Source organism: Luteipulveratus flavus (assembly GCF_029439465.1).
GTDB classification, from domain to species: domain Bacteria; phylum Actinomycetota; class Actinomycetes; order Actinomycetales; family Dermatophilaceae; genus Luteipulveratus; species Luteipulveratus flavus.
In genome coordinates this window covers 1-41,708 of record NZ_JAROAV010000053.1, presented here as the reverse complement: position 1 = coordinate 41,708, position 41,708 = coordinate 1, and the positions used below count along the sequence as shown (strand labels likewise).

General features: G+C 71.9%; 49 protein-coding genes, 2 tRNA genes and 1 other RNA gene. 30 read left to right on the top strand and 22 right to left on the bottom strand.

Features of this window, described 5'->3' with window-relative positions; all coding sequences use genetic code 11:
• Positions 1–189 precede the first annotated feature (189 nt).
• Together def and P4R38_RS18995 are read right to left on the bottom strand one after the other, a co-directional pair.
• Positions 190–768: a peptide deformylase gene (gene def, locus P4R38_RS19000; RefSeq protein ID WP_277193530.1), complete on the bottom strand. Its 579-nt coding sequence runs from the start codon at positions 766–768 to the stop codon at positions 190–192.
• Positions 769–815: 47 nt separating this feature from the next.
• Entirely contained in the window at positions 816–2,303 is a 1,488-nt protein-coding gene (locus P4R38_RS18995; protein ID WP_277193529.1) for an amino acid permease, read from the bottom strand.
• A 160-nt stretch (positions 2,304–2,463) separates the two neighbouring features.
• Here P4R38_RS18995 and P4R38_RS18990 point away from each other — a divergent pair, with 160 nt between their 5' ends.
• Both P4R38_RS18990 and P4R38_RS18985 read left to right on the top strand, forming a co-directional pair.
• Positions 2,464–2,646 carry a hypothetical protein gene (locus tag P4R38_RS18990; RefSeq protein ID WP_277193528.1) on the top strand — a complete coding sequence of 61 codons (183 nt, stop codon included), beginning with the start codon at positions 2,464–2,466 and terminating at the stop codon, positions 2,644–2,646.
• The gene (locus P4R38_RS18985; protein ID WP_277193527.1) at positions 2,643–2,915 is read left to right on the top strand and encodes a DUF1501 domain-containing protein; all 273 of its coding nucleotides are present in this window, start codon (positions 2,643–2,645) and stop codon (positions 2,913–2,915) included. The genes P4R38_RS18990 and P4R38_RS18985 overlap by 4 nt, the downstream gene beginning before the upstream one ends.
• A 6-nt stretch (positions 2,916–2,921) precedes the next feature.
• On the opposite strand, the gene P4R38_RS18980 is transcribed toward P4R38_RS18985, so the two are convergent.
• The gene (locus P4R38_RS18980) at positions 2,922–3,905 is read right to left on the bottom strand and encodes a PH domain-containing protein (protein ID WP_277193525.1); all 984 of its coding nucleotides are present in this window, start codon (positions 3,903–3,905) and stop codon (positions 2,922–2,924) included.
• Between the two features lie 15 nt (positions 3,906–3,920).
• Positions 3,921–4,088 carry a hypothetical protein gene (locus P4R38_RS18975; protein WP_275238140.1) on the bottom strand — a complete coding sequence of 56 codons (168 nt, stop codon included), beginning with the start codon at positions 4,086–4,088 and terminating at the stop codon, positions 3,921–3,923.
• A 111-nt stretch (positions 4,089–4,199) separates the two neighbouring features.
• Here P4R38_RS18975 and P4R38_RS18970 point away from each other — a divergent pair, with 111 nt between their 5' ends.
• From P4R38_RS18970 to P4R38_RS18960, 3 genes are all read left to right on the top strand, one after another.
• Positions 4,200–5,204, top strand: a complete 1,005-nt coding sequence (locus P4R38_RS18970) for a small ribosomal subunit Rsm22 family protein (protein ID WP_277193524.1) — start codon at positions 4,200–4,202, stop codon at positions 5,202–5,204.
• A gap of 203 nt (positions 5,205–5,407) precedes the next feature.
• Positions 5,408–5,950 (top strand): ArsR/SmtB family transcription factor, encoded by a 543-nt coding sequence (locus tag P4R38_RS18965; protein WP_277193523.1) that lies wholly within the window; start codon positions 5,408–5,410, stop codon positions 5,948–5,950.
• Complete coding sequence (locus P4R38_RS18960) at positions 5,947–7,194, top strand: MFS transporter (protein WP_277193521.1); 1,248 nt, start codon at positions 5,947–5,949, stop codon at positions 7,192–7,194. Before P4R38_RS18965 ends, P4R38_RS18960 begins: the two co-directional genes overlap by 4 nt.
• 74 nt (positions 7,195–7,268) lie before the next feature.
• Here the strand turns inward: P4R38_RS18960 and upp are convergent, their stop codons facing one another.
• Positions 7,269–7,910, bottom strand: coding sequence for a uracil phosphoribosyltransferase (gene upp, locus P4R38_RS18955; RefSeq protein WP_275238144.1), 642 nt, complete (start codon positions 7,908–7,910; stop codon positions 7,269–7,271).
• Positions 7,911–7,974: 64 nt separating this feature from the next.
• Here upp and P4R38_RS18950 point away from each other — a divergent pair, with 64 nt between their 5' ends.
• Positions 7,975–8,406: a nucleoside deaminase gene (locus tag P4R38_RS18950; protein ID WP_277193532.1), complete on the top strand. Its 432-nt coding sequence runs from the start codon at positions 7,975–7,977 to the stop codon at positions 8,404–8,406.
• 37 nt (positions 8,407–8,443) lie between these two features.
• On the opposite strand, the gene P4R38_RS18945 is transcribed toward P4R38_RS18950, so the two are convergent.
• Both P4R38_RS18945 and P4R38_RS18940 read right to left on the bottom strand, forming a co-directional pair.
• Complete coding sequence (locus P4R38_RS18945) at positions 8,444–8,785, bottom strand: DUF3140 domain-containing protein (RefSeq protein ID WP_277193520.1); 342 nt, start codon at positions 8,783–8,785, stop codon at positions 8,444–8,446.
• A gap of 79 nt (positions 8,786–8,864) precedes the next feature.
• On the bottom strand, positions 8,865–9,536 hold the full coding sequence (locus P4R38_RS18940; RefSeq protein ID WP_277193519.1) for a GOLPH3/VPS74 family protein: 672 nt from the start codon (positions 9,534–9,536) through the stop codon (positions 8,865–8,867).
• Positions 9,537–9,682: 146 nt separating this feature from the next.
• On the opposite strand from P4R38_RS18940, the gene P4R38_RS18935 reads away from it, so the two are divergent.
• Positions 9,683–10,498, top strand: coding sequence for an alpha/beta fold hydrolase (locus P4R38_RS18935; RefSeq protein ID WP_277193518.1), 816 nt, complete (start codon positions 9,683–9,685; stop codon positions 10,496–10,498).
• Between the two features lie 17 nt (positions 10,499–10,515).
• On the opposite strand, the gene P4R38_RS18930 is transcribed toward P4R38_RS18935, so the two are convergent.
• Positions 10,516–11,007: a pyridoxamine 5'-phosphate oxidase family protein gene (locus P4R38_RS18930; protein WP_277193517.1), complete on the bottom strand. Its 492-nt coding sequence runs from the start codon at positions 11,005–11,007 to the stop codon at positions 10,516–10,518.
• 213 nt (positions 11,008–11,220) lie between these two features.
• On the opposite strand from P4R38_RS18930, the gene P4R38_RS18925 reads away from it, so the two are divergent.
• Positions 11,221–11,457 (top strand): hypothetical protein, encoded by a 237-nt coding sequence (locus tag P4R38_RS18925; RefSeq protein WP_277193515.1) that lies wholly within the window; start codon positions 11,221–11,223, stop codon positions 11,455–11,457.
• A gap of 14 nt (positions 11,458–11,471) precedes the next feature.
• Positions 11,472–12,656 carry an NAD(P)/FAD-dependent oxidoreductase gene (locus tag P4R38_RS18920; RefSeq protein ID WP_277193514.1) on the top strand — a complete coding sequence of 395 codons (1,185 nt, stop codon included), beginning with the start codon at positions 11,472–11,474 and terminating at the stop codon, positions 12,654–12,656.
• Position 12,657: 1 nt separating this feature from the next.
• Here the strand turns inward: P4R38_RS18920 and idi are convergent, their stop codons facing one another.
• The 4 genes from idi to P4R38_RS18900 are packed head-to-tail and all read right to left on the bottom strand — an operon-like array spanning position 12,658 to position 15,870.
• Complete coding sequence (idi, locus tag P4R38_RS18915) at positions 12,658–13,254, bottom strand: isopentenyl-diphosphate Delta-isomerase (protein WP_275238151.1); 597 nt, start codon at positions 13,252–13,254, stop codon at positions 12,658–12,660.
• Entirely contained in the window at positions 13,251–14,294 is a 1,044-nt protein-coding gene (locus P4R38_RS18910) for an NAD(P)/FAD-dependent oxidoreductase (protein WP_277193513.1), read from the bottom strand. The genes idi and P4R38_RS18910 overlap by 4 nt, the downstream gene beginning before the upstream one ends.
• The gene (locus P4R38_RS18905) at positions 14,291–14,809 is read right to left on the bottom strand and encodes an isoprenylcysteine carboxyl methyltransferase family protein (protein ID WP_277193511.1); all 519 of its coding nucleotides are present in this window, start codon (positions 14,807–14,809) and stop codon (positions 14,291–14,293) included. The genes P4R38_RS18910 and P4R38_RS18905 overlap by 4 nt, the downstream gene beginning before the upstream one ends.
• Positions 14,809–15,870, bottom strand: a complete 1,062-nt coding sequence (locus P4R38_RS18900) for a type III polyketide synthase (RefSeq protein WP_277193510.1) — start codon at positions 15,868–15,870, stop codon at positions 14,809–14,811. Before P4R38_RS18900 ends, P4R38_RS18905 begins: the two co-directional genes overlap by 1 nt.
• A 37-nt stretch (positions 15,871–15,907) precedes the next feature.
• Between P4R38_RS18900 and P4R38_RS18895 the strand changes: the two genes are divergently transcribed.
• Positions 15,908–16,714, top strand: coding sequence for a UbiA family prenyltransferase (locus tag P4R38_RS18895; RefSeq protein WP_275238155.1), 807 nt, complete (start codon positions 15,908–15,910; stop codon positions 16,712–16,714).
• A gap of 72 nt (positions 16,715–16,786) precedes the next feature.
• Positions 16,787–17,266 carry a pyridoxamine 5'-phosphate oxidase family protein gene (locus tag P4R38_RS18890; RefSeq protein WP_277193509.1) on the top strand — a complete coding sequence of 160 codons (480 nt, stop codon included), beginning with the start codon at positions 16,787–16,789 and terminating at the stop codon, positions 17,264–17,266.
• A gap of 14 nt (positions 17,267–17,280) precedes the next feature.
• Here P4R38_RS18890 and P4R38_RS18885 read toward each other — a convergent pair whose 3' ends face one another.
• Entirely contained in the window at positions 17,281–18,483 is a 1,203-nt protein-coding gene (locus P4R38_RS18885) for a RimK family alpha-L-glutamate ligase (RefSeq protein WP_275238157.1), read from the bottom strand.
• A gap of 16 nt (positions 18,484–18,499) precedes the next feature.
• Between P4R38_RS18885 and P4R38_RS18880 the strand changes: the two genes are divergently transcribed.
• Both P4R38_RS18880 and P4R38_RS18875 read left to right on the top strand, forming a co-directional pair.
• Entirely contained in the window at positions 18,500–18,982 is a 483-nt protein-coding gene (locus P4R38_RS18880) for an ATP-dependent zinc protease family protein (protein WP_277193508.1), read from the top strand.
• Between the two features lie 38 nt (positions 18,983–19,020).
• Complete coding sequence (locus P4R38_RS18875; protein WP_277193507.1) at positions 19,021–19,881, top strand: NAD(P)-dependent oxidoreductase; 861 nt, start codon at positions 19,021–19,023, stop codon at positions 19,879–19,881.
• Positions 19,882–19,935: 54 nt separating this feature from the next.
• Here P4R38_RS18875 and P4R38_RS18870 read toward each other — a convergent pair.
• Positions 19,936–20,025, bottom strand: a tRNA-Ser gene (locus P4R38_RS18870).
• A 149-nt stretch (positions 20,026–20,174) separates the two neighbouring features.
• Here P4R38_RS18870 and P4R38_RS18865 point away from each other — a divergent pair.
• From P4R38_RS18865 to P4R38_RS18855, 3 genes are all read left to right on the top strand, one after another.
• On the top strand, positions 20,175–21,191 hold the full coding sequence (locus tag P4R38_RS18865) for a metallophosphoesterase (RefSeq protein ID WP_277193505.1): 1,017 nt from the start codon (positions 20,175–20,177) through the stop codon (positions 21,189–21,191).
• 233 nt (positions 21,192–21,424) lie between these two features.
• Positions 21,425–21,754: a PRC-barrel domain-containing protein gene (locus P4R38_RS18860; protein ID WP_275238161.1), complete on the top strand. Its 330-nt coding sequence runs from the start codon at positions 21,425–21,427 to the stop codon at positions 21,752–21,754.
• 66 nt (positions 21,755–21,820) lie between these two features.
• Positions 21,821–22,693: an SDR family oxidoreductase gene (locus P4R38_RS18855; RefSeq protein ID WP_275238162.1), complete on the top strand. Its 873-nt coding sequence runs from the start codon at positions 21,821–21,823 to the stop codon at positions 22,691–22,693.
• Between the two features lie 79 nt (positions 22,694–22,772).
• Here the strand turns inward: P4R38_RS18855 and P4R38_RS18850 are convergent, their stop codons facing one another.
• The 4 genes from P4R38_RS18850 to P4R38_RS18835 form a co-directional block, all read right to left on the bottom strand.
• A complete protein-coding gene (locus tag P4R38_RS18850; RefSeq protein WP_277193504.1) occupies positions 22,773–23,549 on the bottom strand; it encodes a sigma-70 family RNA polymerase sigma factor in 777 nt (258 codons plus the stop codon).
• A gap of 172 nt (positions 23,550–23,721) precedes the next feature.
• On the bottom strand, positions 23,722–24,615 hold the full coding sequence (locus tag P4R38_RS18845; protein ID WP_277193503.1) for an ABC transporter substrate-binding protein: 894 nt from the start codon (positions 24,613–24,615) through the stop codon (positions 23,722–23,724).
• A 3-nt stretch (positions 24,616–24,618) separates the two neighbouring features.
• Complete coding sequence (locus P4R38_RS18840) at positions 24,619–25,164, bottom strand: LytR C-terminal domain-containing protein (RefSeq protein WP_277193502.1); 546 nt, start codon at positions 25,162–25,164, stop codon at positions 24,619–24,621.
• Positions 25,161–25,454, bottom strand: a complete 294-nt coding sequence (locus P4R38_RS18835) for a type II toxin-antitoxin system VapB family antitoxin (protein WP_275238166.1) — start codon at positions 25,452–25,454, stop codon at positions 25,161–25,163. Before P4R38_RS18835 ends, P4R38_RS18840 begins: the two co-directional genes overlap by 4 nt.
• A 112-nt stretch (positions 25,455–25,566) precedes the next feature.
• On the opposite strand from P4R38_RS18835, the gene P4R38_RS18830 reads away from it, so the two are divergent.
• Positions 25,567–27,138 carry a helicase HerA-like domain-containing protein gene (locus P4R38_RS18830; protein ID WP_277193500.1) on the top strand — a complete coding sequence of 524 codons (1,572 nt, stop codon included), beginning with the start codon at positions 25,567–25,569 and terminating at the stop codon, positions 27,136–27,138.
• A 49-nt stretch (positions 27,139–27,187) separates the two neighbouring features.
• On the opposite strand, the gene P4R38_RS18825 is transcribed toward P4R38_RS18830, so the two are convergent.
• The gene (locus tag P4R38_RS18825) at positions 27,188–27,940 is read right to left on the bottom strand and encodes a LytR C-terminal domain-containing protein (RefSeq protein WP_275238168.1); all 753 of its coding nucleotides are present in this window, start codon (positions 27,938–27,940) and stop codon (positions 27,188–27,190) included.
• Positions 27,941–28,271: 331 nt separating this feature from the next.
• Here P4R38_RS18825 and P4R38_RS18820 point away from each other — a divergent pair.
• Both P4R38_RS18820 and ffs read left to right on the top strand, forming a co-directional pair.
• Positions 28,272–28,361, top strand: a tRNA-Ser gene (locus P4R38_RS18820).
• A 120-nt stretch (positions 28,362–28,481) separates the two neighbouring features.
• Positions 28,482–28,578: signal recognition particle sRNA small type (gene ffs / locus P4R38_RS18815), an RNA gene on the top strand.
• Between the two features lie 26 nt (positions 28,579–28,604).
• Here the strand turns inward: ffs and P4R38_RS18810 are convergent.
• The gene (locus tag P4R38_RS18810; protein WP_277193498.1) at positions 28,605–28,967 is read right to left on the bottom strand and encodes a hypothetical protein; all 363 of its coding nucleotides are present in this window, start codon (positions 28,965–28,967) and stop codon (positions 28,605–28,607) included.
• A 69-nt stretch (positions 28,968–29,036) separates the two neighbouring features.
• Here P4R38_RS18810 and P4R38_RS18805 point away from each other — a divergent pair, with 69 nt between their 5' ends.
• The 6 genes from P4R38_RS18805 to P4R38_RS18780 all read left to right on the top strand — a co-directional run bounded on the left by P4R38_RS18805 (position 29,037) and on the right by P4R38_RS18780 (position 34,908).
• Entirely contained in the window at positions 29,037–31,391 is a 2,355-nt protein-coding gene (locus P4R38_RS18805; RefSeq protein WP_277193496.1) for a DNA polymerase III subunit gamma and tau, read from the top strand.
• Between the two features lie 47 nt (positions 31,392–31,438).
• Positions 31,439–32,107 carry a lysophospholipid acyltransferase family protein gene (locus P4R38_RS18800; RefSeq protein WP_277193495.1) on the top strand — a complete coding sequence of 223 codons (669 nt, stop codon included), beginning with the start codon at positions 31,439–31,441 and terminating at the stop codon, positions 32,105–32,107.
• A gap of 108 nt (positions 32,108–32,215) precedes the next feature.
• Complete coding sequence (gene recR, locus P4R38_RS18795; protein WP_277193494.1) at positions 32,216–32,815, top strand: recombination mediator RecR; 600 nt, start codon at positions 32,216–32,218, stop codon at positions 32,813–32,815.
• The gene (locus P4R38_RS18790; protein WP_275238173.1) at positions 32,808–33,401 is read left to right on the top strand and encodes a DUF5063 domain-containing protein; all 594 of its coding nucleotides are present in this window, start codon (positions 32,808–32,810) and stop codon (positions 33,399–33,401) included. The genes recR and P4R38_RS18790 overlap by 8 nt, the downstream gene beginning before the upstream one ends.
• A gap of 47 nt (positions 33,402–33,448) precedes the next feature.
• On the top strand, positions 33,449–34,429 hold the full coding sequence (locus P4R38_RS18785) for an SDR family NAD(P)-dependent oxidoreductase (RefSeq protein ID WP_277193493.1): 981 nt from the start codon (positions 33,449–33,451) through the stop codon (positions 34,427–34,429).
• A complete protein-coding gene (locus P4R38_RS18780; RefSeq protein WP_277193492.1) occupies positions 34,429–34,908 on the top strand; it encodes a DUF427 domain-containing protein in 480 nt (159 codons plus the stop codon). Before P4R38_RS18785 ends, P4R38_RS18780 begins: the two co-directional genes overlap by 1 nt.
• A gap of 3 nt (positions 34,909–34,911) precedes the next feature.
• Here P4R38_RS18780 and P4R38_RS18775 read toward each other — a convergent pair whose 3' ends face one another.
• Positions 34,912–35,619: a GAF and ANTAR domain-containing protein gene (locus P4R38_RS18775; RefSeq protein ID WP_277193491.1), complete on the bottom strand. Its 708-nt coding sequence runs from the start codon at positions 35,617–35,619 to the stop codon at positions 34,912–34,914.
• Between the two features lie 118 nt (positions 35,620–35,737).
• Positions 35,738–36,142: a ChaB family protein gene (locus P4R38_RS18770; protein ID WP_277193490.1), complete on the bottom strand. Its 405-nt coding sequence runs from the start codon at positions 36,140–36,142 to the stop codon at positions 35,738–35,740.
• Positions 36,143–36,395: 253 nt separating this feature from the next.
• Here P4R38_RS18770 and P4R38_RS18765 point away from each other — a divergent pair, with 253 nt between their 5' ends.
• From P4R38_RS18765 to P4R38_RS18745, 5 genes are all read left to right on the top strand, one after another.
• On the top strand, positions 36,396–37,142 hold the full coding sequence (locus tag P4R38_RS18765) for a GAF and ANTAR domain-containing protein (RefSeq protein WP_277193489.1): 747 nt from the start codon (positions 36,396–36,398) through the stop codon (positions 37,140–37,142).
• A 126-nt stretch (positions 37,143–37,268) separates the two neighbouring features.
• Positions 37,269–38,537: an aspartate kinase gene (locus tag P4R38_RS18760; protein ID WP_277193488.1), complete on the top strand. Its 1,269-nt coding sequence runs from the start codon at positions 37,269–37,271 to the stop codon at positions 38,535–38,537.
• A complete protein-coding gene (locus tag P4R38_RS18755) occupies positions 38,534–39,571 on the top strand; it encodes an aspartate-semialdehyde dehydrogenase (protein ID WP_277193487.1) in 1,038 nt (345 codons plus the stop codon). The genes P4R38_RS18760 and P4R38_RS18755 overlap by 4 nt, the downstream gene beginning before the upstream one ends.
• Before the next feature lie 6 nt (positions 39,572–39,577).
• Positions 39,578–40,660 carry an aspartate-semialdehyde dehydrogenase gene (locus P4R38_RS18750; RefSeq protein WP_275238181.1) on the top strand — a complete coding sequence of 361 codons (1,083 nt, stop codon included), beginning with the start codon at positions 39,578–39,580 and terminating at the stop codon, positions 40,658–40,660.
• Positions 40,661–40,876: 216 nt separating this feature from the next.
• Positions 40,877–41,701, top strand: coding sequence for a hypothetical protein (locus tag P4R38_RS18745; RefSeq protein WP_277193486.1), 825 nt, complete (start codon positions 40,877–40,879; stop codon positions 41,699–41,701).
• The last annotated feature ends 7 nt before the right edge of the window (positions 41,702–41,708 follow it).

Here is a 41,708-nt window from a genome sequence, read left to right as displayed (position 1 = left end):
TCCGCTGGTTGAGCCGGTCCGAGGCGTTAGCCGAGGGGCGTGTCGAAACCTGGTGCGGTGCGGGGAGACTGGGGGTTCGCGGTGGGGGTGGTTTCGACTCTGGCTCGCCTAGCGGCTCGCCCGGCTCAACCGGCGGGGGTGGGCTCGCCCGGCTCAACCAGCGGGGGTTGGCTCGCCCGGCGGTGGGGGTCAGACGTCCTCGGCTTCTTGGGTGGCGGGGTCCCACTTGGTGACGCGGGCGGCCTCCCAGCCGCGCTCCTTGATGGCCTCGCGGGACTGCGTCCGGTACGTCGGGGTCAGCCGCTCGACGTACAGCTTGCCGTCGAGGTGGTCGGTCTCGTGCTGCAGCGCGCGGGCCATCAGGCCGGTGCCCTCGACGACCACCTCGTTGCCGTCCAGGTCGGTGCCGGTGACGCGCGCCCAGTCCGCACGCGCGGTGGGGAAGTGCTCACCGGGCACCGACAGGCAGCCCTCGCTGCCGTCCTCCGGGTCCGGAGTACCAGCGGGCACCGGGCCCTTCTCCAGCACCGGGTTGATGACGACGCCGCGACGGTCCGGCTCGTCCTCGTCCTCACCCGGCACGTCGTACACGAAGATGCGCTGCCGGACGCCGACCTGGTTGGCGGCCAGGCCGACGCCGTTGGCAGCGTCCATCGTCTCGAACATGTCCTCGACCAGGTCGCGGATCTCGTCCGTGACCTCGCGGACCTTCTTGGTGGGCTGGTGCAGTGCCTTGTGGCCGATGATGGTGATGGGACGAACGGCCATGGGGCGCTGGACCTCCGGTCAGAAGTGTCGGATCGAGGAAGTGATCGTCAGGCTCGGAGGTAGTCCGGATCGGTGTCCGTGTCGACCCTGTTGAGCTTGGCGTGGTGACGACTGTAGGCGAAGTAGATGATGAACCCGAGCGCCATCCAGACCAGGAACCGCAGCCAGGTCTCGATCGACAGGTTCAGCATCAGGTAGAGGCACACCAGCGACGACAGGATCGGCAGCACCGGCGAGAACGGCACCTTGAACGACCGCTCCAGGTCGGGGCGGCGCTTGCGCAGGATCGGGATGGCCAGCGAGACGAGGGCGAACGCCGACAGGGTGCCGATGTTGACCATCTCCTCGAGCTTGCCGATCGGCGTGAGCGAGCAGATCAGCGCGACCAGGCCGCCGATGATCAGCGTCAGGCGGACCGGCGTACCCGTCCGGTCGTTGGTGTGCGCCAGGCTGCGGGGCAGCAGGTTGTCGCGGGACATCGCGAACAGCACCCGGGTTGCGCCGATCATGAGGGTCATCACGACCGTGGCGAGACCGGCGACGGCGCCCGCGGAGATGATCGTGGCGTACCCGCCCTTGCCCGCGTCCGTGAACGCCGTCGCCAGCGCGGCCTTGGGGTCGATGTCGTTGTACTTCACCATGCCGGTGATGACGAGGGCGACCGCGACGTACAGCACCGTGCAGATGATGAGCGAGGCGATGATGCCGATCGGCAGGTCGCGCTGCGGGTTCTTGGCCTCCTCGGCCGTGGTCGCGACGACGTCGAACCCGATGTAGGCGAAGAACACCAGCGAGGCGGCGGTGAAGATGCCCATCACGCCGAAGGCGGCGGGCTCGAGGCCGAGGATGGTGTCCAGCAGCGGACGCTGCACGCCGGTCTTGGCGGCGGCGTCGGTGGCCTCGGGGATGAACGGCGAGTAGTTGTCGCGGTTGATGAAGCCGATGCCGGCGACGATCACGAAGAGCACGATGAACAGCTTCAGCGCGACGAGGGCCATGTTGACCCGCAGCGACTCCTTGATGCCGAACGCGACGAGGGCGGTCAGCGTCGCGACGAGGACGAACGCCATCAGGTCGAAGTGCGAGCCCGGCGCGACCGCGTCCGGGAGGGCCCACCCGGCGTGGCTGATCAGCTCGGTGAAGTACTGGCTCCAGCCCTGGGCGACGACGGAGGCGCCGAGCATGAGCTCCAGGAAGAGGTCCCAGCCGATGATCCAGGCGATCAGCTCACCCAGCGTGGCGTACGAGAACGTGTACGCCGACCCGCTGACCGGGACGGTGGAGGCGAGCTCGGCGTAGCAGAGTGCGGCGAGGCCGCAGCACAGGGCGCCGACCACGAAGGAGATGACGACGGCGGGGCCGGCGAGCTCCTGGGCCGCACGGCCCGTCGTGGTGAAGATGCCGGCGCCGATGATGACGCCGATGCCGAACAGGGTGAGGTCGAGCGCCGTCAGGCGGCGTTTGAGCTGGAACTCGTGGTCCTCGGTGGTGTCGTCGATCGACTGCTCGATCGACTTCGTCCGCAAGACGCTCACGGATGGCTCCCTTCGCAGGTGGTGACGGTCGCAGCCCTGGGTACGGACCGGCTGCGGCCGCCGGACCATGGTGGTCGGCCGTCCACCGAACCACAAGCACCTACCCTGACCGTGTGCCGCCCGACGCCCAGCCGCCGCCGCGCTGCCGGACCAGCTGGACATGGTCGCCCGGTGCATCAAGGCCGACGTGCCGACGACCGTCTACCTCGTCTCGGTCTCCGGCTTCGACACGCACGCGCGGGAGAAGGACGCCCAGACCGGTCGGCTGACCGACGTCGACAAGGCACTCACCGCGTTCCGCTCGGCACTGCCGGTCACCCGCGGGAGAAGGACGTCGTGGTGACGGCGTACTCGGAGTTCGGCCGCCGGGTGAAGGCCAACGCCTCGGACGGGACGGACCACGGCACGGCCGGCGCGCTGTTCGTGATGGGCGACCGGGTCAAGGGCGGCTTCTACGGCGAGCAGCCCTCGCTGACCGACCTCGACGACGGCGACCTGAAGTCGACGACCGACTTCCGCGGCGTCTACGGGGAGCTGCTGCACGGACTGCTACGCACCGACCCGGCGCGCGTCCTGGACCGGGTGCCGGAACCGCTGGGCTTTCTGGTCTGAGGAGCCTCAGCGTGGCGGCCGGGAGCGCACCGGGTGGTGCGGGGAAGCGTCCTCGCGGCTCACGGCCCAGGACTGGTCGGTGTCGTCGCCCGGCTCCGCGCCGAGCTCCTCATCGGGCTCGTCGTCGGGCTCGTCCTCGGGCTCGTCCTCGGGCGATCCTGAGCGGACCCGACGCACGATCCGGCGCTCGACCCGCGGCTCGCCGAGACGCCACCACGTCCGTCTCGACTTCTCCCTCGGCTCCAGGTAGCGGCCGAGCCGGTGGATGGGGACGTCCGTCATCTCCAGGTCGTCCGGGTCCTCGGTGGGGTCCTGCGGGTCGAGGCTGCGGGGCCGGTCCAGGGGGTTCGCCGTCGGGCCCTCGTCCGGGCCACCGGCTCCGTCGAGGCCACCGGCCGGGCCGTTCGGACCGGCCGGGCCGTCGGGGGGCGGGTCGTCCTCGGCTCCACCGGACTTGGAGCGGCTCGCCGCCGAGGGGCCGTCCTTGGCGGGGTTGAACCCGGCGAAGATCTGGTCGCAGATGAGCCGGTACGTCTCGTCCGGCCGGCGTACGTAGGAGATCTTGGACAGCGCCTGGTCCTGACCGGCGCTCTCCAGCACGAACGTGCCGTACCCGAGGATGCGCCCGAGCGGTGAGCGGGTGTACGACATGTCGGTCACGCGGGCCATCGGCATCATGGCGACCTTGCGCGTGACGATGCCGTACAGCAGGAGCAGTCGCTTGTCGGTGGCGACGAACCAGCTGAACTGCCACTTCAGCACGATCCATGCGGCGCGCAGCACCAGCACGAACCACAGCCACCACGCTGCGTTGGCGAGCACGCCCATCCGCACGGGTGCGACGCTGCCGATCGTGATGACGAGGAAGAAGCCGACGATGGCGGTGGCGATCGGCTCGGCCTTGGAGGCCCAGTGCTCCTGCATGGCGACGACGACCTTCTCCCTGGGGAGCCGGTACTGCGCCAGGCGCTCGACGGCGCGCCCGCTCACGCCGTCCACGGCGGGCTAGCCGTTCAGGATGTTGTCGAAGAACTGAGCGATGTTGCTGACGCCGTCGGAGAGGATCTCCCAGATGTTGCGGACGAGGTCGGCCGACTTGTTGGGTGACGTCACGACGGCGTACACCAGGAACGCGAGCACCACCCAGGGTATGAACTGCTTGACTTTCGCCATCGGTTCCTCCGGGGGATGGGGCACGGGCCGGGACAGATCCTGCCACACATGTGACACGTGTGACGGGTGTGACGCGCGAGTCGCACCACGGGACCTAGGCTCGGACCCGTCATGAGCGACCTGTCCCTACGCCTGCGCGATGCCCTCGACCGGTCGGCCGCCGGCGCGTCAACGGTAGCGCTGACGGCCGCCGTCGAGCGGCTGAGTGACCGATATCGATCCGTCCGACCGGCCGGAGCGCCGATCCTCGCGGGGCCGGCGGAGGTGCTCGCGTACGCCGTGTACCGGATGCCCGCGACGTACGCGGCCGTCCGGCTGGCTCTGCTGCAGGGCGTACGCGCGGGGCTGGGGCCGATCAGTTCGGTCGCCGACCTCGGGGGCGGGACGGGCGCTGCAGTGTGGGCCGCGGCCGAGGCGCTGCCGGACGTGCGCGCGGCGACGGTGCTCGAGCAGGTCGCCGCCGCCCGCGATCTCGGCCGCGCGATCGCCGCCGAGGACCTGGGAGAGACCTCGTGGCGGGACTGGCGCGTCGGTGAACCGGTGCCGTCGGCGGACCTGGTGAGCGCGGCGTACGTCCTCAGCGAGCTCAGCGAGGAGCAGCAGACGCGCCTGGTGGCGGACGCGATGGCGGCCGCCGGTGCCGCAGTCCTGGTCGTCGAGCCGGGTACGCCGGACGGGCACCGCCGGGTGCTCGCCGCGCGGGAGCTGCTGCTGGCGGCGGGGTGGCGGGTGCTCGCGCCCTGCCCGCACGCCCTCGCGTGCCCGCTGGCCGACGCGGACTGGTGCCACTTCGCCGCCCGGGTGAACCGGTCGGCCCTGCACCGCCGGGTCAAGAGCGCCGAGCTCAGCCACGAGGACGAGAAGTTCTCCTACGTCCTCGCCGTCCGACGATCGACCCGGCAGGACCTCGGCGACGGAGCGCGCGATGCCAGGTCGATCGTCCGGGGAGGTCGGGTGGTCCGGCACCCGCTGAAGCGCAAGGGGCTCGTCGAGCTCCAGCTGTGTCGCCCCGACGGGACCGCCGGCCGCGAGGTCGTCAGCAAGCGGCACGGCGCCGCGTACAAGGCCGCCCGTGACGTCGCCTGGGGCGACACCTGGCCGCCCGCCGCCGACTGAGCGCGGCCCCTACCTCGTTCGTCCCCGCCCGGCACCACTCCCTCCATCCATCCCTCCCTCCCTTCTCGGCCGAATGCGCGTGTCCTGCTGCTTTTCGGGCGGAAACCCCGCAGGACACGCGCACTCGGCGAAGCAGGTCGGAAAGGGGGGACCGCCAAACGAGTGCTTGACGGTTGGTGCGAGGCTGCGGCAGACTCCCCAACATGTCTTTGGGAGACGATGAGGACCGGATCGGCGAGCTGAGAGCCGTCGCCCACCCGGTCCGGCTGCAGATGCTGTCGCTGCTGACCGGTGCGGCGATGAGCGCCGCCGAGGTCGCGCGCGAGCTCGACATCACCCAGGCCAACGCGAGCTACCACGTCCGGGTGCTCGCCCGGAACGGGTTGCTGCGCGAGGCGGGTACCGAGAGCGTACGAGGCGGGGTCGCGAAGAAGTACCGGTACGTCGGCGAGGAGCGTCGGTCGGGCCGGCACGTGTCCGAGGAGGACCAGGCGCTACAGGTGGAGGCCTATGCGCAGGAGCTGCGCCGACGGCTGGCGGACCGCCGGACCGGCAGCCGGGGCATGTTCACCGACGCCGAGATGTGGGTGACGCCGGAGGTGTGGAAGAAGGTCGAGGCGCTCGTCCACGAGGCCACCGTGCTGGTCCACGAGGAGGCCCAGCCGCCGCGTACGGACGGGACCGTGAAAGTCAACATGCAGGCGTTCCTGTTCGAGATGAACGACGGGCGCGAGGCGGACCGATGAACACGGCCCGGTCCTGGGAAGCTCTGCAGGACAAACGCTTTCGCGCCTTCTTCATCGCGCGGACCACCTCCATGGTCGGCACCTCGATGGCACCGGTCGCGCTGGCGTTCGCGGTCCTGCACGTCGACGAGAGAGCCGCCGCCCTCGGGCAGGTGATGGCCGCGCGGATGGTCGCGATGGTCGTCTTCCTCATGGTGGGCGGCGTGATCGCGGACCGCATGTCGCGCCGCACGCTGATCCAGGTCTCCCACACGCTGACGGCGCTCACCCAGGGCATCGTCGCCTGGCTGGTGATCAGCGGGCACGCGACCATCCCCCTGATCATCGCGATCGAGGCGGTCAACGGCGCGGTATCGGCGTTCTCGATGCCGGCCATGCAGGGGCTCGTCCCGCAGCTGGTCGAGCCCCGGCTCCTGCAGCAGGCGGACGCGTTGATGTCGTTCGCGCGCAACGGCACCATGATCATCGGACCGGTGCTCGCGGGTGTGGTGGTGGCCGGCCCGGGACCCGGCTGGGCGCTCGCGGTCGACGCGTGCACGTACGTCCTCGCGATTCTCGCGCTGTCCCGGATCGCCCTCCCGGCGGCCGTACGGCGCGGCTCGTCGATGGTCGCCGACCTGCGGGACGGCTGGACGGAGTTCACGCGGCGCGACTGGCTGTGGATCATCGTGGTCGTCTTCGGGTTCCTCAACGCGATCCACATCGGCGCCTGGATGGTGATCGGGCCTTACATCGCCAAGACCGACCCCGACCTCGGCGTCCACGGCTGGAGCCTGGTGCTCAGCGCGGAGGCGGTCGGTGCGGTGCTGATGACGGTGGTCCTGATGCGGCTCGACCTGCGGCGGCCGCTGCGGGCCGGCATGCTCGGCATCGCGCTGCTGTCCCTGCCGATCCTGGTGCTGGGCCTCGACCCACGCACGGTCGTCCTGATGCCGCTCGCGTTCGTCGCCGGCGCCGGAACGCAGGTGTTCAGCACCGGCTGGAGCGTCGCCCTGATGGAGAACGTCCCGGAGCACGCGTTGTCCCGGGTGTCGTCGTACGACATGCTCGGTTCGTACGTCGCCATCCCGATCGGTACGACGGTGTTCGGCTGGCTGGCCGCGGTCGCGGACCCGCGCACGATCCTGGTCGTCACGGCGGTGACGTACGGCGTGGTGTCACTCGCGACGCTCCTCGTCCCCGGCATCCGCCACCTGAGGCGCGCGACAATTGTTGCAGCACAGCAGGATTCGCCGGTCGGATAGCGTCACCACCCATCGGCGAAAGCTGGCGACGTGCACACGTATACGTGTGCACGTCGCCAACTTCTGCCGAGGGACTACTGGGCGACGCCGTAGAGGCGGTCGCCCGCGTCGCCGAGGCCGGGGACGATGTAGCCGTGCTCGTTCAGCCGCTCGTCGACGGCGCCGGTGACGAGCGTGACCGGGACGTGCAGGTCGCCGATCTCCTGCTTCAGCGCCTCGATGCCCTCCGGCGCGCACAGCAGCGTGACGGCCGTGATGTCGTCGGCGCCGCGCTCGACCAGGTACTTGATCGACATGGCGAGCGTGCCGCCGGTCGCGAGCATCGGGTCGATCACATAGCACTGGCGGCCGGACAGGTCGTCGGGGAGCCGGTTCGCGTACGTCACGGCCTCGAGGGTCTCCTCGTTGCGGGCCATGCCGAGGAACCCGACCTCCGCCGACGGCAGCATCCGCACCATGCCCTCGAGCATGCCGAGCCCGGCGCGCAGGATCGGCACGACGAGCGGCTTGGGGTTGGCGAGCTTGATGCCGGTCGTCGGCGCCACCGGCGTCACGATGTCGAACGGCTCGACCCGGACCTCGCGGGTCGCCTCGTACGCGAGCAGCGTCATCAGCTCCTCGGCGAGCCGGCGGAACGTGGGGGAGTCGGTCTCCCGCGCCCGCAGGTACGTGAGCTTGTGGGCGATCAGCGGGTGGTCCGCGACGATGACGCGCATGGGCCAGACTCTAGCTGTGACCGATCTGCGCCCTCCCGCCTCGCATGCGGTGTACGAGCAGTGGATGGGTTCGGCGCTCGCGCTGGCCCGTTCGGCCGTGGCCGACGGTGACGTGCCCGTCGGTGCCGTGGTCGTCGACGCCGACGGTGCCGTCCTCGGCGAGGGCCGCAACCGGCGTACGGCCGAGGGTGATCCGCTCGCGCACGCAGAGGTGCTGGCGCTGCGGGCCGCGGCGCAGGCGCACGGGTCGTGGCGGCTGGACGACTACACGCTCGTGGTGACGCTCGAGCCCTGTCCCATGTGCGCCGGTGCGGCCCTCCAGGCGCGGGTACGCCGGATCGTGCTCGGCGCCTGGGACGCCAAGGCCGGCGCGTGCGGCAGCGTCTGGGACGTCGCGCGCGAGCAGCGGGCACCGCACTGGATCGAGGTCGTGGGCGGCATCCGCGAGCCGGAGTGCGCCGCGCTGCTGACCGACTTCTTCCGCGCCCGGCGCTGACCCCCGGGTCGTCGTCACCCGGGCGTCGCCGGTCCGGTCAGCGCGGGGCGCCAGGAGGCTTGAGCGGGTCGTGACCGACCCGCATCAACCCGTGCCGCCACCCGGTGTCGCCGGCCGTCGGCTCCAGGTCGTCGCGCCGCTGGCTGCGTACGCGGTCGACCACGGTCTGCATGTTGCGGGCGTCCTCGTCGGTCAGGTCGGTGCGCCGCTTGCCGAGGATGTGGACCACCTGACGCCCGAGGTGCGGCTCGTCCTGCTCGGGCACGCCCTCCGACCGCTCCTGCGACGCCTCCACCCGCAGCCAGTCCTCCAGCTCCGCGGACGTCATGTTGACCACCGTGTGGAACTCGCCCCACAGCTCGTCGCTGACCTCAGCCATCCGTCCTGCGCCTTTCGTCGACCCTCCGGAACGATCGCCTACCCGCGGCGCCGGCCCCCGAACCGCAACGGCCGCGGGGTCAGCTCGAGCCGCTGGTCGCGGCCGTCGCAGCAGCGGATGCCGCCACCGCGGCGGTGATGGCGGCCTGGGCGTCGGAGATCGCCTTGCTGACCGCGGCGCCCGCCCAGTCGCCCTCGGCGATCGTCTTCGCCCTCTTCTTCAGCGCCCGGCCGGACATCCCGGTGCCGTCGCCGAACAGCTTCGGTACGGCGCCGACCGCGTGGATCAAGGAGACCAAGGAGGCACTACGGGCCGTCGGCGCGGTGGAGCCGACGAGCACGGCGGTGAGGCCGTCGACGGCCGTACGCCGACCGGCCGTGTCGACGACGGGCCACCGGGTCTGCGGGAAGACGCCGAGCACCCGGCCGCGCTCGCGGTGGACGGCGCCGGCCGCGGCGAGGCTGTCGTGCAGCCGGTCCTGCAGGCCCTTGGCCACCTTGCCGAGCACGTCCTTGGGCTTCTTGCCCTCGCGGTCGGCGAACACGCCGAGCGCGGCGTCGAGGTGGGCGTTGCCGGTCGGCGCGGGGTCAGCCACCCGCAGCCGCCCCTTCCCGTCGACGGTCACCTTCTCCATCAGCGCGAGCTCGCACAGCAGGGCACCGGCCAGTCCCAGGCCGGTCTCGTTGCGGCCGGTGACCAGGCCGCCCCGGTCGTTCGTCAGCAGGAGCAACAGCTCTTCCGCGATCAGCATGGCTCCACGGTAGGGAGAGCCGGCGGCGTGGTCATCCGTCCTGCGGCGGATCCTTCGGTCCACCTCTCGGACGGCTGCCACGGGGGTCACCCGACGGCGCGCGACGCGGGTTACGCTCGCGTAACCAGACGCAGGAGGTGCACGACATGAGCACGATCCAGTACGCCCGCAAGGGCAGCGGTGAGCCGGTGGTGCTGATCCACGGCATCGGCCACCGACGCCAGGCGTGGGGTGAGGTGTTCGACCGCCTGGCCGAGTCGTACGACGTGGTCGCGGTCGACTTGCCGGGGCACGGCGAGTCGCCGCCACCGCGCAAGCCGTACGGGTTCCGACCCCTCAGCGTGGCCGAGCAGCTGGAGGAGCTGTTCGCCGACCTCGGCCTCGACCGCCCGCACGTCGTCGGCAACTCCCTCGGCGGCTACCTCTCGCTCCTGCTCGCCCGGCGCGGCAGCGTCGCGTCCGCCACCGTGCTGTCACCGGGCGGGTTCTACACCGTCCTGGAGGGTGCACTCGGCGGTGGCCAGCTGGTCGCTCTCAAGCTCGCGTCGTACTCGCCGGCTCCGGTGCTGCGGCTGTTCGCGCGCACGCCGGCGCTGCGTCGGCTCAGCCAGGGATCGCTGTACGCGCGTACCGACACGCTCGACCCGGAGCTGGCCTACAGCGACTCGCTCAACCTGCGCCGGGCGCGCGGGTTCGCGCCGTTCTTCCTCCACCTGGTCGGTTCGCGGTTCGAGGGCGACGTGGTGGTGCCGGTGACGGTCGCCTGGGCTGCCAAGGATCGGATCCTCTTCCCGCACCAGGCGGGGCGCGCGCGGACGCGGCTGCCGGCGGCCACCCACACGTCGATCCCGGGCGCCGGGCACATCTCGATGCACGACGCGCCGGAACTGGTCGCGCGAATCGTCGTCGATCAGATCGAGGCGACCAGCCGCCGGCCCGATCCGAGGGCGACCGTCTCGTAGGACGCGACGGTCCGGCGTCAGCGGGGGTCGCCTCGCTGGGCCACCAGCTCGGCCACGGCCTTCGGCAGGGTGTTCTCGAAGTCGATGAGCTTCGCCCACGTCGGGGTCATGGTGATGACGGTCATCTGCTCGTAGAGCCCGCGCACGCCCGCCTCCCACCCCTCCATCTGGTCAGCAGGCACGACCTTGCGCGCCGCCTCGACGTACCCCTGCGGGATGCCGTCGACCAGCGCCAGCTCGACGGTTCCCCGTACGAGCAGGACGTTCGGGGGAAAGCCCTGCGTGTCGATGGTGATCGCGACCTGCGGATTCGCTTGCAGAGCCTTGACTTTCGCCGATGTCGGGACGGTCCACATGACGATGGTGCTCCCGTCGAGGCCGAACCCGATCGGGATGGCACGCGGTGCGCCGTCTAGACCGGTGTACGCGAGTCGCGCCGGGATCTCGGACGCCATCAGCTCGCGGCTGAGCGGCTGGGCGAGGACCTCGGCAACCTGGGCGGCGTCCATGTCAGTGCTCCTTCGTCTTCTGCGACGGTGCGGTCGACCGCCGACACGACCAGGACGGAGCGGGCGCTCCGATCTCGACACTGCCACCTCGATCGACGAACGACCGGTGGGGCGGGTGGTGGGGCTGGACGCGTGCCTGGGGTGGCGATGAGTGACCGGTCGGGCGTGTTGTCGAGCGCGGTCGCCCGCACGGGTGCGCCGTACGCTGGTCGGGTGGACGAACGCAGTCTCGCGAGACCGGAGGGCGCGCACATGGACGACAACCGCTCATCAGCCAGCGCCGAGGTGGAGGAGCTGGGGTGTCGGCTCTACCGGATGGACGCCGGTCTGGGGATGGTCGGTCTGTCGGGAACCTGGGAGGGCCTCACCCCGGGCCAGAGGCATAGCTACCGCGTTCAGGCGCAGGCGATTCGAGCGCGGCGGCAGGCGGGCAAGCCGCTTCCCCAGTGACCGGAAGGATCATGATGGCCGCACCGACTGGCACCCCGGACCAGCCGTGGGACCTGGTCGTCGTGGGTGCCGGGCCGGCCGGAGCGACGGCCGCCATCGCGGCCCGGCACGCTCGTCCCGAAGCGCGCGTCCTGCTGCTGGACCGCTCGGACTTTCCGCGCGACAAGGCGTGCGGCGACGGGATCGCGCCGCACGTGCTGGACGTGCTCGACCGGTTCGGGCTCGGCGACGTGGTCGACGACTGGGCGCCGGTACCCGATCTCGAGCTCGCCCGTGGCGACCTGCTGACGCGCGGCACGATGCGCCGGCCGGCGCGCGTCGTACCCCGAGCGGTGTTCGACGCACGTCTCGTCGACGCGGCGTGCGACGCCGGGGCGCAGCTGCGCCGGCACCGGGTACGCCACGTCGAGCCGCACCAGGACGGCGTCGTGCTCGACGACACGATCCACGCCAAGGTCGTCATCGGCGCGGACGGCGCCTCGTCGGTCGTACGGCGACAGCTCGGCCGGCCGCCCGCGCGGCGCCGGGCGCTCGCGATCCGCGGGTACGCACCCACCCGACGCGACCACGACGGCCTGCAGGTGATCCGGTTCGGCCAGCGCCGACAGCCCTCGTACGCCTGGGCTTTCGACCGTGGCGACGGGTTGAGCAACATCGGGTACGGCGAGCTCGTCCAGCCGGGCGCGGACCTGACCCGCGCGGTCATGCTCGACCGCCTCGACGAGTTGCTGCCCGGCGTCGCCCAGGACGCCGCTGACTGGCGCGGCCACCACCTGCCGCTGTCCGAGGCGCGCTGGCACCAGCCGGACGGGCCCGTGCTGCTCGTCGGCGACGCGGCAGGCCTGATCAACCCGATGACCGGCGAGGGCATCTACTACGCCGTCGCGACGGGCGCGCTCGCCGGGGCCGTCGCCGCAGTCTCGGCGCCTGGCGCGGCCGGCGAACGGCATCGAATCCTGGTGCGCCGTCTGCTCGCTCGCCACCTGCTGAGCACCACCATCGGCAGCCGGCTGGCCGAGCGGCCGGGCGTCCTCGACGGCGGCCTGCGGGCCGCGACCGCCGATCAGCGCGTCTTCGACGACCTCGTCGAGATGGGTCTGGGCCGTGGGGTGCTCACGCCTCGCGTGCTCGCGGGCCTCGCCCGGTCGGTTCGCCCGTTCGCTCGCCGCGGGCCGACCCTCCACGTACCGGCCGGCTGACTCAGCGCGCGCTCCGGTCGACGTCGCGGGCGGCCGGCGGCAGCAGCGCGGGGTCCTCGGCGGGCCAGCCCTGCGGGTCCGTACCCAGGACCATCAGCTGCCGCGTCTCGGCGTCGCTCCACGCCGACACCTCCTGCCTGCCCGAGATGACGGCGTCCACGAAGTCCGACCAGGGGACCCATCGGGCCTCGCCGACCTCCTCGGGGTCCGGGCTGATCTCGTGCGACGGCAGCCAGCCGGCGTACACGGGGCACTGCTCGTGCTCGACCACGCCGTCCATCTCGGCGCGGTAGGAGAAGCGCGGCAGCACCAGCCGCAAGGAGGTGGGCCGGACGCCGAGCTCCTGCCAGGCGCGGCGCCGTACGGCGTCCTCCATCGGCTCGCCCGGCGCGGGATGTCCGCACACGGAGTTGGTCCACACTCCCGCGAAGGTGCGCTTGGTCTCCGCCCGCCGCGTGAGCAGGAAGGCGCCGTCCGGGCCGAACAGGTAGAGCGAGAACGCCAGGTGCAGCGGGGTGCTCGCGTGATGGACGTCGGCCTTGGGCGCCGTGCCCACCGCGTTGCCGTCGTCGTCGAGCAGGACGACCTCCTCGGTCATGACGCTCCCTCCAGCCGGTGCAGCGCGGCGCCGAACAGCCACGGCAGCGTGGCAGCGGCAGGCACGATGCGCTTGCGGATCCAGGCGGGCTCGGTCGCTCGCAGCAGCAGTCCGGTGGCGGCGAAGGGCACGCGGTTCACGGCCCGCCAGGCGGAGGCGTACGACTCCGGCCGGCCCGACACGATCGCGTCCACCGCCGCCCGGCCGTGGGCCAGGCCGAGGGAGATGCCCTCGCCGGTGAGCGCATCGACGTACCCGCTGGCGTCGCCGACCAGCATGACCCGCCCGCGCACCGGCGCGGCTGCCCGCTGCCGGAGCGGCCCGGCACCCCGGACGTCGGTCGCGGGCTCGGCGCCGTCCAGGCGGGCGACCAGCTCGGGGAACTGCCGCAGATGCGTGTCGTACGAGGCTCGCTCGCCGGTGAGCACGGCCACGCCGACGAGGTCCTCGGCGACCGGCGTGACGTACGCCTCCGCGCTCCGGCCCCAGTGCACCTCCACCCGGTCGCTCCACGGTCGTACCCGGAAGTGGCGACGCTGCCCGAAGCGGGGTCGCCGGTCGGCGGGACGGTCCAGACCGAGCCGTCGCCGGGTGGGCGAGTGCAGACCGTCCGCCGCGATCAGGTGGCCGGCGGACAGGGTCGAGCCGTCGCCGCAGCTCACCACGACCCGGTCGGCCTCGGCGGTGATGTCGGAGGCCGCGCACGACCGGAGCTCGACGCCCGACGCGAGCGCCGCCGTACGCAGCGCCCGGTGCAGGACGGTCCGGCGGACGCCGCGTCCGGGCCCGCTTCGGAAGGCCGCGCTCGCCCGGACGCCCGGCGCGAGATAGGTGATGCCGGTCAACGGGTAGCCGGGCGGCTCGATGCCCAGCCCGGCCAGGGCGGCGAGACCGCCGGGCATCAGCCCCTCGCCGCAGGCCTTGTCGACGTCGCCGTCGCGGGGCTCCAGGACCGTGGTGGTGAGCCCGGCGCGAGCGGCGTACACGGCGGTGCCGAGCCCGACGGGGCCTCCGCCGACGACGACCACGTCGGTGCTCATGCCGGCACCGACCGCCGGCCGAGCGCCGCGTCCTCGACCCGGATCCGGACGGTCAGCAGCGCCGCGTTGAGGACGGTGAACAGCACGGCGGTCAGCCAGGCCGTGTGGACCAGTGGCAGCGCCACACCCTCCACCACCACCGCAACGTAGTTGGGGTGCGGGATCAGGCGGTACGGCCCGCGCGTGACCAGATCCGCGCCCGGGACGACGATCACCCGGGTGTTCCAGAAGTGACCGAGCGTGCGGATGCACCACCAGCGCAGCGCCTGGGTGAGCAGCACGACCACGACCATCGTCCAGCCGAGCGCGGGGAGGAACGGCCGGTCCAGCAGCCACACCTCCAGCAGCGCACCGACCAGCAGTGAGGTGTGCAGCACGACCATCACCGGGTAGTGGCCGGCGCCGTACTCGCGGCCGCCGCGCGCGAACGCCCAAGCCGCGTGCCGCTTCGAGACGACCAGCTCCGCGACCCGCTCCAGGCCGACCAGCAGGACGAACGCGGTGAACCAGCCCATCAGTCGGCCCTCAGCAGGACCAGCTCGAGGCAGAACCCCGGACCCATCGCCAGCAGCAGGCCGTTGGTACCCGCGCGGGGCGGGCGGTCCCGCAGCGTGTCGGCGAGGATGTGGAGCACGGACGCGGACGACAGGTTGCCGATCCGGCGCAGGGAGCTCCAGGTGACGCCCAGCGCGTCGCGGGTGACCTCCAACGCGTCGGCCATCGCCTCCAGCACCTTCGGTCCGCCCGGGTGGGCGACCCACCAGCCGATGTCGTCGCGGGTCAGGCCGTGGCCGGCGAGGAAGCGGTCGACGTCCTCGCGCAGGTGCGCCCGCACCAGCTCGGGCACCTCCACGCCGAGCACGATCCGCAGCCCGGTCGAGCCGACGTCCCAGCCCATCGCGCGCTCGGTGTCGGGGTAGAGGCGGCTCCTGCTGTCGACGACCCGCACGCCGGACGCGCCCGGCTCGGCGTCCGCGCCGCGCAGGACCACCGCGCCCGCACCGTCGCCGAACAGGCCGCTGGCGACGAGATTCGCGACCGACGTGTCGTCCCTCTGCACCGTCAGGCTGCACAGCTCGACGGACAGCAGCACGGCCGTCGCCGACGGGTGACCGCGCAGGTAGTCGTGCACGCGAGCGATGCCTGCGGCGCCGGCGACGCAGCCGAGACCGACCAGCGGCGCGCGCTTGACGTCCTCACGCAGGCCGATCTCCATCGCGATCCGGGCGTCCAGCGACGGGACCGCGAACCCGGTGATGGTGGTCGAGACGATGAGGTCGACATCCTCGGGCCGCTGGCCGGCCTCCTCCAGCGCCGCCAGCACCGCGGCCGCCCCGAGCCGTACGCCCTCGCGGATGAAGGCGTCGTTCGCCGCACCGAAGTCGCCGAGATCGGCGTACGAGGACAGCGGCAGCGCGAGGTGACGCCGGTCGACGCCGGCGTTGGCGTGGATGCGTTCGAGCAGCCGTCGGTCAGCGCCGTCCTTGGTCAGCATGTCCGCGAAGGCAGCGGTGACCTCGTCCTGGTCGTGGCGGTGCGCCGGGAGGACACCGGTCGCTGCGGCGAGGTGACTCACCACCTCAACCTAACCGCTGGCGCCTACTGTCAATCGCATGAAGCCCACGCGTCGCGGCGCGCTCCTCGCTGCGTGCCACCCCGCGCCCACCGTGGCGGTCACGGTCTTGACGGCGCTGCTCTCTGTCGCGTACGGGCACTCGCTCCGGACGGCGGTCCCGGTCGTGGTCGCCGTCCTGCTGGGGCAGCTCACCATCGGCTGGTCCAACGACCTGATCGACCTGCCGCGGGACCTCGCCGTCGGCCGGTCCGACAAGCCGATCGCCCGAGGTGACGTCTCGGCCGAGGTCGTCCGCCGGTCCATCGTGATCGCCGGGATCGGTTGTGTCGCAGCATCTTTCGCGTGCGGTGTCCCTTCGGCGCTCGTCCACCTGGGGCTGGGCGTCGCGGCCGGATGGGCGTACAACCTCGGCCTCAAGAGCACGGTCTGGTCGCCGGTGCCGTACGCGGTCGCGTTCGCCGCGCTGCCCGCCGTGGTCACGCTCGCGCGGGCCGAGCGCGGGTGGCCGCCCGCGTGGGCGATGGCCGCAGGCGCGCTCATCGGTGTCGGTCTCCACCTGCTGAACGCGCTCCCCGACCTCGCCGAGGACATCCGGGCCGGCGTCCTCGGCCTGCCGCAGCGTCTCGGCCCTCGGACGGTGCAGGCGGTCGCGCCGCTGGTGCTGCTGGCGGCGTCCGCCGTCGTCGTGCTCGCCCCAGGGCCGCCCGTACCGGTCTGGGCGTGGGCGGCGCTCGTCCTGACCGCCGCCCTCGCCGCGTTCGCCGCCCGGGCGACCGGTCGTACGCCCTTCCTCGCCGCGATCGCGATCGCGGCGGTCGACGTGGGGCTGCTCGTCGGGCGCTGACCGGGTTCGTGACGCGCGGAGTGGGTAGCCGAAGGAGACAGCGTTCACCCACGACACAGGAGAGGCGTCGAGATGGCTGAGGCAGGAACCCCGGAGAAGGTCGCCGAGCTGGTCAAGGACGTGAAGGTCGCGATGCTGACCTTCGTCGACCCGAGCGGTCGGCTGATGAGCAAGCCGATGGCCACCCAGGACGTCGACTTCAGCGGCGACATCTGGTTCATCGGCGAGCGCGACAGCCACAAGTCGCGGGCGATCCAGCAGGACTCCCGCGTCAACGTCGCCTACGCCGGGCGCGGGACCTGGGTCTCGGTCGATGGCCGCGCGGAGGTCGTGGACGACGTCGCCCGGCTGAAGGACCTGTGGAACACCTTCACCGACGCCTGGCTGGAGGGTGGCCCGGAGAACCCGAACAACGTGCTGATCCACGTCGCCGGCGAGAGCGCGGAGTACTGGGACTCACCGGGCGGCAAGGTCGTCCAGGTCGCGAACCTGGTGAAGGCCAAGGCGACCGGCGAGCGGTACGAGGGCGAGAACGAGCAGGTCGAGCTGTAGCGAACCCGGGCCGGTCAGGAGGCGTCGGCCTCGGGAGTGATCGGCTGCTTGGGCAGGCGACGCACCTTCGCCCGGCGGCGACGTCGCTCGGGGATCATCGAGCGCATCTCCTCGAGCTTGCCGAAGCACAGCAGCCGGTCCTGCGACTCCAGCACCAGGCCGTGGCGCGGGTTCGGGATGACGGCCGTGCCGCGGTGCACCGTCAGCACGGTGATGTCGCGCTCCTCCAGGCCGGACTCGCGCAGCGTCTTTCCGACCAGGTCGGCGCTGCCGTGGACGACCAGCTCCGCGACGCCGTACCCCGTGGAGACAGTGAGGCGCTGGCGTACGTCGATCTCCGGGAAGGCGACCTGGTTGGCGATGTAGTCGATGATCGCGCCGGCGACGTCGAGCTTGGTGGCGGTCTCGATGCCCTCCAGCCCGGGGGAGGAGTTGACCTCCATCACCAGCGGCCCGTCGGCGCCCTCCAGCATGTCGACGCCCGCGACGCGCAGGCCCATGATCTGGGCCGAGCGGACCGCGGTCTCCTCGTACTCCTTCGGCAGCTCGACCGGCTCGACCGACCCGCCCCGGTGGACGTTCGAGCGGAACTCGTCGCCGTGCGCCCGCCGACGCATCGCGGCGACCACCCGGTCGCCCACCACGAGCGCACGGATGTCGCGGCCGCGCGACTCCTTGATGAAGCTCTGGATGAGGACGTTCTGCTTGGTGCTGTGCAGCGTCTCGATGATCGCCTCGGCGACCTTGATCTCCGGGGCGAGGATGACGCCGATGCCCTGGGTGCCCTCCAGCAGCTTGATGACGACCGGTGCGCCCCCGACCCGCTCGATCGCCGGGCGGACGTCCGCGCGGTTGCGCACGAACGTCGTCGCGGGCATGCCGATGTTGTGCCGGGACAGGATCTGGGTGGCCCGCAGCTTGTCGCGCGCGTTGCTGATGCCGTTGGCGGTGTTCGGCGTGTAGACGTCCATCTGCTCGAACTGCCGCACGACCGCCGTACCGAAGTAGGTGATCGAGCTGCCGATCCGCGGGACGATCGCGTCGTAGTCCGACAGCGGTCGGCCGCGGAACTGCAGGTCAGGTTCCTCACCGGTGAGGTCGATCGCGAAGCGCAGGGTGTTGAGGACCTTGACCTCGTGACCGCGCTCGATGGCGGCACTGCGCAGTCGTTGGGTGGAGTAGGCGCGAGGCGCGCGGGAGAGGATTGCGAGCTTCATCCGATTACCTGGAAAGATGGGGCGGGTGTCAGAGCCGCCCCATTCAACCATCGTGGGCTGGCGTGAGTGGGTGCGGTTGCCAGGTGCCGGAGTTCCGTGGATCAAGGCCAAGATCGACACCGGCGCGCGCTCGTCCTCTCTGCACGCCTTCGACGTCGAGGAGCTCGACCGCGACGGCGTGCCCTGGGTCCGCTTCTCGGTCCACCCGTGGCAGCACACCGACAGCGACGCGGTCGTGGTGGAGCGCCCGATCCACGACCGACGCCTGGTCCGCAGCTCCTCCGGTCACGCCGAGGACCGCATCGTGGTGCTCCTCGACCTCGTCCTGGTACGCCGCCGGCTGAGCGCCGAGGTGACGCTCACCAACCGCGACGCCATGGGGTTCCGGATGCTGGTGGGTCGCGAGGCGCTGGAGCGCGGGTACGTCGTGGACGCCCGCCGCTCCTGGGTGGGCGGCCGGCCGCGCCTGGCCACCCGCCGCAAGAACGCCGGCCGCTGAGCCGGAACACCTGACCGCCGCGCCCGGTTGCCGCGTACATGGCTGAGACGAAGCAGCAGGTGGTGGCCGTCCTCGGGACGGGGACGATGGGCGCCGGGATGGCGCGGTCGGCGGCGCGCGCCGGCCACGACGTACGGGTGTGGAACCGGACGCGGTCCCGCGCCGAGTCGCTGAGCTCCGACGGGATCGACGTGGCGGGCTCTGTCGCCGACGCGGTGAGGGGAGCGGACGTCGTCGTCACGATGCTCTTCGACACCGACGCCGTGCTGGCCGTGACCGACGAGCTGGTCGGCGCGATCGAGGACGACGCAGTATGGGTGCAGAGCTCGACGGTCGGCCCGGACGGCATGGCCCGCATCGCCGACGCGGCGAGCACCGATCGGCTCCTCGACGCGCCGATGCTCGGGACGAAGCAGCCGGCCGAGCAGGGATCGCTGGTCGCGCTGGTGTCCGGCCCGCACGCGCTGGTCACCGCGGCGACGCCGACCCTCGACGCACTGACCAGCAAGGTCGTCCGCGCAGGCGACGCGCTCGGTCAGGCCAGCGGGCTGAAGCTGGCGTGCAACGCCTGGATCGCCTCCATCACCGCCGCCGCCGCGCAGTCCGTCGCGCTCGCCGAGGGCCTCGGGCTGGACGCGCGTACTTTCCTGGAGGCGCTCGACGGGGGCGCGAGCAGTGCGCCGTACCTGCAGATGAAGGGGAAGGCGATGATCGAGGGCGCGTACGAGCCGTCGTTCGCGCTGGACGGAATGCTGAAGGACACCGGGCTGATCCGCGACGCGTTGGCGAAGGTCGGCCTGCGCACGGACGTCATCGACGGGCAGCGGGCGGTGTTCGAGCAGGCGTCGAAGGACGGCCACGGCGACCAGGATATGGCCGCGGTCCGCCTCGCCTTCTGAGGGAACCCACGACGTGCGAAAGCCCCCGGGAGCAGTGCTCCCGGGGGCTTCGACTGGCGGTGGCGGTGGGATTTGAACCCACGGTGGAGTTGCCCCCACACACGCTTTCGAGGCGTGCTCCTTAGGCCGCTCGGACACGCCACCGCCGACGAGAGTACCCGAGCGCCCGCCGCGGGCGAAATCGACCCTCGGCGCACCTGCGATGTTCACCGCCGCGTCCGCCTCGCCGTCGTCCGGCGTTCATCGGGCGGCGCTGCGATGAGGCGTTCGGCCCCACATCGAAAGGTCCCCCGATGCGTACGCGCACCCCCATCGCTCTGGCCGCTGCCGCCGCGAGCGCCCTCTCCCTCGCTGCTCCGGCGTACTCCGCGGGCAACGGCTCGAACCACGACTACACGCTCGCCGTCATCGGCGACGTGCCGTACGGCGCCGAGCAGATCCAGAAGTTCCCCGCCTGGATCGACGAGATCAACGCCGACCCCGACGTGCGCTACGACGTCCACCTCGGCGACATCAAGAACGGCTCGACCCGCTGCGACACCGAGTACTTCCAGTGGGTGAAGGGCCAGTTCGACCGGTTCCGTGACCCGCTGGTCTACACGCCGGGCGACAACGAGTGGACCGACTGCCACCGTGCCAACAACGGCGCGTACAACCCGCTCGAGCGGCTCCAGGCTGTCCGGGACACCTTCTTCACCCGTCCGAACCTCACCAACGGACGCTCGCAGCACGTGAACACCCAGGCGAGCGAGGGCCTCCCGGAGAACGCGGCGTTCTCGCGCAACGGCGTGGAGTTCGCGGCCGTGCACGTGGTCGGCAGCAACAACGACCTCGCGCCGTGGACCGGCCTCGGCAAGACCGCCGCGACGCCCGAGCAGACCACCGAGCAGGCGAACCGGATGACCGCCTCCATCTCGTGGGTGCGCCAGGCGTTCGAGCGGGCCAAGGGCCAGCACGGCCGCGCGGTCGTCCTGATGATGCAGGCCGACATGTTCGACCCGACCTACGATGTGCCGCGCGCCAACAACTCGGCGTTCGACCCGCTGGTGGCCGAGATCGCCTCGCAGACCAAGGCTTTCGGAAAGCCCGTCTACCTGCTCAACGGCGACAGCCACATCTACGACTCGGACAACCCGCTCGCGCCGGGCTCGAAGTGGCTGAGCTTCTACGGGCTCAAGGAGGGCGTGAACAACTTCCACCGCGTCACCGTCGACGGCTCGGACAACAACAAGGACTGGCTCAAGCTGACCGTGACCGGCGCGTCGAACGCCACGCCGCTCACCTGGGAGCGCGTCCCGTACCAGCACTGAACGGTCGGCGTCCGCTCACCGCGTCGGGCGATCTCGCCCGCGCGGTCGGCTCGCAACCCCGTGTCGAACCCACCGGCAAAAGGTAAGGAGGAGCACATGCATGCGTGTGCTCCTCGCCAAGTTCTGCCGTAGGTGGACGGTGATCGGGGATCCCTGGGTTAGACCGCCGCCACGGCGGGTAACCCCGGGGGCAAGCCCGCATGAGCGGGCAGCGACGTCGGCCGAGGAGAGCGATGCGTCCCACCGCTCCACACGGAGTCGATCTCGTCGGCCGCTCGGTGCTCGACAGCGCCGGTCGGCGGATCGGAGCGGTCCAGGACATCCTCGTCGACGTGCAGTCGAACGCCGCCGAGTGGTTGGTCGTCGGTGAGCAGCCCACGCACATCGGGCACGCGGTCCCGATGGCGTGCGTCATCGTCCAGCGTCGGGGCGGTGGTGTCGTGGTGCCCTTCGACCGCGGGACGGTCGAGTCCTCCCCGGACGTCGAGCTGGACGAGGGCGTGACCGTCGACGAGGAGATGGCGCTGCTGCGGTTCTGGGACTTCGCGCGCGGCCGCCGCTGAGGACGTGTCACCACCACCGTCGACGGGTAAAGCGGAGTCACCGCGTAGTGAAACGGAGGCATCACCATGTCCGAGCAGGACGAGCCCACGTCCGGATTCCCCGCCCAGCAGCAGACCCTGCCAGGTCGTACGGACGCGATGGACCCGCCGCCGGACCACGGTGAGCACAGCTACCGGGGCTGCGGGCGCCTGGAGGGGATCCGCGCGCTGATCACCGGCGGTGACTCCGGGATCGGCCGCGCGGTCGCGATCGCCTTCGCGCGTGAGGGAGCGGACGTCGCACTGTCCTACCTCCCCGAGGAGCAGGGGGACGCCGAGGAGACGGCCAGCTGGGTCCGGGAGACCGGCCGGACGGCCGCCCTCTGCCCGGGTGACCTCACCGAGCAGCACACCTGCGAGGAGGTCGCCGGCAAGGCGGTGCAGGAGCTCGGCGGCCTGGACGTCCTGATCAACAACGCCGGCGTGCAGATGGCGCGCGACGACGGGCTGGAGGACATGAGCGTCGAGCGCATCGACCGGGTCCTGAAGACCAACCTGTACGCCCTGCTCTGGCTGACCCAGGCGGTCCTCCCGCACCTGCACAAGGGCAGCAGCATCATCAACGTCAGCTCGATCCAGGCGTACCAGCCGTCGACGTCGCTGCTGGACTACGCGGCGACCAAGGCCGGCATCAACAACCTGACCGTGAACCTGGCGGCCGAGCTCGGACCCAAGGGCATCCGCGTGAATGCGGTGGCGCCCGGCCCGATCTGGACGCCCCTGCAGCCGGCGACGCAGCGCCCGGAGAAGCTGGAGAGCTTCGGCACGGACACCCCGCTCGGTCGCGCCGGTCAGCCGGCCGAGGTGGCACCGGCCTTCGTCTACCTCGCCTCGCCGCGAGAGGCGGGCTACGTCTCCGGCACCGTGGTCGGTGTCACCGGCGGCAAGCCGGTCTTCTGACGTACGCCGGCCGGACGGCTCGGCCGGCCCGCGTCGACGGCCACGCGGGCGGGCAGGCCGAGCGGGCAGGGCGAGCGCGTCAGCCGACCTGGCGCCGCAGCCGGTCGAGGATGCCGCGCAGCAGGCGGGACACCTGCATCTGGCTGACACCGATGTGCGTGCCGATCTGCCGCTGGGTGAGGTTGTCGACGTACCTCATCCGCACGATGAGACGCTCCCGCGGGGTGAGCCGGTGCAGGACCGGCTGCAGCGACACCATCGCGTCGACGCCGGTGTACGCGTCGTGGGGGTCGGCGACCGAGTCGCCCAGGGTCAGCTCGTTGACGCCGATCATCGGTGCGTCCAGGGAGGCGGACCGGTACTGGTCCTGCAGCAGCTCGGCGTGCTCCACCACCTCGAGCTCGAGCCCGAGGTGCTCGGCGAGCTCCTGCGGCGTGGGCAGACGCTGCAGGAACTGCGTCAGCTGATCGCCCGCCTGGCGTACGTCGTGGTGCGCCTCCTGCAGGGAGCGCGGCGGCCGGACGGCCCAGCCGTGGTCGCGGAAGTGCCGCTTGATCTCGCCGGTCATCGTGGGGACGGCGAACGCGATGAAGCCGTGGCCGACGCCCGGCTTGTAGCGCCGGGCGGCCTGCACCAGGCCGACCATGGCGACCTGCTCCAGGTCGTCGGGGTCGACACCCCGCTCGGTGAACCGCCGGGCGACGCTGCGGGCCAGCCCCCGGTGCCGCAGGACCACCTCGTCGCGCAGCGCGGCCGCTGCGGCGGGATCGGTCTCGGCCGCCGCCTGCTCGAGGAGCTCCTCGGCGGTGCTGTCGTCATCGGGGGCAGGCGGAGGCGTGGGCAGGGGCAGGCTCATCGTGGCTCTCAGACGGTCAAGGACTGTCCAGCCACTTTGCTTGAGCTGGGGCGCTGGCCTTAGCAGAGCACATCTATGTGCCTTGCTCAAGGCGTTCACACCATATGCGTCCGGTCCGACCGACGACGGCCGGGCGGACCGGAGCGGACGGCAGCACCGCCGTTCCGGCTTCTCAGCGGAGGCGAACCGCGATCCGCGGATCGGGCGTTCCGGCGTGATCCGCGTGCATGATCGCGGCGAGCGCCTCGACGCCGTCGGCGAGGCGCGGACCGGGACGGGCGAAGGAGGCGTTCGCGTCCACCGCCCACACCGGCACCCCGGCCGGCAGCGCCGCGTGCGCGAGCAGCTCGCGGGTGAGCTCGGCGGACCGGGCCAGGTCGAACCCGCACGGAGCGCTGACCACGACGTCGGGTGCGCACGCCCGGACCGCGTCCCAGGTGGTGCGCGTCGACGGGGCGCCGACCTCGCCGAGCACGCTCACGCCGCCGGCGGTCTCGACCATCTCGGGCACCCAGTGTCCGGGCGCGAACGGCGGGTCCGTCCACTCCAGGACCAGGCACCGCACGGGCGACGCACCGACCACGGACCGGCGTACGGCGGCGGTCCGCTCCCGCAGGTCCGAGGCCAGCCGCCTCGCCTCGGCGAGCCGGCCGGTGGCACGGCCGATCTGCTCGACCGAGGCCCAGACCGCCTCCAGGGTGGACGGGTCGGTCGTGACGACGTCGGCGGTGCAGCCGAGGAAGTCCAGCGCGTCGTGGACCTCGCTCACGTCCACCGCGCAGACCGCGCAGAGGTCCTGGGTGACGACGACATCGGCGTCGAGCCCGAGCAGCGCCTGGCGGTCCAGCCGGTAGATGTCCTCGCCGGCCCGCATCCGCTCGGCGACGGCGGCGTCGATCTGGGCGGGGGTGAGCCCGTCCGGCAGGGCGGAGGTGGACACGACCCGGGCCGTCGTGCGGGCGGTCTGCGGGAAGTCGCACTCGAACGTCACGCCGACGACGTCGTCACCGGCGCCGATCGCGTGCAGGATCTCGGTGGCGGACGGCAGCAGCGAGACGACGCGCACGGCTCAGCAGGCCGCCGTCGTCGGTGCGGGCTTCGGGGGAGCGGTCGGGATCGAGGGGAAGGCCGAGCCGACGACCACGTCGACGCTGGTGTCGGTCCGCCCGTCCTGCACCAGCTGGGCGCCGGGGGCGAGCGTGTGGATGTACTGGCTCGCGGCACCCTCGCCCGAGGCCCCGAACCGGATCTCGCCGACGCCGGCGATGCGCTTCTTGTACGGGTCGTTGCCGACGACGCCCACGTCGAAGCCTCGCGACTTCATCGCCAGCGCCACGTCGTTCGCTCGGCCCTGCTGGCCGCCGGCGTTGTAGATGTTGAGCCGGAAGGCGGACTGCGGGTCGACGGTCGGAGTGGCCGTCACCGTGCAGGTGGGCGTCGCCGCCTGCTGCCCGGGGAGCTTGTTCTGGACGTACAGCACCGAGTACACGAACGTCGCCACGACCAGGATCCCGACCAGGCTGATGACGGCGACCGCCCGGCGGTGCCGGCGGCGGCGCGCACGGGCGAGACCCGTCTCGTACGGGCGACGGTGGTGCGGGGCAGGCTGGCTCACAGGTCGAGCACCCGTGCGTGCAGGACGGGACGCTGCTGCAGCGCGGCGCGCAGGGCGCGGTGCAGGCCGTCCTCGAGGTAGAGGTCGCCGCGCCACTGCACGACGTGGGCGAACAGGTCGCCGTAGAAGGTGGAGTCCTCGGACAGCACGATCTCCAGGTCGAGGTGCCGCTTGGTGGTGATGAGCTCGTCCAGCCGGACCATCCGCGGCGCGACGGGGCTCCAGTCGCGCGGGGTCTCCAAGCCGTGGTGCGGATAGGGTCGTCCCTCGCCCACTGCCTTGAAGATCACGCACCGCAGTGTAAGTGGGTGGCCTGTACCCGCGGCGGAGCGCCCCGACCGCCCTCGTGTCGCTGCGCCGGACGACGCGTCCGAGCGCCTCTCGCGGGCTAGTGTCGGGCGCGTGACTGACTCGAGCATCGTCGACACGATCAGGTCCGGATACACCTTCGAGGGTGGGGCGCTCGACCTCGGTGCGGCCGTCGTCGACGGCACGGCGCACGCCGACGTCCCCGTCCGCCTCCCGCTGGCCATGATGAACCGGCACGGGCTGGTCGCCGGCGCCACCGGCACCGGCAAGACCAAGACGTTGCAGCTGATGGCCGAGCAGCTCGCCGGCCAGGGCGTGCCCGTCTTCCTCGCCGACATCAAGGGCGACCTGTCCGGTATGGCCTCACCCGGCGAGTCCAACGACAAGATCGCCGCGCGGGCCGGCGAGGTCGGTCAGCAGTGGGCGGCGACCGCCTACACCACCGAGTTCCTGTCGCTGGGCGGCCTGGGCAAGGGCGTCCCGATCCGGGCGACCGTGACCTCGTTCGGCCCGACGCTGCTGTCGAAGGTGCTGGGGCTGAACGACACCCAGGAGTCCAGCCTGGGCCTGGTCTTCCACTACGCCGACCAGCAGGGCCTGGCGCTGCTGGACCTCAAGGACCTGCGGGCGGTCATCCAGCACCTCACGTCGGACGAGGGCAAGGCGGACCTGAAGACGCTCGGCGGTCTCTCCTCCGCGACGGCCGGCGTGATCCTGCGCAACCTCATCTCCTTCAGCGACCAGGGCGCCGATGTGTTCTTCGGGGAGCCGGAGTTCGACACCGCCGACCTGCTGCGCGTCGGCCAGGACGGCACGGGCATCGTGACGTGCCTGGAGCTGCCGGCCGTCCAGGACCGCCCGGCGCTCTTCTCGACGTTCCTGATGTGGCTGCTGGCCGACCTCTTCCACGACCTGCCCGAGGTGGGCGACGCCGAGAAGCCCAAGCTGGTGTTCTTCTTCGACGAGGCGCACCTGCTGTTCGACGACGCCTCGAAGGCCTTCCTGGACTCCATCGAGCAGACCGTCCGGCTCATCCGGTCCAAGGGCGTCGGCGTGTTCTTCGTGACCCAGACGCCGAAGGACGTGCCCTCCGGCGTGCTCGCCCAGCTCGGCAACCGCGTCCAGCACGCCCTGCGCGCCTTCACCCCCGAGGACGCCAAGGCGCTCAAGGCGACCGTGCAGACGTTCCCCCACAGCGGGTACGACCTGGAGGAGCTGCTGACCCAGATCGGCACCGGAGAGGCGGTCGTCACCGTCCTGTCCGAGAAGGGCGCGCCGACGCCCGTCGCGTGGACCCGGATGCGGGCGCCGCAGTCGCTGATGGCCCCTTCACCCGAGGCGACCGTCGACGGCGTCGTGAACGCCTCGCCGCTGAAGCCGAAGTACGCCGAGGCGCTGGACCGGGAGTCGGCGTACGAGAAGCTCAGCGCCCGGCTGCAGAACGCCCCGGCCGCGGACGACCAGGCGCCGGCTCCCGCGGGCGCGCCCTCCCCGCCGCCGGCGCAGGGCGCACCGAAGTCGCCGAAGCAGGCCAAGGAGCAGCCGGGCATGGTCGAGCAGGTGGTGAAGTCGAGGGCGTTCAAGTCGGCGCTGCGCTCGGCCGGCACCGTCATCGGCCGGGAGATCACTCGTAGCCTGTTCGGGACGGCGCGCCGCCGCCGCTGACGATGCCTTCCGTGCACGAGCGGGCACGGAAGGTGAGGTTGATCGTCGGTCAGCAGCCGGGGGGACGGGGCACGGTCGGGGTCGGTGCGGGCGTGGCCTGCGCCGTGGGCACCAGCGCCGTGTAGTGGTTGCCGATGACGACGTCCACGGTGTTGTCCTGGCGACCGTCCTGCTGCAGCTTCGCGCCCTTGAGCTGCAGGGCGACCCGTCGCGCGGCCGGCTCGCCGCGCTCGCCGGAGATGATGTACGCCACGTCGTTCGGCAGGAACCGCCGGCGCGGGTCGTTGTCGTTGGACAGGATCTGGAAGCCGCGCGCTCGCATGGCCGCGGCGACCTGACCGGACAGCCCGGCGCGGTAGGTCGTGTTGTACACGTTGATCTGGACGTCCTTGGCCGGCGTCGGCGGCAGCGGCACCAGGCCGAACGCGTCCCCGATGACGAGGTCGACCGTCGGGTTGCTGCGGTCGTCCTCGGTGAGGACCGGGTTCTTGACCTGCGTCGCGAGCGTGAGCGCGATCTGCAGGCCGCCCTTGCCGTACCGGATCTCCGCGGCCTTGGGGACCGGCCGATCGTCCATCAGGCTCTGCGACTTTGTTTCCAGCACGTGGAAGCCGCGCCAGCCCAGCTGCTTGGACGCGCGCCCCGCGGCGCCGTTCTGGTTGCCCGCGTTGACGATGTTGAGGTAGATCGTCGACGGCGCGATCTTCACCGTCGGCTTCGGGACGGTGGTCGGGCAGCTGGGGGTCGCCTTGGGCTCCTCCCCGCGAGCGCCGCCGCCGCAGCCGGCGACAGCCATGCTCATGACGACGGCAGCACCGGCGAGCGCTACTGCGCCTCGTCGTGTCTCCCCACGCATCCCTACCCCATACCTCGCGTCCTGACGGGTCTTCAGTGTGACGGCTCCACCGTCGCCTGCCGACAGGCGGGCTGTCACGATTCCATGACGTCTCGCCGCAGCTCCGCGTTGTCGTGGTATTGCGACCTGCTCCTACTCTGACGCGGATCGGGTTCGGGTGGGTCGGCACGTCCCACATTACGGACCGCCCGGCTCGGCGGCTCGGTCCGGGCTCGCGGTGACGGCTCCCGGAGGAGCCGATTTCGGGGTGACCGGTCGGACCTGTACTGTGCTCCGCGGAGGATTCGCATAGTGGCCTAGTGCGCACGATTGGAAATCGTGTTGGGGATGAAACCCCTCGCGGGTTCAAATCCCGCATCCTCCGCCACGTCGAAGGGACCGGTCGGTGCGACCGGTCCCTTTCGCGTTGCCCGGCAGGTCGCGTGGCCCTCGGGCGGGCCGGTCGACTGGATTCGCGAGTGCAGGCAGCGCTGGCCTAGAGTGTGGCCTCGGCCCCCCACGTGGCGGTACCTCTCCGAACTCCCCCAGGGCAGGAATGCAGCAAGGGTAGGTGAGCTCTTCCGGGTACGTGGGGGGTCCTTGGGTCTCCCCGCCCGTCACGCTCCGCCCGTCACGCCGGCCCGGGGCGCCGACCGGCCGGAGGGGCGTCGCCCGCCTCGGCCCACACCTCGACCAGCTCGGCGATGCCGTGCTCGTCGGCGGTGACGAACGTCGCGACGTAGTGCGTCTCCTCGGCGTCGAACACCCGCGCTCGTCCGGCGGCGCGCTCGCCCACGCCGACGACGTCCTCCCACACGAAGCGCCAGGACCCGGGGTAGTCGCGGTTGACCGCGACGAACCCGTCCCGGTCGAAGGTCTCGCCGGTGTGGACGTACCGGCCCGAGAACGCGGGGGAGAGCACCCGCGCCAGGTCGTCCCACCGCTGGTCGTCGATCGTCTCGGCAAGGGCTCGGAGCAGGTCCACGGCGTCCATGGGCGGAGTGTTCCGCCGGCCACCGACAGCCCGGAGCCGCCGTCCCCGCTCGGGGATAGGGTCGCCCACGTGACGCTTCCTGCCTCGTCGGCTCTCTACCGCCGATACCGACCCGAGTCGTTCGCCGACGTCATCGGCCAGGAGCACGTGACCGAGCCGCTCATGCAGGCGCTGCGGACCGGCCGGGTCAACCATGCCTACCTGTTCAGCGGGCCGCGCGGGTGCGGCAAGACGACCAGCGCCCGCATCCTGGCGCGCTGCCTCAACTGCGAGCAGGGCCCGACGCCGACGCCGTGCGGCGAGTGCGCCTCCTGCGTCGCACTGGCCCGCGGCGGCTCCGGCTCGGTCGACGTCATCGAGATCGACGCAGCCAGCCACGGCGGTGTCGACGACGCGCGCGACCTGCGCGAGCGGGCGTCGTACGGCCCGGCGCAGAGCCGGTTCAAGATCTACATCATCGACGAGGCGCACATGGTGACGCCGCAGGGCTTCAACGCGCTGCTGAAGATCGTCGAGGAGCCGCCGGAGCACGTGAAGTTCGTCTTCGCGACGACCGAGCCCGAGAAGGTCATCGGCACGATCCGCTCCCGGACCCACCACTACCCGTTCCGGCTTGTCCCGCCGGGGCTGCTCTCCGACTACATGCAGCGGCTCTGCGACGCCGAGGGCGTGCAGGTCGAGCCGGGCGTGCTGTCGTTCGTCACGCGCGCCGGCGGGGGCTCGGTGCGTGACTCGCTGTCCGTCCTCGACCAGCTGATCGCCGGCTCGGGGGACGAGGGACTGACGTACGCCGGTGCCGCGTCGCTGCTCGGGTTCACCGACGGTGAGCTGCTCGACGCCACCGTGGACGCGCTCGCGGTGCGCGACTCGGGGTCGGTGTTCCGCCAGATCGACCGGGTGATCGAGTCCGGCCACGACCCGCGCCGGTTCATCGAGGACCTGCTGGAGCGGTTGCGCGACCTGATCATCGTGGCCGCCGTGCCGGAGGGCGCCGCCCAGGTGCTGCGGACGATCCCGGAGGACCAGCTGGAGCGGATGCGTCAGCAGGCCTCGGCGTTCGGCGACGGTGCGCTGTCGCGGGCCGCCGACATCGCCAACGCCGGTCTCACCGAGATGACCGGCGCGACCGCGCCGCGGCTGCAGCTCGAGCTCATCTGTGCGCGCATCCTGCTGCCGGCCGCGTCCGGCGAGCAGGGGTACGCCGCCCGGCTGGACCGCCTCGAGCGTCGCCTCGACATGGGTCAGCTCCCGCCGACTCCGGCGGGCCAGGCCTCGGCGCCCGCCCGGCCAGCGGGCCCGGTCGCGGCTCCGGCCGCTGCTGCGCCGGACCCGTCGCCGGAGCGCGTCGAGGCACCGGCGACGTCGGTGTCGGTGTCGGCGTCGCCGTCCACGTCGCAGGCGTCCGCCGAGTCCTCGAGCGCGCCGCAGCAGTCCGAGCAGGCCGCGTCCGAGCGGCCCGACGATGCTGCCGCGACGTCGACCCCCACCCCTGCGCCGGAGGTCGTGCCGAGTCCGGCGCCGCCGCCGAAGCCGGGCGCCATCGACACCGACGCCATCCGGCGGGAGTGGCCGACCGTCCTCGACCGCATCGCGCAGACCAAGCGGGTCACCTGGGCGCTGGTCTCCCAGAGTGCGCAGGTCCTGGACTACGACGGTGAGCGGCTGCTGCTCGGGACGACCACCGCCGGGCTGGCCGAGACGTTCCGCCGCGGTCCGCACCCCGACATCGTCCGGCAGGCGCTGAACGCCGCGCTGGGCGTGGACGTGCGAGTGGAGGCGACGCCGCACGACGGGCCGCCTCCGGCCGCAGCCCCGCCGCCGGCCGGTCCGCAGACCGGTTCGGGTGAGCCGAGCGGCGAGGGACCGGGCTTCGTCGACTCCGGTGAGCAGCGCCCCGCGACGTCCGAGGCGACGACTCGTCCTCCCGCTCCCTCGCCGGGCGCGGGTGGCTCGTCGACCGCGGCGGACGCGCAGGCCCTCGGCGCCGCCACGCCGCGAGGCGGCTGGGACGCCGGCCCGGCCGACAGCTGGGGTGCCCCGACCGCTCCGCCGCCACCGTGGGCGTCCGGCGGCGAGTCGCCGTCCGACGCGTCCGCGCCGGATGTCGTGGGCTCGGGTCCGCGGTCCGAGCCGTCGCGCGGCGAGCGGCCGAAGACCGCCGCGCCCGCCGCGGCCAGCGGGGGGACGCGCTCGGGTGAGGGTGCGGCCGGCTCGGCCGGTGGCTTGAACGACGGGCTGACGCCACGGCAGCGGGCGATGCGAGCCGCGCGGGCGAGCTCGGCCCAGGCGTCCGACACCCCGGCCCGAGGCGCTGACGACAGCGTCGCCGACCGCGACGACGAGAACATCGAGGACTCCGGCGCCGTCGGCGTACCGGTCATCCAGAGCGTCCTCGGCGGCACCGTCATCCACGAGGGCGAGTAGTCACCGGCCCGGGCGAGACCCGCGCGAGCCCGCACTAGGGTTGGGCCGTGCTCTACCTCACGTCCCGGATGGTCGTGGCGCCCGCGCTGCGAGCCGTGTTCCGACCGACCGTCGAGGGCGCACACCACGTCCCGCGCTCGGGTGCGGTGATCCTGGCCAGCAACCACCTGTCGTTCGTCGACTCCGTGGTGATCCCGACGGTCGCGCCGCGGCAGGTCCACTTCCTCGCCAAGGCCTCCTACTTCACCGGGTCCGGCCCCAAGGGCGCCGCGATGCGGATGTGGATGACCTCGATGGGCATGATCCCCGTCGAGCGTGACGACAAGAAGGCCGCGAGCAACTCGCTGGAGATCGCGCTCGGGGTGCTGCGCCGGGGCGGTGCGTTCGGCATCTACCCGGAGGGGACGCGCTCGCGGGACGGCCGCCTCTACCGCGGGCGTACGGGCGTCGCGCACCTCGCGCTCGAGACCGGCGCCCCCGTCGTCCCCGTGGGGCTGTCGGGCACCCAGGAGATCCAGCCGATCGGCTCCAACCGTCCGAAGGTCGCGCACGCGACGATCCGGTTCGGTGAGCCGCTGCGCCTCGCCGAGCGGTACGCCGGGGTGCCGGCCGGGAAGGCCCGTCGTCAGGTGACCGACGAGATCATGGCCGCCATCCACGACCTCACCGGGCAGGAGCTCGCGGGCGTCTACAACGAGCACCCGCCTGCGTCCTGACGATCATCGGGCGCATCCGTCGACCCGTCTGCACGGAATGTCGGGCCGGTCGTCGGGGTGGTCGGCGGGCGGTGGGCGTCGTCGGACCGGGGCACTACGCTCGCGAGGGTGTACGAAGGTGTGGTCCAGGACCTGATCGACGAGCTCGGCCGGCTGCCCGGCATCGGGCCCAAGTCGGCGCAGCGCATCGCGTTCCACCTGCTGCAGGCCGACCCCGCCGACGTCCAGCGGCTGACCGAGGTCCTCACGGTCGTCCGGGAGAAGGTGCGGTTCTGCGAGACGTGCTTCAACGTCGCCGAGGCAGAGCAGTGCCGGATCTGCCTCGACCCGCGCCGCGAGGCCACCCAGATCTGTGTGGTGGAGGACCCCAAGGACGTCATCGCACTGGAGCGCACCCGGGAGTTCCGTGGCCGCTACCACGTGCTGGGCGGCGCGATCAGCCCGATCGACGGCGTCGGCCCCGACGACCTGCGCATCACCGAGCTGATGCGCCGGCTCGCTGACGGCGCGGTCGAGGAGATCATCCTCGCGACCAACCCGAACCTGACGGGAGAGGCGACCGCCGCGTACCTCGCCCGACTGCTGAGCACCATGGGCCTGCGGGTCACCCGGCTGGCGTCCGGGCTGCCGGTGGGCGGCGACCTGGAGTACGCCGACGAGGTCACTCTCGGCCGCGCCTTCGAAGGACGGAGACTGCTCGATGCCTGACATCACCACGCCGACCGAGCCCGGGCCGCCGGAGCACGCCGACCTCGCGGGGCTCGCCCAGGACACCGCCCGCGACGTCCGCGACTTCAGCACCGCCGTGCGCGACATCGCTGCCGGAGTGGCGCCGGACGCCGCAATTCCGTTGCTGCTGCTGGTGATCAGCCAGCTGCAGGTCACCGGCGCTCGGCTCGGGGCCATCCAGGACGTCCTGCCGGACGAGCGGTTCGAGCCGGACTCCGGGCCGGAGATCGACCACGACGCCCTGCGTACCTCGCTCGCCAACCTGCTCGAGGGCCTCGACGACTACGCCGACGTCGTGGACCCGCTGACCTCCGTGGAGCTGGGACGCGGCGCGCTCAGCGACGACCTCGCCGGCATCGTGGCCGCGCTCGAGCACGGCCTGGCCCACTACGACCAGGACCGCGTCGTCGAGGCGATGTGGTGGTGGCAGTTCTCCTACCTGTCGGAGTGGGGCGTGCGAGCCTCGGCCGCGCTCCGGGTGGTGCTGACGATCCTCGGCCACCTGCGACTGGACGCCGACGAGGAGACCGTCGCCGACGCGGAGTTCGACGCGCTGCACCCCTAGCCGCGGTCGGCGGTTGCAGCGCGGCCTCCTCGGGGTAGGAGTGGTGGATGGACGCAGCACGCACGGTGTCGCAGGCGCTGGACACCCTGATGGACCGCGCCGTCGTGCCGGGGTACTCCACGATCGGCATTCGCGTACGCCGGCGCCTGCCGACCTGGCCGGACGACCCTCCGCCCGACGCGCTCGCCGGGCGGAACGTCCTGGTCACCGGCGCCTCATCCGGCCTCGGCGCGCAGTGCGTCGCCGATCTCGCCGCACTGGGCGCGCACGTCCACCTGGTCGTCCGTGACGTGCAGAAGGGGCAGCGGGTCGCCGACCGCATCCCCGCACCGGCCGGGACCACGGTGTGGCGCTGCGACCTGTCCGACCTCGACAGCGTTGCCGAGCTCGCCGAGTCGTTGCTCGCCCTCGGGCAACCGCTGACCGGCATCGTCCACAACGCCGGGGTCATGCCGCCGGAGCGCGCCGAGTCGCCGCAGCACCACGAGCTGTCGCTGGCGGTCCACGTCCTCGGCCCGGTCGCGCTGACCGAGCGGCTGCGACCGCTGCTGCGCGGCCAGCACGCCCGCGTCGTCCTGGTCACCTCCGGCGGGATGTACGTGCAGCCGCTCCCGCTGGACGACCTCGAGTACGAGCGCGAGCTGTACCGGCCGGCCACCGCGTACGCTCGCAGCAAGCGGATCCAGGTCGCGCTGCTGCCGACGTTGCAGGAGCGGTGGGGCGCGGACGGCATCCAGGTGTACGGGATGCACCCGGGCTGGGCGGACACACCCGGGGTCACCGAGTCGTTGCCCCGGTTCGCCACCGTCATGGGGCCGGTCCTGCGGCCCACCGGTCAGGGCGCCGACACGACCGGGTGGCTGCTGGCGACGCCGCACCCGCCGCCGGGCGGCGGACTGTGGCACGACCGTCGGGAGCGCCCGACCGACTACTCCTCGCGGACCCGGACCTCTGCGCAGGAGCGCCGTCGGCTGTGGGAGTGGGTCAGCAACGCCGCACGCGTGAATGCCGTCGAGGAGGCGTCCTGATGTCCACCGAGCGCCCGGTCGAGTCGGTCTGGGACTACCCGCGACCGCCGGCCGTCGACGCGTCGGGGGAGACGGTCGAGGTGCACCTCGACGGCCGCTGCATCGCGCGGACGGGCTCGCCGCTGCGGGTCCTGGAGACGAGCCACCCGCCGACGTACTACCTGCCGCGCTCGGCGTTCGAGCGGGGCGTGCTGGTCCCGGTGCCCGGCACGACGTTCTGCGAGTTCAAGGGCGAGGCGGCGTACTTCGACGTCGTGGTCGATGAGGCGCGGGCTCCTCGGGCGGCGTGGTTGTACCCGCACCCCTCGCCGGGGTACGAGCGGCTGGCCGACCACGTCGGCGTGATGCCGGGGGCGATGCAGGGCTGCTACGTCGACGGCGAGCGGGTCACACCGCAGGAGGGGTCGTTCTACGGCGGCTGGATCACCTCGCGGGTGACGGGGCCGTTCAAGGGCGCGCCGGGCACCCTCCACTGGTGAGCCTCAGCGGGCCCCGCCGCTCGGCTCGGTGTCAGGGAGGCTTCGCGTCAGGACGAGCCGCTCGGCCACCTCACGCAGCTTGAGGTTGTAGTTCTGCGAGTAGCGGCGCAGCACCTCGAACGCCTGGTCCTGGTCGAGACGGTGCCGCTCCATCAGGATGCCCTGCGCCTGGCCGATGAGCCCGCGGGCGTCGAGCGCCGTACGGAGCCCGTCCTGGGTGCGGGCCGCGTCCAGGGCCAGCGCCGCATGCCGGGCGAAGATCGTCATGAAGCCGACCTCCTCGGGGGTGAAGGTGCGGGGTCGCCGCCAGAACAGGTTCACCGCGCCCATCCGGCGACCGTTCGCGTCGGACAGCTCGGCACCCATGGCGCTGCCGACGCCCAGGTCGGCAGCCCGCGGCGCCCATCGGGGCCATCGCGGATTGGTCCGCAGGTCGGACGAGACCAGGGTGTCCTGCTCCCACGCGCTGTCGTGGCAGGGGCCCTCGTCGAGCTCGTCCTGCAGCTCGTCCAGCCGACGCACGAGCGGATCGGTCGGCGCGATGGTCTCCAGCTTGCCGCCGCGGCCGATCAGGCTGATGCCGGCGTAGTCGGCGCCCGACTGCTGCTGTGCGAACGCCACCACCTGCTCGGCGGTCTGGGCCGGCGTCTCCGCGGAGTGCAGGTCCTGGGCGAGCTCGGCGATCTCCCGAGCCACCGAATCGTTGTCCATCTCCGGCCTCCTGCTTCCTGGCGCGCCGAACGGTCCGTCCGCGCGGGCGCCACAGTAGATCACCCGCCACCGTCAGCGCGGTTCGAACCTCGCCCGGCGGTGCCCTGTCGCCCCGGTACTACTCGCGGGCGCGGCGGGTCGCCCGGTCGTTGGCGCGTTGGATGGCCTCGACCAGCTCGTCCTTGGTCATCCGGGACCGGCCCTCGACGTCCAGCCGCCGCGCGACCTCCTGCAGGTGCTCCTTCGAGGCGTTGGCGTCGACACCGCCGGCGGTCTCGCCGCCTCGGCGTGCCGCGTCGCCGGTCCTGGCCGCCTGCGCGTCGCTCGGACCCTTCTCGGCCTTGGCCTCCCAGTGGTCGCCCACCTTCTCGAACCCGTGCTTGAGCGCGGCGAACGCCGTCCGGTGGGCGCGCTCACCCTCGCCGTACTGCTCGACCGCCGAGTCGTGCGCGGCCGACCAGGTGTCCCGCGCCTTCTTCGGCGAGCGCTGCAGGGTGCTGGGCAGGTCGTCCTCGTCGGGCATGCGGTACCTCCTCGGTGACGAACCGTCGTGCTCTGGGCGTACCCGGCCCAGGGCGGGACGAATCAGCACGAGGAGCGGCACGGGACGCGCGTACGGCCCCGACCGGCCCGTACGGCAGCCGCTGTTCCGCCTGTGCGCGCCGAGAGCTCGCTGTGTCGTAGAGTTCGGACGAGACGAATCAACGGGTTCAGCAGCCAGCCCCTCGACACCGGTGCGTGACCACGGTCACGCACCGCGATTGTGAGGGTGACAGGTGCCTGACTTGTTCGACGACCGGCTGGCCACGCGCGTGATCGCAATGATGCAGGAGCTGTCGTCGCCGTCCAGTGAGTCCGCGGTGCAGGCCACGGTCGAGACCGCGCGGCTGGTTCCGGGGGCCGAAGAGGCCGGAGTCAGCGTCATCGACCGGGACGGCGGCATCGAGACACAGGCGGTGACCAGCGAGGCCGTACGCATCGCCGACCGCGCCCAGCAGGCCGCTGGCCAGGGGCCGTGGCTGGACGCGATCGGGCACGGGCAGGAGGTGTACGCCGCCCACCTGCCCTCCGACCGGCGCTGGGCCGCGTGGAGCGAGCAGCTGCCCGCCGACATCGGTCTCGGCTCGCTGCTCGCCCTGCCGCTGATCAGCGGCAGCCGCGCGTTCGGGGCACTCACGCTGTACGCACGGCGACCGGACGCGTTCACCACGTCGGCGAGGCTGGCGGCGCGGATCTTCGCGATCCACGCCGCCTCGGTGATCGTGGCGGCGCAGGCCGAGGAGCAGTGGCGCTCGGCGCTGGAGACCCGCACGGTCACCAGCCAGGCGGTCGGGATGGTGATGGAGCGGTTCGCGCTCGGACCCGACGCGGCGTTCGCGGTCCTGCGCCGGCTGTCGATGGACACCAACACCCGGCTGTACGACGTCGCCGAGGACATGGTCAGCACCGGCCGCCTGCCGGGGGACCAGGACGACCTGCCCGACCCGCGGGACGAAGGAGCAGAACCTCTCGTCGAGGGCTGACCGCAGGCGGGAGCACACGGGCCGGACGAACTCCGGTCCGCGATGTGGGCTCCCCGTCTCGCGATCCGGTCGACCTCTAAACTGAGCCTCTCCGTCTGACCTCGATCGTCCGGAGGGCCCTCAGCTGTGAGCCTGGTAGTCCAGAAGTACGGCGGTTCGTCGCTCGCCGATGCCGACAGCATCAAGCGCGTCGCGCGACGCATCGTCGACACCCGCAAGGCCGGCAACCGCGTGTGCGTCGTGGTGTCGGCGATGGGTGACACGACCGACGAGCTGCTCGACCTCGCCGGAGCCGTCAGTCCGAGCCCGCCCGAGCGCGAGATGGACATGCTGCTCACCGCCGGCGAGCGGATGTCGATGGCGCTGGTCAGCATGGCCATCGCCAACCTCGGCGACTCCGCCCGCTCCTACACCGGCTCCCAGGCCGGCGTCATCACCGACGACGTCCACGGCAAGGCGCGCATCATCGACGTCACCCCAGGGCGCATCCAGGAGGCGCTGGACGGTGGCCACATCGTGATCGTCGCGGGCTTCCAGGGCGTCAGCCAGGACACCAAGGAGATCACCACGCTCGGCCGCGGCGGCTCGGACACGACCGCCGTCGCGCTCGCCGCCGCCCTCGAGGCCGACGTCTGCGAGATCTACACCGACGTCGACGGCATCTTCACCGCCGACCCGCGCATCGTGCCGTCCGCCCGCAAGATCGACCGCATCAGCAACGAGGAGATGCAGGAGATGGCGGCCTCCGGCGCGAAGGTGCTGATGCTGCGCTGCGTCGAGTACGCCCGCCGCTTCAACCTGCCGATCCACGTGCGCTCCTCGTTCAGCCACCGCGAGGGCACGTGGGTGTACGAGCCCGACGAAGGAGAGACCGTGGAAGCCCCGATCATCGCCGGCGTGGCGCACGACCGCAGCGAGGCCAAGCTCACCGTGGTGGGCGTCAAGGACAGCCCCGGCAAGGCCGCGCAGATCTTCCAGGCCATCGCCGACGCCGAGATCAACATCGACATGATCGTCCAGAACATCTCGGCCGCGGACACCGGTCGCACGGACGTGTCGTTCACCCTGCCCAAGAGCGACGGGCAGAAGGGCGTGAAGGTCCTGCAGGCGGCCAAGGAGGCCATCGGCTTCGACTCGCTGCAGTACGACGACCAGGTCGGCAAGCTGTCCCTGATCGGTTCGGGGATGCGCAGCCACCCCGGTGTCAGCGCGACCCTGTTCCAGGCGCTCGCCGACGCGGGCATCAACATCGAGATGATCTCCAGCTCGGAGATCCGTGTCTCCGTGGTCACACGGGACGACCAGCTGGACGACGCCGTCCGCGCGGTGCACACCGCGTTCGGGCTGGACACCAGCGAGGGCGAGGCCGTGGTGTACGGGGGGACCGGCCGATGAGCGGGCTGAACGTCGGCGTCGTCGGGGCGACCGGTCAGGTCGGCGCGGTGGTACTCCGGCTGCTCGCCGAGCGGGAGTTCCCGGTGGCGACGCTGCGGCTGTTCGCGTCCGCGCGCTCCGCGGGCAAGGAGATCGAGTGGCAGGGCCGCTCGATCACCGTCGAGAACGCAGAGACGGCCGACCCGAGCGGGCTGGACATCGCGATCTTCTCCGCCGGTGGCGCGACGTCGCGGGCCCTGGCGCCGGCGTTCGCCGCTGCGGGCGTGACCGTCATCGACAACTCCTCCGCCTGGCGGCTGGATCCGCAGGTCCCGCTCGTGGTCTCCGAGGTGAACCCGCAGGACATCGGCAAGGCCGCCAAGAACATCATCGCCAACCCGAACTGCACCACCATGGCGGCGATGCCCGTCCTGAAGCCGCTGACCGACGCGGCGGGGCTCCAGCGGCTCACCGTCGCCACGTACCAGGCGGTCTCGGGGTCGGGACTCGCCGGAGTCGACGAGCTTGCGGGACAGATCCGCAAGGGTGCTGACACCATGGAGCGGCTCACCCACGACGGCTCGGCCGTCGAGCTCGGTGAGCCACACACGTACGTCGCCCCGATCGGTTTCAACGTCCTGCCGATGGCGGGCTCGATCGTCGAGGACGGCCTGGACGAGACCGACGAGGAGCAGAAGCTGCGCAACGAGTCGCGCAAGATCCTCGGCCTGCCGGACCTGAAGGTGGCAGGCACCTGTGTGCGTGTCCCGGTGTTCACCGGCCACTCGCTGTCGGTGCACGCCCAGTTCCAGAAGGCCATCACCCCGGACGAGGCGCGCACGCTGCTCGCCGCCGCCCCGGGTGTCGAGGTCGTCGACGTGCCGACCCCGCTGGGCGCGGCCGGGCAGGACCCCTCGTACGTCGGGCGGATCCGCCAGGACCAGTCGGTGGACGACAACCGCGGACTCGTGCTCTTCATCAGCAACGACAACCTGCGCAAGGGCGCGGCCCTGAACACCGTCCAGATCGCGGAGGTGATCGCAGCCTCGCGCTGATCCGTCATGACCAGACCCTCGATCGCCGTGATCGGCGCCACCGGTGCCGTCGGCGGGACCGCGCTGCAGTTCCTCTCGACCCGTGCCGACATCTGGGGCGACGTGCGGCTCGTCGGCGACGACCGCGAGGTGGGTCAGGCCCGGATGGTGCGAGGTCAGCAGGTCACGATCGAGCCGCTGCGCAAGGAGCTGTTCGCCGAGGTCGACGTGGCGCTGTTCGCGGTGCCCGACACGGTGTCGACCGCGTGGGCGCCGGTGGCCGCCGACCAGGGCTGCGTCGTCGTCGACTGCTCCGGTGCGTTCCGGCAGGACCCCGAGGTGCCGCTCGTCCTGCCCGAGACCAACCCGGCGCAGGTCCGCAAGCGGCCGCGCGGCATCATCACCAGCCCGAACGCCACGACGACCTCGGTCATCACCGCCGTCTCGCCGCTGCACCAGGGCTGGGGGCTCACCGAGCTGGTCGTCACCTCGTTCCAGGCGGTGTCGGGCATCGGTCGCGCCGGTGTGCAGCGGCTGTACGACGAGATCGGCGCCCTGGCGGGCAACCGTCGCGTCGGTCAGGTGCCCGGTGACGTACGGCGGGCCGTGTCGGACCTGCCGGAGACGTCGCCGTTCGCCGGGCCCATCGCGTACAACGTCGTGCCGTTCGCCGGGCGGCTGATGGACGGCGGCTGGACCTCCGAGGAGGTACGGCTCCGGGACGAGTCGCGCAAGATCCTCGGGCTGCCGAGGCTGAAGGTGTCGGCGACGTGCGTCCGGGTGCCGGTCGTGACGGCGCACTCGCTGTCGGTGCACGCGACGTTCGCCAACGAGATCAGCGCCGAGGAAGCGCGTCAGGCTCTGATCGAGGGGCCGAACTACGTTGTGGTGCTCGATGATCCGGGCTCCGGCGAGTTCCCGAACCCCGCGGATGTCGTCGGCTCCGACCCCACCTTCGTGGGTCGCATCCGGCAGTCACCGGACTTCCCGACGTCGCTGGAGATGTTCATCTGCAGCGACAACCTGCGCAAGGGCGCGGCGCTGAACATGGTGCAGGTGGCCGAGCTGGTCGCCGTCGATCTCGGCGCCGTCCTCCCCGTCGACGACTGACCGTTCCGGTGGTCAAGAGGTGAGCCATGGCTCACGGCTGGACCACCACGTGGCGCTGTCCACAGGTGGCGCTGCGTCGATCGCGGCTACCCGTGAGACTGCGGGCCCGTGGACCAACCTCGCCAGGGCGCGCCGCGACGATCATGGCGCGCGTCCGTCACGGCTCCGTTGATCGAGGCGCAGGACGGGGTCGCCTCGCGCAGGCAGCTGCGTTCTGTGGGCGTTACGCGCTGGGACGTCCGCGACGAGGTGGCCGCCGGACGGTGGCGACTCGTCGGCCGCCAGTCGATCGTGCTCGCGCCTGGAGGAGACGAGGCGCGACGGTGGCGAGCGGTGTTCGAGGTGGGTGCCGGAGCCCGGCTGGACGGCGTCAGCGCGCTGATGCACGCCGGCCTGACCGGGTGGCGCCATGACACCATCGACATCTCCGTGCCGCACGGGACGCGCGTGCGCCGCGTCGATGGCGTGACGATCCACGCGCCGCGCCGTCTGGAACCCGCTGTCCTTGCTGGCATCCCACGCGCCCGGCCGGTCGAGGCGGTGCTCCGCGCGGCGTCGTGGGCGCGCTCGGACCGGCAGGCGGCGACGTTGCTCGCGATGGCCGTGCAGCAGCGCCTCGCCCGGCCGGAGCGACTCCTGGCCGCGCTGACCATGACGCGTGGAGCCCGTCGTGGTGCGTTCGTCCGCCGGGTCGTTCACGACGTCTGTGCTGGCGCGGAGTCGCTGGGTGAGCTCGACTTCGCGGTGCTCTGCCGGCGGTACCGCCTACCGACGCCGGAGCGTCAGGTGGTCCGGCACGTCGCTGGTGGGCGGTACTACCTCGACGTCCGGTGGAGGGATTGCGCGCTGGTCGTCGAGATCGACGGCGCGCATCACGGGCTCGGTCTCTCGCCGGTCGACGATGCGCTCCGGCAGAACGCCGTGACGCTCGACGGCGATCTCGTCCTCCGCATCCCGGTGCTCGGGCTCCGGCTGTACGAGCGCCAGTTCATGACCCAGGTCGTGGCGGCGCACGGTCGATCGCACCGGCGTACCGCATGACTGGTGG

Coding starts and splice junctions, on each gene's coding strand:
- def (WP_277193530.1), bottom strand. CDS start 768: ATGGCCGTTCGTCCCATCACCATCATCGGCCACAAGGCACTGCACCAG.
- P4R38_RS18990 (WP_277193528.1), top strand. CDS start 2,464: ATGGTCGCCCGGTGCATCAAGGCCGACGTGCCGACGACCGTCTACCTC.
- P4R38_RS18975 (WP_275238140.1), bottom strand. CDS start 4,088: ATGGCGAAAGTCAAGCAGTTCATACCCTGGGTGGTGCTCGCGTTCCTG.
- P4R38_RS18970 (WP_277193524.1), top strand. CDS start 4,200: ATGAGCGACCTGTCCCTACGCCTGCGCGATGCCCTCGACCGGTCGGCC.
- P4R38_RS18965 (WP_277193523.1), top strand. CDS start 5,408: ATGTCTTTGGGAGACGATGAGGACCGGATCGGCGAGCTGAGAGCCGTC.
- P4R38_RS18960 (WP_277193521.1), top strand. CDS start 5,947: ATGAACACGGCCCGGTCCTGGGAAGCTCTGCAGGACAAACGCTTTCGC.
- upp (WP_275238144.1), bottom strand. CDS start 7,910: ATGCGCGTCATCGTCGCGGACCACCCGCTGATCGCCCACAAGCTCACG.
- P4R38_RS18950 (WP_277193532.1), top strand. CDS start 7,975: ATGGGTTCGGCGCTCGCGCTGGCCCGTTCGGCCGTGGCCGACGGTGAC.
- P4R38_RS18945 (WP_277193520.1), bottom strand. CDS start 8,785: ATGGCTGAGGTCAGCGACGAGCTGTGGGGCGAGTTCCACACGGTGGTC.
- P4R38_RS18940 (WP_277193519.1), bottom strand. CDS start 9,536: ATGCTGATCGCGGAAGAGCTGTTGCTCCTGCTGACGAACGACCGGGGC.
- P4R38_RS18935 (WP_277193518.1), top strand. CDS start 9,683: ATGAGCACGATCCAGTACGCCCGCAAGGGCAGCGGTGAGCCGGTGGTG.
- P4R38_RS18930 (WP_277193517.1), bottom strand. CDS start 11,007: ATGGACGCCGCCCAGGTTGCCGAGGTCCTCGCCCAGCCGCTCAGCCGC.
- P4R38_RS18920 (WP_277193514.1), top strand. CDS start 11,472: ATGGCCGCACCGACTGGCACCCCGGACCAGCCGTGGGACCTGGTCGTC.
- idi (WP_275238151.1), bottom strand. CDS start 13,254: ATGACCGAGGAGGTCGTCCTGCTCGACGACGACGGCAACGCGGTGGGC.
- P4R38_RS18910 (WP_277193513.1), bottom strand. CDS start 14,294: ATGAGCACCGACGTGGTCGTCGTCGGCGGAGGCCCCGTCGGGCTCGGC.
- P4R38_RS18905 (WP_277193511.1), bottom strand. CDS start 14,809: ATGGGCTGGTTCACCGCGTTCGTCCTGCTGGTCGGCCTGGAGCGGGTC.
- P4R38_RS18895 (WP_275238155.1), top strand. CDS start 15,908: ATGAAGCCCACGCGTCGCGGCGCGCTCCTCGCTGCGTGCCACCCCGCG.
- P4R38_RS18890 (WP_277193509.1), top strand. CDS start 16,787: ATGGCTGAGGCAGGAACCCCGGAGAAGGTCGCCGAGCTGGTCAAGGAC.
- P4R38_RS18885 (WP_275238157.1), bottom strand. CDS start 18,483: ATGAAGCTCGCAATCCTCTCCCGCGCGCCTCGCGCCTACTCCACCCAA.
- P4R38_RS18880 (WP_277193508.1), top strand. CDS start 18,500: ATGGGGCGGGTGTCAGAGCCGCCCCATTCAACCATCGTGGGCTGGCGT.
- P4R38_RS18875 (WP_277193507.1), top strand. CDS start 19,021: ATGGCTGAGACGAAGCAGCAGGTGGTGGCCGTCCTCGGGACGGGGACG.
- P4R38_RS18865 (WP_277193505.1), top strand. CDS start 20,175: ATGCGTACGCGCACCCCCATCGCTCTGGCCGCTGCCGCCGCGAGCGCC.
- P4R38_RS18860 (WP_275238161.1), top strand. CDS start 21,425: ATGCGTCCCACCGCTCCACACGGAGTCGATCTCGTCGGCCGCTCGGTG.
- P4R38_RS18855 (WP_275238162.1), top strand. CDS start 21,821: ATGTCCGAGCAGGACGAGCCCACGTCCGGATTCCCCGCCCAGCAGCAG.
- P4R38_RS18850 (WP_277193504.1), bottom strand. CDS start 23,549: ATGAGCCTGCCCCTGCCCACGCCTCCGCCTGCCCCCGATGACGACAGC.
- P4R38_RS18825 (WP_275238168.1), bottom strand. CDS start 27,940: ATGAGCATGGCTGTCGCCGGCTGCGGCGGCGGCGCTCGCGGGGAGGAG.
- P4R38_RS18810 (WP_277193498.1), bottom strand. CDS start 28,967: ATGGACGCCGTGGACCTGCTCCGAGCCCTTGCCGAGACGATCGACGAC.
- P4R38_RS18790 (WP_275238173.1), top strand. CDS start 32,808: ATGCCTGACATCACCACGCCGACCGAGCCCGGGCCGCCGGAGCACGCC.
- P4R38_RS18785 (WP_277193493.1), top strand. CDS start 33,449: ATGGACGCAGCACGCACGGTGTCGCAGGCGCTGGACACCCTGATGGAC.
- P4R38_RS18780 (WP_277193492.1), top strand. CDS start 34,429: ATGTCCACCGAGCGCCCGGTCGAGTCGGTCTGGGACTACCCGCGACCG.
- P4R38_RS18775 (WP_277193491.1), bottom strand. CDS start 35,619: ATGGACAACGATTCGGTGGCTCGGGAGATCGCCGAGCTCGCCCAGGAC.
- P4R38_RS18770 (WP_277193490.1), bottom strand. CDS start 36,142: ATGCCCGACGAGGACGACCTGCCCAGCACCCTGCAGCGCTCGCCGAAG.
- P4R38_RS18755 (WP_277193487.1), top strand. CDS start 38,534: ATGAGCGGGCTGAACGTCGGCGTCGTCGGGGCGACCGGTCAGGTCGGC.
- P4R38_RS18750 (WP_275238181.1), top strand. CDS start 39,578: ATGACCAGACCCTCGATCGCCGTGATCGGCGCCACCGGTGCCGTCGGC.